This is a genomic window from Streptomyces sp. NPDC057694 (genome assembly GCF_042799415.1).
Lineage (GTDB): Bacteria > Actinomycetota > Actinomycetes > Streptomycetales > Streptomycetaceae > Streptomyces.
Map to the genome: position 1 here is coordinate 94411 of NZ_JBHVIX010000014.1, position 57671 is coordinate 152081.

Consider the following 57671-nt stretch of genomic DNA (forward strand, 5'->3'; position numbering starts at 1 on the left):
TCCCCACCCCCTGGAACACCCCCTCGTTCGGCAGTGGGGCGGCTGTCTTAATTGTTCTTGGGGGGGGGGGGGGGGGGGGGTTCCGGGGGGGGGGGGGCCCCCCCCCCCCCCCCCCCCACGCGGGCGTTCCGACCTTGCTCACGACAGGGAGTGGGGCGTGACTCAGGCGGCGGCCGTCTCACCCTTGTGGCCGTGCAGCCGGGCGACGACCTCGGTCAGCTGCTCGGCGACCTCGCTGTCATCCACCGGGTGCGTCTCGGCGAACCGGGTCAGAGAGCCGGGGATGGAGAGCTTGACGTCATCGAGGACCGTGCCGCCGGCGATGCCTACGGCCTTGCGGACCTCGTCCTGCGCCCACACGCCGCCGTACTGGCCAAATGCGGTGCCAACCACGGCGACGGGCTTGCCGGTGAAGGAACCCGCGCCATACGGGCGGGACAGCCAGTCGATGGCGTTCTTCAAGACGGCAGGGATGGTGCCGTTGTATTCGGGGGTCACGAGGAGGAAGGCGTCGGAGCCGTTCGCGGCCTCGCGCAGCTTGGCGGCGCTGGAGGGCACGTTGCCCTCCACGTCGATGTCCTCGTTGTAGAAGGGGATGTCGGCGAGTCCCTCGAACAGGACTACCTCGGCGCCTTCGGGGGCGAGCTTGACGGCCGCCTCTGCGAGCTTGCGGTTGGTCGAACCGGCGCGGAGGCTACCAACGAGAGTGAGGATGCGAACAGACACGAGGGGCTCCAAGGGCTGAGTGCTGGGTAGCGACTGCGGACTGCTGATCGCTGAGGAAGGTTCCGCAGATTCATCCGGACCGAAGTCCGCTTATTGTTTTAGCAGTGCAAACGGACCGCGGTCCAGTTTCTTGGAAATGCTTTACGCTGAGTTCATGTCCACGAGCCTGCCGCCCCTCCCGGCGCCCAAAGAGGACGCGGGACAGCCGGAGTTGCTGGAGATCGGCCTCCTCACAGGGGAGGCCGACCCCTGCCTGCGCGCCGACGCTGCGCGCAACCGCGCCCGGCTGCTCGAGGCTGCCGGACGATTGGTCGCGGAGCACGGCGCCGCCGGCGTGACGATGGAAGCGGTGGCCTCAGCGGCGTCGGTGGGTAAGGGAACAGTTTTCCGGCGGTTCGGCGACCGCACCGGCCTGCTGACCGCTTTGCTCGATCACTCGGCGAAGCAACTGCAGGCCGACCTGATCGGAGGGCCGCCGCCACTCGGTCCCGGCGCCCCGCCGGTGGAACGACTACGGGCGTTCGGTCTGGCCGTGCTGCGCCGGTCGGCGGAGCAACTGGACCTGCAGCTCGCGGCGCAACCGGAACCGTCCCGAAGACTCGCGCATCCAACGGTACGACTACTGACCGCACACGTCACCATCCTGCTGCGCGAGCTCGTCCCTGGCACCGACTGTGACCTGCAGGCTCAGGCGCTGATGGGATTCCTCGACCCCGCCGTGGTCCACCATCTCACTAAGCAATGCGGGATGCCGCTGGAGCGGCTGGAGGCAGGGTGGACCGATCTCGTTGCCCGTGTCACGGAAACCGGGGCGCCCGCCTGAGGGGGCTTCCTGACTCAGGGGGACTTTGCGTGTTCTTTCGTCGCAGTGGCGCGATTCCCATACAGCCGAACGTGAGCTGTGCCAGCCCGCCCGAGGCGGAGATCCGCTGTGACGCCGAACTCGCCACCGCCGGGTGCGTCATCCGGAACGTCGGGCGTTCTCTCAGTTCTCACTGTCCGACCCCCTCCCCGGCGGTGCCGCCGCCGCTCGCTCGTGGGCGCAGAACACCCTGCGGGGCAAGGCACCGCTGACCCAGCTCGCCAGCGATTCCGTTGCCGAGGCAAACCGTGCCCGCACCTGAGAGACCACGAACGACCCGTTTGTCTATCGGGACGAGCTGGTTCCTGATGACTCGTGTGACGAGTGCCCCCTCGCGTACACCTATGAGGGTGGCACGGAAGCACTCTGCGCCGACATCCTGCCCCAGTTCGAGAACGGGCAGCGGATGCTCTACGAGGTCCGCGCCGACAAGCCCATCACCGACAACGAGCCCTGCGTCCGCGTCCACATCCCCGTCTGGCATCTCCTCCGCCGGCGGGATATACGGGAACATGATCAAGAACTAACGTGTCCTGGATACCGAGAACTTCGACATAGTTGTCGTCAACTAAGGGCTGTCCCGTAAGCGATCTTCGGCCGCTTGCGGCAGTGCCCCGCGCACGGGCGACAGGGCCCTGATGGCAGGATGATCGCCCTGACGATTCTGGGGGCCATGTCCGTGCACACGCCTGCTGACTGCCTCGAACTGGCTCATGCCGAGAGCGACAGCGCCGTACTGCATCAACTCGCACGGTGTCCGTACCCCTTCGTATGGCAGGCGCTGGCCGCCAATCCCGCTACAGCGTCTGGCACTCTGCTGGAACTGAGCACGGCGCGAGACAGTGCCTGGAACGACAACAGGCTCCTTCGGCTGCTGGCGGAGCATCCGAGTGCGGACCACGCGGTGCTGCGAGGCGTCCGTGATGCCGTGGCGGCGAAGCTCGCCGAAGGTGAACGGCCTTATGCCGCCGTGCTCGCGCTGGCTGGGCGGACGGAGCTCGGGGCGGCAGAAGTGCGACAACTCGGGACTCTCCGTGGGGCTTCCGCGCGTCTGCGCGGTCAGCTGGACCGGCACCTCGGGCTCGGTACTTGACCCATGCCCGTCCCGGTCGACTTCAGGTGAAACGATCTTGGTGTGACTGCAGTGATCGCGGCGTCGGTGCCGTCCTGGATAGGTCCCTTCACCGGGCTGAGCCCGCGCTGCTTCCGCAGGCTGGTGACCGCCGTGCGGCGCGAGACCGCTGCCGGACTTCAGCGGGGGCGGCCCTGGGGGCTCCCACTTGAGGATCGCATTCTGCTTGTCACGGCCTACTGGCGCACGAACTTGACCATGCGCCAGATCGCCCCGCTGTTCGGCATCTCGAAATCGGCCGCAAACCGGATCATCGACCACCTCGGGCCGCTGCTCGCACTCCAGCCCCGCAAGCGGTTCGCGAAGAACACCGTCCTGATCGTGGACGGCACCCTGGTTCCCACCCGTGACCACACGATCGCAGAGCAGTCCAAGAACTATCGCTACTCCACGGCCCATCAGGTGGTCATCGACGCCGACACCCGCCTGGTCGTCGTGGTCGGCCGGCCCCTGCCGGGAAACCGGCACGACTCCCGCGGCTGGGAAGAATCCGGTACCAAGGCCGCCGTCGGCAAGACGATGACCATCGCAGACGGTGGCTACCAAGGCACCGGACTGGTCATCCCGCACCGTCGACGCAAAGGCGAGAACCTCCCGGCCTGGCAAGAGGCACACAACCACTCCCACAAGCAGGTCCGGGCCCGCGTCGAGCACACCTTCGCCCGCATGAAGGGCTGGAAGATCCTGCGCGACTGCCGACTCAAAGGCGACGGCGTTCATCACGCGATGCTCGGCATCGCCCGCCTGCACAACCTCGCCCTCGCCGGGTAAGCACAGCGGGGAACGCGGCGACCGACCTCTCCTCCACCAACTCCAAGATCGTTACGGGACAACCCTTAGAAGGTCATGCTCCAGCGATCGAGGTAGCCGGGATCGAGGAGGAAGATCCCCGGAGTGTTGTCGATGACCTGGAGTTTCCAGGTGCCGTCGGCCGGCACTGCGGAGGCGTCCACGGTGAACGTCTTGTGCAGTTCGGTGCCGGTGTCCCAGACGAAGTCCTTGACCGGGAGCACGGTTCCGTCCTCACTGACGAGGTTGATCACCTGACCGCCGATGAAATCGTGCACCAGGTCGACGCTCACCTTGAGGTTGGCGGGGCCCTTCCCCGGATGACCGGTGACCGTGAGCGGGGACTCGATGGTGCGCCAGTTGGGAATGTCGAAGCGGTCGGGATTGACGAAGTGGTCACCGCCGGAGGCCAGTACAGTCCAGGTGAAGGGGAGATTCAAGGTCTCCGCGGCGGAGTTCTTGATCCGCACCGTCACGTCGAACTCGCCGGCGCGGGTTGGGACACCGGAGATCAGACCCGTCTCCGGGGCGATGGCGAGTCCGTCCGGAAGGCCGGTCGCGCTGTAGGAGAGAGCGCCGGGCCGGGTGGAGGTGGCGGTGATCCGGCGGTTGACGGGCTGTCCAGTGGCCGAGTCCCGGGTGGAAGGGGCGTCGGCGGCGATGTGATGCACGTAGCGCGGGCCCACTTTGACGGCGGCCCAGGCGTTGCCGACCGCCTCGTAGGCCTCGCTGGTGGTGCCGAACAGGTCGGCCGCGGCCTGCAAGGTGGCGGTACGGGCACCGGCGTAATCGGTCGTGCCGGTCATGTAGTGAGTCAGCGCCCGGTACCAGACGTTCGTGGCGTTGTGCAGGCCCAGGCCCGCGACGGGCAGCCCGTCCGCGGTCGGGCTGTCGTAGGAAACGCCCTGGATTGTCTTGCTGCCGCTGCCTTCGGCGAGCAGGTAGAAGAAGTGGTTGGCGACACCCGAGCTGAAGTGCGGATCGAGCTTCTTCGTCTCAGGCGTCCAGTAGTCCTGTGAAGTGCCCTTGGCGGAGGCGTCCTTGGACGGCTGGTCCATGTACCGCAGTGGTTTGCCTGTGCCGCGGACGTCCGCCAGCTCGCCGATCAGGTAGTCAGGCGTGTCCTTGGCGTTGTTGGCGAAGAACTCGACGGCGGTGCCCATGATGTCGCTGGTGGCTTCGTTCAGTCCGCCCGATTCGCCGGTGTAGATCAGCCCGGCGGTCGCGGAGGTGACCCCGTGGGTCATCTCATGCGCTGCGATGTCGAGTTCGGTCAGCGGCCGGTTGCCGTCCAGGCCGTCTCCGTAGGTCATGCAGAAGCACAGGTCGTCCCAGAAGGCGTTCGCGTATCCGGTGCCGTAGTGCACGCGAGAGGTGGCTCCGACCCCGTCGTCCGCTATGCCGCTGCGACCGAATCGGTCGTGGTAGAAGTCCCAGGTGCGCTGTGCCCCGTAGGCGGCGTCCACGGCGGCGGTCTGCGGATCGGCGCTGGTTCCGTCGCCCCATACGTCGTCGGTGTCCGTCAACAGCGAGGCGAAGCCTTCGTGGACGTCGAAGGTCCGGTGGCCGCCGCGCTGCTGATCGGTGAGTTCGTAGACGCTGCCGTTGAGCTGTGAGCCGACCGACACCGTGCCGCTGTACTGGCTGTGCCCCTCACCGGCCTGGATGTCGTCATAGGAGGAGAGCAGGCTGCCGCTCGTTGCGTCCGTGACCACGTGCAGACGGCTGGGGGTGCCGTCGGAGCGCACTCCGTTGACAACGTTTTCCCAGGCCAGTCGTGGGAACGCTCCCGCCGTCCAGACGACGCGCCGCGAAGCGACCGTCGACTTCCCTCCTTGTGCAGCTCCCTGCCGCTTCTGCTCCTTCTTCGCGACCACGAGCGCCTTGCGCCGGGCCGTGCCCACGGACACGGTGGCCTTGGTGCTGGGCACGGACAGGGCTGCGTGCGACGCGGTCACGGTGAGATCGCCTGCGCGGTCGTGGGCGACCAGATCGCCCCCGATGACAGGCAGGCCGCTATAGGTCCGTTCGTAGCGGATGTGCTTCGTACCGTCGGCGTCCTTGAGAACGTCTTTCACGACCAGCTTCTCCCGCGGGCCCAGTCCGGCCTCGCGCGCGGCCGCTGCGCGGTCCTCGCCCGCCTGGTCGAAGAGCCGCTCGCGCTGCGTGGCAGTGAGGCGGACAGGCTGCGCGCCCGCTCTGGGGTGCGCGTCGACCAGTCCTGGAGCGGCAGTGTGCCGGACCGGTCCTGGGCCGGCCTCTTCGGCGGCTGCTCCTGCGGGCACCGCGGTGACCAGCGACGCGGCGACCAGAGCGGCAAGGGTGGTGGAGCGGCGCCATGAGGCGCCTTGCGAGCGCAGGCGTGGGCGCGGCAGACGGCCGCCGCGAGCGGGGGAGTGCAGCACGGGGGCAGCTCCTTTCGCCGGAATCCGGCGGACAGCTGGTGGGAAACAGGAGGAAGCGCCGCAGGCCACATCGCAGGCGGAGCCGAGGGGAGGGAAGGAGAGCGCTGAGCGAGCGCGGACAGATCGTCGCAGTGCGGGGAGTTGTTGTCATCACTGCGGAGATCAATGTCCGAAAGACGGTCAACTCTTCAATGCTCAGCCCCTGTTGCCGCAAGCGCGCCACATGTGCCTTTACGAGACGGCAACACGGCGATACTCAGCGGCCTTGGCCGATTCGGGTTGCTGGAGCGCGCTGATCCGGAGGGGCGGTGTGGGGCCATGGACGGTCCGGGCACCTGCGTCGGCCAGACCCAGCCGCGCCGAATCCGGCGTTGAAGCCAGTCGCGGTGCCGTGCGCTCTGCGCCCGTACTGCCGTCGTCGCCGATCGTGACCTGCTGTGAGTCTGGGAACTCGGCCTGGACCTGATCCAGCTGCTCGTAGTAAGTCCGGTGTTCCTCATCGGCGTCCTCGGAGAGCTTTGCTCTGCTCGGGGCTCCATCCTTGAGCTGCTCCCATGTCTCGCCGTCGAGAACGTTGACCTGGGGTTCTCCTCACCGCTGGCTGTGCTCGGCGAAGATGGTGTGGTTCCTGAGCAGGTCGGGAAGCCCCGGACGTCGCCAACTCGTCGCAGCCGCCTGAGATTGCATGCGGTCCGTTCTCTGCGGCGCGGTCTCGCGGGCGAGGGATTCCGCCCTCCCTCCGCAGTCTCAACGCCTCCTGATTTCAGGGGTGTTGCCAAATCACTGCCGCCACTCCTCGCTCTTCCCGAGATCGTCTTCGGTGGCATAGATTTCCGGCGGCCTGAACATCCATTCAAGTCGAGGGGATCCTTTGACACTCCATCCGTCTGAAAGAAGGCAGCGCAGGCTCGTCGTGGCGGCTGCCCTCCTGGTCACCGCGGCGACCCCGCATGTGACCGCATTTGCAGACGCCCCGCAGAACGGTGACGTCACCGGTGCGATCAGCTCCGCTGACAACGTTGCCACATCCGTCATCACCCTGATCACCGGCGACAAGGTCACCATCACCCCCACCGCCGGCGGTGACCCCGGCGCCCTCACGGTGCAGGGCCCTGACGGTGAGCCCGGCGCGGCGCGCGTGCTGACGGTGGGCGGCGACACCTACGTCTATCCCGACTCCGCCCGTTCCTACCTGGCGTCCGGCGCCCTGGACGATCAGCTCTTCAACGTCACCCGCCTGGTCGCCGACGGCTACGATGACGCCTCGCTCGACCAACTGCCCCTCATCGTCACCTACGGCGGCAAGGACGCCTCCGCGTCCACGCTGCGAAGACGCGCGGTGGCGATGCCCGCCGACGTCGCCGACGTGAGGCCGCTGACCAGTGTCAACGGCGTGGCCCTCGCCGCCGATCGCAAGGACACCGGCGCGCTGTGGAAAGATCTCACCGGCACACGTGTGAGCACCGGAGAGGTTCCCGCCGGCAGCGCCGACCTGGCGGGTGGGGTCGACAAGGTGTGGCTCGACGGCAAGGTCGAGGCCACCCTCAGCGACTCGGTCGCCCAGATCGGCGCACCCGAGGTCTGGAAGGGCGGCAACACCGGAGACGGCGTCGATGTCGCCGTCCTGGACACCGGCTACGACCAGGCCCATCCCGACCTGAAGGACGCGGTCGAGGACAGCGACAGCTTCGTCCCCGGCGAAGACGTCACCGACCGCAACGGCCACGGCACGCACGTCGCCTCCACCATCGCCGGCAGCGGCGCGGCATCCGGCGGCACCGAGAAGGGCGTGGCCCCCGGCGTGGACCTGCACGTCGGCAAGGTCCTGTCCAACGAGGGATACGGATACGACTCCTGGATCCTCGAAGGCATGGAGTGGGCCGCCCGCGACGAACGCGCCCGCGTCATCAGCATGAGCCTGGGCAGCAGCGTGAACGCCGACGGTGAGACCGTCCTCGCCGAGGCTGTCGACGAACTCAGTGCCGAGACCGGCGCACTGTTCACGATCGCCGCGGGCAACGACGGCCCGGGTGCCCAGAGCGTCCGGTCGCCCGGCACCGCCGACGCGGCTCTGACCGTCGGCGCGGTCGACTCCTCCGACGCCATCGCCGACTTCTCCAGCCGCGGGCCCCGCTACGGCGACGACGCCCTCAAGCCGGAGATCACGGCGCCCGGCGTCGGCATCCTGGCCGCGCGCTCGCAGTACTTCAGCGAAGGCTCCGGCTCCTACATCAGCCTCAGCGGCACCTCCATGGCTACCCCGCACGTGGCCGGCGTCGCAGCGCTGGTGGCGGCCGCGCACCCCGACTGGACCGGCAGCCGCATCAAGGACGCCCTCGTCAGTACCGTGAAAGCCACGCCCGGCATCTCGGCGGACGACGGCGGCAACGGCCGCGTGAGCGCCGCGAAGGCAGCCACCGCGACCCTGACGGCGACCGGCACGGTCGACGCCGGCATCCACTCGCCCGGTGACGCCACGGCCAGCGTGGAGAAGACCGCGACCTGGACCAACACCGGCGATGAGGCGGTCACCGTCGACCTCGCCGTGGACGCGCCCGGCGCACCCGAGGGCGTCTTCACCGTCTCCGACGACCGTCTGGAAGTCCCCGCCCACGGCACGGCGAGCGTCACCGTCACGACCGACCCGGCCAAAGCGGGTGAACTCAAGCGCTGGACGGGCCGGTTGACGGCCTCCGCCGAGGGCACCGTCCTCACTCGGACCCTCCTCGGCGTCAGCACCCGCCAGCAGCTCTTCCACGTCCGCAGCACCATCACTGGACGGTCCGGCGAACCCACCTGGGGCTCCCTCACCTTCTTCCGCGAAGGTGACGAGTACGCGGGCAACTACCTCTTCGACGGAGGCGGTTCGGACCAGCTCCTGCCACCCGGCCGCTACACCGTCTACGCCGACTTCCGCGTCGAGGGCACTCACGGCGCCTCATCGGCCGGATACGCCCGCATGGTCATCCCGCAGGTGGACATCACCGGCGCCGCCGACCTGACCTTCGACGGGACCAAGCTGCGGGAGATCTCCGCGGTCACACCGCGCAAGACCGAGAACTTCTTCCGGCGCCTGGACTACTACCGCGCGTTCGACGACGGAACCTCCGTCCTGGACAGCACCCTGATCGCGGACGGCTGGGACAGCATGTGGACGGCCGCCACTTCCAAGGTGAGCGACGGCGAGCAGTACGTCACCGCCCGCTGGCGCAACCAGGAACCGCTCCTGACCGTCGCCTCCGGGACAAAGGAGTACGACGACTTGTGGATCATGCCGGGGTCGTCGAAGCTCCCCGAGGACGACTACGACCTCGACCTCATCCACCCCGGTGACGGCCTCGACGAGGACTACGAGGGCGTCGACGCCGCCGGCAAGGCCGCCGTCGTGCCCTGGGACTCCGACGACGAGGACACCGCGGACGACCAGATCAGGGCCGCGCAGAAGGCCGGTGTGAAACTGCTGCTGTTCGTCAACGATCTCGAGGGGCGCCTGCGCGAGGCCATCATCAAGTCGTCCATCGAGGTGGTGGGCCTGTCCCGCACCGAGGGCGAGGAACTCCTCGCCCGCGTCGACGCCAGCCCCACGAAGAGCGTCCCACTGAAGGCCGTGTCCCGCCCCGACACCGACTACCTCTACGACCTCGTCCACACCTGGAAGGGCCGTACACCGACGAACCCCGTCTACGCCCCCAGGGACGGCCAACTGGCCCGCGTGGAAACCACGTTCCACAACCCCACCGGCCGCGAGGTCTACGAAAACCGCTACGACGTCCACCCCTGGACCGCCTACCGGGTCGGCTCCAACCGGCTCAGCACCGCCGGCGCGCACCGCACCGACTACGTCAGCACGGACAAGTCCTTCTCGTGGGTCGAGGAGGGCGAGCTGCAGTCGCTCGCCTACAGCGTCTCCGGGACCGTCACCTACCCGGCGGGCAGGACCACGGACGTGGAGTGGTTCGGGCCCGTCGTCCGGCCGCGCATCAACAGCAGCGTCGCGGCACCCGTCCGCACCGGCGACCAGATCGATGTCACCGTGCCCTCGTGGGGCGACTCGGGCGGCGACCACGTCAACGGGACACCGTTCGGCAGCGGTGACACCACCCAGGAGACCACGCTGTACCGCGGCAAAACCGTGCTCGCCGAGGGCGGCGCCGGACTGACCGCGACCGTACCGGCGAAGAAGAACACCTACCGGCTGGTCCACGAGGCGAACCGGACCTCCACGCCCGCCTTCCCCTACTCGACCGCCACCCGCACCGAGTGGACCTTCACCTCGGCACAATCCCATGACAAGGAGCATGCAACGCAACTCCCTCTGATCCAGGTCGACTACGCCGTGCCGACATCCGCCGACGGCAAGACGGAGCGCGACGCCACGCTGCTCATCACGCCGGCCCGTCTGGACGGAGCCGCGAACGCGGCGCTGCGCACCACCAAGGTCCAGCTGTCCTACGACGACGGCGCCAACTGGACCACGGCCCGGCCCAGCGGCCGGGGCAACGGCAGGGTGAGCGTAGCCCTGCACGCCCCCGCCTCGGCCCAGTACCTCACGGTGCGCGTCCAGGCCGCGGACAGCCGCGGCAACACCGTGACGCAGACCGTTGTACGCGCCGCAGGCATCACCGACTGACCCTGGCGTGAAGCCCATCGCCGGCGGCCGCTTCATGGTCGCCGGCGATTCACTCTCACACCCCGCGGGCCCAGCAGCGGCAGGCCGCTCTCCCCCACCTGCCCGACGAGTCGCAAGGCAGCCTCGAACAGCAAGCCCACGCCGTGGAACCGGTGCTGGGCGGGAACGAGGTCTCGACTGCGAGGGCTGTGACCAGCGCGAGGCCGTCCGCGGTGGTCGGCTGGCAGGTGTCCTGGTGAAGGATCTCGCTGTAGAGGTCGCCGAGGAGGCTCCGGTCGTCCCAGCAAGGGTCGGCCTCGTCGTCGAACAGCATCGCGGCCTGGGGTGGCCGGGTGGCGTGCATGCGGTCGGCGACACCCCCGCCCATGCACCGCCGCAGTGAGACCGTGCCGACCGCCACCCTCCACCGGTGGTAGAACAAGGGGCAGCGGCAGCTCGTCGCCTTCCTTGCCCACGGCGCGAAGACCGACCTCCCGCCGCTGACGTGGACGCTCGCGTCGAGCGGGGCCCTCACCGGCGAGGCCGACAGCCTCGGCTACACCCCGGACGGACAGCGTGACGCCGTCCGGCGGTTGGCCGCTCACGTCGGCGCGTCCGTCACCAGCCGGAAGACCAGCGACGGACGCGAGGAGCTGTATGCGGGGTGGAAGCTCGCCAAGGGCGTGGACGAGGTCGGCGGCTGCTTCCGCGCCACCGTCTTCCTCACCGACGAGAACGGCGGCGGGTGATACCGACTGACGGCACGGCCATCGTCACCACGTACTTCGAGGACCGGATCGCCGAGGGCACCGGCCCCGGTCACCCGCACGCGACAAGCCGCCGCACCCCGTGTGGTGAGATACGGCGGCAGGCGGGTGCCCCGGGCCGATGGTTCAGAGCCAGCCGAGGGTGCTCAAGGCCTGGATGAGCCGAAGGCGGCGCCCGCAGCCCCGCCCAGCTCAATGCGATCATCCGGGATCGCATCACCGCATCGCGGGCGCCTTCCGCGCCCGCGACAAGCGGTGAACCACGCCCCGCTCGTCCTCATCCCACCCCAGTCACGACCTCCTTCAACGGAATCGCCCCGAACCGTTCGCGCCAGGCCACGGTGTCCACACCCATGGCGGCGGCCATGCGGACTCCGGTCGCCTCGGCACCTGCTACAGGTCGGCCATCTCGAAGCCGGGCGGGTCTGCCACCCGGATCTCCCCACCGGCTCGACGTCCCCCTTGGACGAGATCCCTCGGACGGAATCGCTGATGGCACGGCGCCCGCCGTGGGCGAGACCGTCAAGTCGGCGGTTCGACAGGCACCTCCGGCACACGCGAGTTCTGCCTGTTGATGCTCCTGGGACTTCCATCAGTCCGGCTGTTGGCTGGTGGTCACCAGAGCACAGACCCGTGACCGCACCGCCCCCGCGCGGTGCCGGGTTCATCCCACGAATCGCCGAGGCTGATGTGACCGTACCCGTCGCCCTTCCCACGATCCTTCACCCGCCCACCGACCCGACCGCGGGTTTCGTGGACATCCGGCCGACACCCGCGGCGCGCCGCCCCAGCGCCGCCCCCCGGGCCCTGACCGCCCGCATCGGTCCGGTCTCGGCTCCCCTCCCGCCGCAGACCATGAGGGCGGATCTCCTGATCGGGCGGGACGATGACCTGGAGCGTGTCTCCCAAGTCCTCGGCGACGAAAACTCCGGCGGATCCCTGGTGCTTTCCGGGGATCCCGGCGTCGGCAAGTCGACGCTCCTGGAGGCGCTTGCGCGATCCGCCGCGGACTCCGGTGCGCGCGTACTGCGTGTGGCCGGCGTACAGTCCGAGGCGGATGTCAGCTACGCGGCACTTAACCAGGCACTTCTTCCCCTCAGGGACACAATCGACGCTGTGGGCGGCGAACACCGCGACGCCCTACGAGTCGCCCTCGGCTTCGGCGGCGGCCGGCCACCTCAGCGCCTCATGGTCTTCACCGCCGCACTGACCGTGCTGCAGGCTGCAGCGTCCGAGAGGCAGGTTGTCCTGGTCGTCGATGACCTGCCACGGCTCGACCGGGTGAGCGCAGCCGCCTTCGGATTTATCGCTCGGCGCATATCCGGCACTCCCGTCAGCTTCCTGGGGGCGATGCGCTCAGGCGGTGACAGCTTCTTCGAGACCAGCGGTCTGCCGATCCACGAACTGCGTCCACTCGACTCCAAGTCGGCCACCTGCCTTGTCGACTCGTGCTCGCCCGGCCTCGGCAGACAGATCCGTCGCCGTGTCCTGGAGGCCGCTCAGGGCAATCCGCTCGCCCTTGTCGAACTGCCCGACGCGCTGCGGGCCGGCCGCAGCGAGACCCTGGAGACAGCTCCGGCCGTCCTGCCGCTCAGCCAGCGGCTCCAGTCCCTCTACGTGTCCCGCGTCCGTGCCCTGCCGCGCGCGACGCAGACCGTGCTCCTGCTGGCCGTCCTCGAAGGCAGTCTCGATCTCGGCATCCTCCAGGCCGCTGCCAGGGCCATGGGCGTCTTCTCCGCCCTTGAGGAACTGGCCCCCGCCGAACATGACCAACTCGTGTGCGTGGACCAGAGCACCCGCCGTCTGGTTTTCCAGCACCCGCTGATTCAATCGGCCGTGGTCGAAGCGTTCACCAGCGACGAGCGCCGGACGGCTCACGAGTTTCTGGCGCAGGCGTTGGTGAATCAGCCCGAGTCCCGAGCCTGGCACCTGGGTGAGGCCACACTCGAGCCCGACGAGGGTGTGGCCAAACTCCTGGAGGATGCCGCGCATCGCATCCTCCACCGAGGCAACGCCGCGACCGCCGTCTCTGCGCTCGTACGCGCCGCCGAACTCAGCCCCCTCAACGCGGACCGTGGCCGCCGGCTCGCACAGGCCGCGTACCTCGGCGCCGAAGCCACCGGAGCCTTTCACAGCGCCTCGGAAATGCTGGAGGTCGCACGGCAGGCCGATCCCGAGCTGGACACGTCGTTGCATTCCACCGCCGCCAAGGTCCTTCTGATGCTCAACAGCGACGGCGACGTGATCGCCGCCCACCGCATCCTCGTCGCCGCCATCGAGGAAGGTGCCCATGGCTACGACGCCGACGACGGCGCCCTCATCGACGCACTCCACCTGCTCTCCCTCCTGTGCGTATACGCGGGCAGGCCAGAGCTGTGGGCGCCCTTCCACACAGCGCTCTCGCGACTTCGTCCGCAATCCCCGGCTCTGCTGTCCGTCCTCGGCCGGCTGCACACTGACCCTGCCGGAGTCGGGCCGGCGACGCTGACCCAGCTCGAGCGGATCTTCGACGATGCGGCGACGGAGGCCGATCCAGGCCAGATCGTGCGCATCGGAACGATCGCCGTTGCCTCCGACCGGCTGGCGGCGGTCCGGGCATCGTCCTGGCGGGTGGTCAAGATCGGCCGTACCGGCGGCTCCCTGCGCAGGCACCTCGCAGGGTTGCTGCATCTGAGTCTCGACGCCTACTACAGCGGGCGATGGACAGAAACCGAGGAACTGTCCGACGAAGGCCTCGAGCTGTGCGAGGACACCGGGTACGGCTTCTTCTCCTGGTATTTCCATTACAGCAAGGGCCTGGTGTCGGCTTCACGCGGCGACACCGACACAGCCCACTCTCTCGCCGACCGCATGCTGGACTGGGCGTCCCCGCGCGGCCTGCGAGGCATCGTTCAGTACGCCCAGCACGTCCGCGTGCTGGCCCACGTTGCGAACGGAGAGTTCGAGGAGGCGTTTCGGCACGCGAGTGCGGTGAGTCGGGCTGGGGAGCTGGCCGACTCACAGGTCGCCTGTCGGCTGTTCTTCGACTTCGTCGAGTCTGCCCTTCGCACCCAGCGCACGGAGGAGGCGGTCGCACACGTGCGGGCAGTGCGCGCATCGAGCGTCGAGGCGCTCTCTGTGCGGCTGGCGATGCTCGCAGGTGCTGCTGGCGCGCTCGCGACCGAGGACGACACAGAGGCCCTACGCCAACTCGAACAGACGTTGTCCTCGCCGTCGGTTGCCGCGTGGCCGTTCGACCAGGCCCGGGTGCAACTGGCGCTGGGAGAGCGGCTGAGGCGTTCCGGGGAGATACCGCGCTGCAAGGAGCCGCTTGAATCCGCGCTCAGAACCTTTCGGCGACTGGGAGCCCATGCCTGGGTCAGGCGCGCGGCGAGTGAGTTGCGCGCGGCGGGTTCACCGACTCCGATCAGAGGTGAAGAGCAGGCTCAGCTCACGCCCCGCGAGCGGGAGATCGTGGAACTGGCGGCGTCGGGCATGACGAACAAGCAGATCGCCGAGAGGCTCTTCCTCTCGCACCGCACCGTTGGTGCGCACCTCTACAGGGTTTATCCCAAGCTGTACATCACGTCGCGAGGAGGCCTCAGGGACGCTCTGTCCGCCCTGGAAGCGCACAACGAGGGCAAGGCGATCTGATCATGCTGTCCCGACCGTGCGGTACGAACTGTGGGTGCTGGTGGAAGGAGCATGGGAAATCTCGGTGGGAACGATCTTCGAGAGGCCTGCGAAGGGTCGACTGCCCGCCACTCCAGCCTCGCCTTCCGGGCAACGAACGGCGAGGCACCCCGAACGTGGAGGTTCCGGCCCACCGGCCTGGCATCGATGCGGCGGCCATGGCCGGCCTGTCCGCCCGGACTCCCGACCGTCGCAGGCGGCCGCAGTGCTCAGGCCGCCAGGCCGGACAGCCGCACCGGGAGAGGCTATGCCGCGGGCCGGCGGTACTCCGGGAGCAGATGTACCCGCCCGCCTGGACGGCTTCGGAGAGACCGGCTATACGCTCCGGACGCCCTGATGCGGCGCGAACCGTGGACATCCACCGCTCCCAGGGACGCGTTCCGCCCGGCCAACCGTCCCCGGCTGTTCCCTTCCTCTCCCCGCGTGCCGAGTCCGTGTCTGCGGTCACTACGCTGGACTCGAAAGTGCACCCGTCCCTCCGGCGCGCGTGCGACGAGCGTAGGGAGAGCGTTGTGGCGAACTTCGGAGAACTGCTGCGCCGTATGCGTCAGGATGCCTCGCTGACGATCGAGGAACTGGCCGAGTCCTCCGGACTCAGCGTCCGGGGTATCGGTGACTTGGAACGCGGGCGCCGCACCGTTCCCCAGCGGTCCACCATCGCCGCCCTGGCCCTGGGACTGGGGCTGGACGACGCGGGCCGGGCTCAACTGCTGGCGGCAGCGCGCGCCGCCAGGCCGACCGGGGAGTCGGCCGGTGGCGGTCGCCTTCCGCGCGGTGTCGACGACTTCGTGGGCCGGCGCGCCGAACTGGACCGAATACGCTCCCTCGCCGACTCAGCCAGGAGCGGTTACTGTCCCGTCGTCGCGGTGTCCGGTGCTCCTGGTATCGGCAAGAGCTCACTCGCCCTCCAGGCCACACATGAACTCGCCGGGCCCTTCCCCGCCGGCCGCACCGTTATGGACCTGCGCGGCATGGACGAAGACCCGCCCGGCCCGGAGAAGCTGATCCTGCGCTGCCTCAAGGCGTTCGGCGTTCCTGACCGCGATCTGGCCCGCAGCGGCCCCGAGGGCCATCCCGAGCTGTACCGGGACGTCCTGGCGGAGCAGCCGCGCCTGCTCGTGTTCGACAATGCACTGGACGAGGCCCAGGTGCGCCCGCTCCTGCCGGGAGCGGGCCAAAGCATGGTGATCATCACCAGCCGGCGCATGCTCACCGGTCTGGACAACGTCCACCGCGTACCTCTCGGCGAACTCGCACAGGCCGAGGCAGAGACCATGTTGGCCAACCTCCTCGGCCCGGAACGCGCCGGCGCCGAGGCCGCATCCGTGGCGCGCATCGCCGCCCTGTGCGGCAACTTGCCCCTCGCACTGCGGGTCGCGGGCAACTGGCTCGCCACGCGCACGGGCTGGAGCGCCGAGCGGTTCGCCGAGCGGCTGTCCGCGGAGGGACGGCGACTGGACTCGCTGGTCGCCGGCGATGTCCGCGTGGCCGCCGCCTTCGACCTTTCCTACCGTCAGCTGTCTCCCCTCGCCTCCCGGCTCTTCCGCCTGCTCGCGCTCGTCCCCGGGCCCGACACATCCGCCGCGGGCGCGGGCATCCTGACAGGTCTGGATCTTTTCGATGCCGAAGACGCCCTGGAGGAACTGGTCGAGACCGGGCTCTTGGCCACCGTCAACGATCGTTATCGACTCCACGATCTTCTGCGCCTCTTCGCCGGTATCAGGCTCAGGGACGAGGAGAACGTGTCCGACGCAGAGAACGCCAGTACCTCGCTGCGTCACTGGCTCCTCGAGACCGCGATGCTGGCAGGTCGCTGGTACGAGCCTCGGCACGGCGCTCCGGCCACAGAGCCGCTCCTCGCGGACCTGTCCGACCGGGACAAGGCACGACAGTGGCTACAGTCCGAAGGCGACAACTGGCTCGGCGCCCTGCGGAGCGCAGCGGCCGCGGGCGAGCATGCCCTGGTCGTCGACACCGCCGAAGCCATGCACTGGTTCTCCGACGGGTGGGCCTTCTGGGGTCACTGGACCGAGGTCTTCCGGACCGCCGCCTCCTCCGCCAGGGCCCAGGGGGACCAACTGGCTGAGGCAACCCAGCTCAACTATCTGGCATGGGCTCTGCAGATCTGCGACGGTCGTGCCGACGAGAGCGCGAAATGCGCGGCCCAGGCGCTGGAGGTGGCCCGGGAAGCCGGAGACTTGGTGCAGCAGGGGTGGTCTCACACCTACAGCGCCTCGGCACTGGCCCGCCTCGGAGAGCACACCGCAGCGGCGGAACACAACGGGTTGGCCGCCGACTTGTTCTCCCGCACCGGCGATCGCCACGGCGCCGTGGCCGCGATGGTCGGACGCGGCCTCGCGCTCGCCGCGGGCAACCGCCCCCTGGAAGCGATCGATTCCCACCGGCAGACCCTCGCCTTCGTCGAGGAAGCGGCCGAGCCATTCGAACCCTCCTTCTTGCTCAACTTCCGGGTCAACGTACGCGGCGTGCTGGCCGACCTACTGCTCGCCTTGGAACAGTGGGACGAGGCAGCCGAGCAGCTGAGCCTGTCCGCCGAGGACGCCCGCCGGAGCGGCAACACCGGACTGGAAAGCCGCGCGTTCGCCCGACTCGCACGAGCCCACCTGGGCGCCGGCCGGAGTGACGCGGCGACAGCGGCGTACCTGGCCGTCACTGGACTCGGAGCCGGCGCCGAAGCCGATTCCCTCACCGAAGCGCAGACGCACCTCACCGAGCACCACGCGACCGACGAGGCGGGGGCCAACTCCGATGCCTAGTGTGATGCGCCTGTGGCTCGTTGAATATGTGTAGCCTTGCGCGGATTGCGCGCCGGGGGCGGCCGGGGGCCCGAAGTGACGTTGACCGACGACGAGCGCGAGACGCTGGTGCGCTAGGTTCTGTCCGACGGATGCTCAGGTCATAGGGTCTGACCGTGATTAACCTCCACGTCCGAGGCGAGAACGGCACGATCGAGGCCCGCGCGAAGCACGGTGTGGTCTGGGGTCCCGAGCTGGCTGATCTTGATCAGTCAGCATTCCCAATGCTGGGACACCTGTTGCCATACGCGGACACCATTTTCAACCACCGGCAGGTGTCAACCCTGTTGGAGGAGGTGCTGCGGCTGCCTGCAGGCGTGCTAACTGATGCGTTCGCGCGCGAGCTGATCGAGCTGGGTCAGGTAGTTCTTGACGGACAGGGCCTGTACCTGTGGTTCCTCGGAGACTGAGGCTGCAGGCCGGCTTAGTGGGCGTTTGGTCTGAGATTGCGAGTGAATGAGCTGTCTGTCCGTCACTACTCCCGTGACTGCCGAATCGTGTAGTGCGCCTGTCGCCTGAAGAGGCCCCTGAGCCGCCCCAAATGCCGGTCTCATGAGTCCCGGCCTGTCTCATCCCACGATGTCCCGGGACTGCCGCCCCACCCCGATGGCCTGGCCGCCGGCCGGCGGCCGCGGTACGCCTGCACCATGACACGGCGAGCGCCCTATCCCACCGACCTCTCGGACGAGCGCTGGGGGCTGATCGGCCCGATGCTGGAGAACTGGCGGGCCGCGCGCCACCACCGCGCGCTCGACACGGCCTACGCCCGCTTCCCCCGGCTGCGCACGCTCTGGGCCGACAGCGCCTTCCGCACCACCTGCATCGAGCACGCCGCCCGGCTCGGCATCGCCATAGAAGTGGTCCAACGCGCCCCGGGCAGTCGGGGCTTCGTCCCGCTGCCCCGCCGCTGGACCATCGAGCGCACCTTCGGCTGGCTCATGATGTTCCGCCGACTCGCCCGCGACTACGAGACCCTGCCCGCCCGCTCCGCCGCTCTCATCCAACTCCGAATGATCGACCTGATGGCCCGCCGCCTCACCGGCGAGTCCACCCCTACCTGGCGAGGCACCTAGAACACCCCAAAGCTCGCAACCCGGGGTGAAACATCAGGATCAAACACCCACTTAGCCAGTCACCGAACGGAGCGTGACCTCTGTGCAGATTCGGCTGCTTGAGATGGGGGAGAGGGTGCGTCGGGCTGTGGTGCGCAGGGCGAGGTCTGATGTTCCGGGGTTGCGGCGTGGTAGCTGGGGTCTGGCGGTGCTGTCGGCGCGTGGTGTGTCGGGTCGTGGGCACTCGGGGCTGTTTCGGTTGAGCGCACGGATGTGGGCCGCGAACGTCGCTTCGGGCAGGGGGAGTTCGAGGTCGTCGTCGACGAAGGTGACGGCGCGGGTGATGTAGTCGATGGTGTCCTGCTGGAGGGGCGGCGGGGGCGGGGTGCGCAGGGACCGGTGGAGTCTGAGTTGGCGCATCTGGCTCGCCGAGACCCGCGGCTGGGGACGCAACATCCGCTTCGCCGTCAACCGCGGCCTGGCCCTCGTCCTCACTGGCTATGTCGAGGGCGACGTCATCCGGCACACGGAGATCTTCGCCCTGCTGCGGGCCCTGGACCTGCCGGTCAGCCACACCGTCACGGTCCTGGACCAGATGGGGATCTTCGAGGACGACAGCCAACCCTCGTTCGAACGCTGGCTCGCCGAGAGGCTGGAGGGTCTCGCACCCGGCATCCGCTCGGAGGCCGAGCGCTGGACCCGCGTCCTGCGCGACGGCGGCCCCCGCAGCCTCCCGCGACGGGAAGGCACGGTCTGGCTCTACCTCAACCGAGTCCGCCCGGCCCTGCTGGAATGGTCGAACCCCTACGACCACCTGCGGGAGGTGACCCGCGACGACGTCCTCAACTACATCAAGACACTGCACGGCCACCAGCGCCACGACCAACTCGTCGCCCTGCGCTCCCTGTTCACATGGGCCAAGCGGAGCGGGCTGATCTTCCGCAACCCCACCAGTCGGATCAAGGTCGGGCAATACGAGTACGCCGTGCTGCAACCGCTCGCCCCAGAGCAGGTCGACCGCTCCGTCGCGGCGGCCACCACCCCGGCGACCCGGCTCATCCTCGCCCTCGCAGCGGTCCACGCGGCCCGGGTCGCTCAGATCGCCAACCTCATGCTCGACGACCTCGACATTGGCAACCGTCGGCTGACCATCGCCGGACGCGTCCGCCCCCTCGACGACCTCACCCTGAAACTGCTGCTGGACTGGCTGGAGCACCGGCGAAGCCGGTGGCCGAACACCGCGAATCTCCACCTGCTGATCAACAACCAGACCGCCACCAAGACCAGCCGAGCCAGTAACCACTGGATCAGCGCCTCAATGCGAGGGCAGGACGCGATACTGGAGCGGCTCCGCGTCGACCGGCAACTCGAAGAGGCCCTGACCCACGGGCCCGATCCACTCCATCTCGCCGAGGTGTTCGGTCTCGACGAGAAGACAGCGATGCGCTACGCGGACTCCGCACGAGCCCTGCTGAAACAGGGCGCTGAACAGCAACTTCGATGAAACCTGCTCGACCAGGACGCACCGTGGAGGGAATCATGGGCGAGTGACGTCGACCGAAGCAGCAGCAATCGCTCTACAGGACCATGCCGCCCTCTGGAGCATGGGGGAAATCCGTGCGAGCGATGTCGTCAATGCCGCCTGTGAGGCGCTCGTCGCCGGACTCGACACCCCCGGCCTTCGAGTCCTCGCCGCCTGCACACGCGCCGAGTCGGACTACGACGTCCACGAGTTGCTTCCTGAGGCACTCAACGAACTCGGCCTCACCTTTTATCCCGTCGCCAGCGATGCCGGCCAAGAAGCCGCTGCCCGAGCGCTCGCACGCCGCATGCTCGCGGGTGAGCTGACACCTCGGGAGTTCACAGTCCGCATTCACCAGCGCTACGGACATGAGCTGCCACTGACTGAGCGGCTCGCCGAACTCGATGACGAGTACGACGTCCTCGAATACGGCGACGAAACTGTGGACCACGTTGATGCCGAGGTCACCGCCGAAGCGCGCCGCCTCGCAGCCCACCCCCACGTTCCAGCCGAACCCACGGACACGCCCAGCTGATGCACACGGACCGACCCGCGAGTTCCCGCCGAACAGGCTTCAGTTTCCCTGAACCCACGGGGCTCAACGGCCTTGGGGAACATCGGGTACAGCGGTTGGCGCTGAGAACGATCATTGTCACGGTGTGAGCGTGCCGACCCGGTTCTCGTACTCGCGGGGGGCTTTGCGCTGGGCCGGGACGGCGGCGACGCCCTGGCCGCCGTCGAGCGGCTGGCAGCGGGCGAGGAGCTGACGGTGTACGGCGGGGACGGCGCTGATTCGCAGGGTGTACCCCTGGCCGCGCCGTACGGTCGTCCCCTGGTCGAGCGCGGCGCGCTCGGCGGGCTCCAGCTCGGTGGTGCGGAGGCAGTCGGGGACCTTGCCGGGCATGTCGAGGGCGACCGGCAGTTCTGGGGTGGGCGCGTCCTCCTCGCTGGCGGTGTGCTCGGGCAGGAGGTCGGCGACGGCGGTCCGGATCGCGCCGCGGCTGACCCGGTGGTCGCGGGCGAGGGCGGCGATGGAGCGGCCTTCGAGGTACGCGGTGCGCACTTCGGCGGACGTCGTGGCCGCGACGGCCAAGGCGGCGCCCGCCCTTCACGCCCTTGGCCTCGGCGGCGCGCAGTCCGTCGTAGGTCAGCTCGCGTTGGAGGTCGCGCTGGAGTTCGCCGGCGGCGGCGAGGATCTGCACCATGAACTTCACGGTGGACAGCAGGTTGCCGGTGCGGGGGTGGCGGGCGGTGAGGTCCATGGCGGAGAAAGCGCCGTCGTGGATGCGCAGGGCGAGGCGGTCGCGGTGGAGAACGTCGAGCACGTCGAGGATGTGCTGGTTGCCGCGCACGAGGCGGAACATCTCGGAGATGTGCACGGTGTCGCTCGGCCGCGCGTAGGTGAGCAGTTCGCCGAACTTCGGTCGCTGGAGCGGGTGGAGGCGGCTGGAGGTGCCCGGGTCCTCCTCGAAGACAATCGGGTCCTCGATCCCGGCCTCGGCCAGGACCTGGTCCTGCCGGGTGGCGGACTGCTGGTCGGTCGAAACCCGCTTGAAGACCAGGTTCGCCACCGAGGGAGCCCCTTCTGTACGGAGGATCGGACCCTATCTGTCGTCAAAACCTGTCAGCAATCACCATCGGATCTGATTGGATTCACGCCGCCTCGAACCCCGGGATTGCACGGGTTCATCGGACGCCCCGCCTGCCTGTCGTTAAACGACAGGCAGGGACAATGTCGAAGTGCTCGACAGGGTGCCGCTGACTCAGCAGCGCTCAGGCTCCACGGCTAGCCACAGTTCGGCGTCGACCTCGGTCTTCTGCGGCGACAGGCGGGCACGTAGGATCTCAGGGCCGGTGCGGGTGCGGTACGGGTTCGACGGGAACCACTCGGTGAATACGTCCCTCCACAGCTCCTGGATGGCCCGCGGCGCCGGCCCGGAGGTGGTGAAGACCGCCCACGTGCCGGCCGGGACCGCCAACGTGGTCGTGCCCTCCGGGGCGGCCGAGGAGGTGATCACGCCGTGGTGGTAGTCGAGGAAAGTGCCCTCGGCGCGGCCAGGGTCCATGCCGTCGCAGACCGCTACGATGCCCTGCGGCTCCTGGTCCGACAACTTCTCAAGGCGCTCCAGGGTCCGGGGATCGATCCCACGGACAAAGTCCATGATCACCCGGTTTGGACCCGAATGCACCAGTGGTACCCGGGTTTTGAGCCCGACGACGGTGAAGTCCGCCTTGTCCGCGATGCGGTATCGCATACTGCTGCTCCCCTCAATGGTGAGGCGGAAGGCCATCCGGGACTGGGAGGTGAGTGCCGTGCCGGTACGCCGGGCCTCGCCGGGTCCGATGCCGTGCATGGCACGGAATGCTCGCGCGAACGCCTCGCCGGAGCCGTAGCCGTAGCGCACAGCGATCTCCAGCAAAGTCTCACGTCCCGCGAGTACCTCGGCGCCCGCGAGGGTGAGCCGACGACGCCGGACGTACTCCAGCAGGGGCATTCCCGTGAGCGCGGAGAACATCCGGCGCAGGTGGTGCCCCGAGGTGGCAGCGATGCGTGCCAGTTCCTTTACGTCAAGGTCCTGGCCGAGTTGGCCCTCGATGTGCTCCATGGCCTGGTTCAGCCGCTCCAGCATGCCCGGCCTCCTTTCTCTTTCCCTTCTGACAACCACCTTGCCGGCGATGGTCGTGAAGCACGTCTATCCGGCGCTGCGGTCGGTGCCGTCTCCGTCCGGACCGGGAGTGTCCCGTCCTAGACCCCGGCGGATCGCAATCTCCACCGGTGAGTACGCGCCGTCGGCTCGCTCCAGTTCGTACGGCGCGGCCGGCATCAGCGGCGGCTGCGCCATGAAGCGCGGCCGCACCCCGTGGTGCGGTTGCGCCGCATGCACCAGGAACGGATGGCACAGGAAGACGTCGCCCGGGGATCCGGTGGCGAGGGCGAGTGGCCGGTGGTCGGACGCCGCCACCAGATCGGGGGCCAGGGTCAGCCCGCTCGCCCCGTCCTCCCCGTACCTCTCCAGCACCTTCGGCACATCGAGGTGCGAGCCGACCCGGATCCGGGTCGGGGCGTCCTCCTCACCGGTCTCACTGAACAGGAACAGCATCAGCAGCGCCCGGCCCCGGGAGCGCAGATTCGTGAAGTACCAGCTCTCGCCCTCCGGCAGATAGCTCCCCTCGATGTGCCAGCCCGCGTCGTCCGGCTCCTCCTTGTGCGGGAAGCGCAGCGGGAACGTGCCCAGCGAGTAGCGCGGCTCCCAGCGTCCAGCGCCGACGAGCAGGTCGTACGCGCGCTGCAGGGACGGGGAGTTGGGAGCGGCGGCAAACGGTCCCTGAGCCATGCCGGCCACCCAGTGCACGGGCTGCGTCCACGTCGACGGGTCGTCCGGGTCGCAGCCCGTCTCGCGCCACAGCAGCCGCGCGCAGTCCGCGGCCACACGCGGCGCGACGGCGCCCTCCAACTTCACGAAACCGTCGCGGAGGAAACGGGCAACCAAGGTCGTGTCATCCATGCCCCCATCGTGCGTGGATACCTGCCCCGGTCACCCGACAGTCTCCGCACCGGCTTTGTCGGGTGATCACCGGAACGCGGTCAGGCGGCGCGCGCCGTCTAACAACTCCTAACAATTTGGCGATTGATCCGCTGGAACGTAGGTATCCGGCGGGGTGTTAATCGTGCATGAGGCGGGGTGAGTTACCTCCGTGGATCGTGTCGGATGAGTTGTGGGCGCGGATCGAGCCGTTGCTGCCGGTCGTGCCGCGCCGCATGCATCACCCGGGGCGCAAGCGGCTGGACGACCGTAGGTGCTGTGCGGGATCCTGTTCGTTCTCTACACCGGCATCCCCTGGGAGTTCTTGCCGCAGGAGCTCGGATTCGGTTCCGGCATGACGTGCTGGCGCCGCCTGCGGGACTGGAACGAGGCCGGAGTGTGGCAGCGTCTGCACGAGTCGCTGCTGGCCGAACTGCATGCCGCCGGCGCCCTGGACTGGTCCAGGGCGGTGATCGACAGCTCGCACGTGCGGGCGATGAAGGGCGGCCCAAAACCGGGCCGAGCCCGGTCGATCGTGCCCGACCAGGCTCCAAGCACCACGTGATCACCGAAGCACACGGCATTCCGCTGGCCATCGCTCTGACCGGCGGCAACCGCAACGACGGCACACAGCTTCTGCCGTTGATCCGAGCTGTTCCACCAGTGCGCGGCCGTCGCGGGCGACCTCGCCGACGACCGCGGATGCTCTTCGCCGACCGCGGCTACGACCACAACCTCTACCGGCGGCAAGTCCAGGCGCTCGGCATCATGCCAGCCATAGCCCACAGCGGCACTGAGCACGGAAGCGGCCTGGGCACCCACCGATGGGTCGTCGAGCAGAGCCTCGCCCTGCTGCATTGGTTCCGGCGGTTACGCATCCGCTGGGAGATCCGCGATGACATTCACGAAGCCTTCCTCAGCCTCGCCTGCGGCATCATCTGCTGGCGGCGACTTAAGAATCTCGCACTCTCTTAGGAGTTCTAAGCCTTGTCGCCAGGACCATGTCTGGCCCGGACGCGCCCGCCTTCGCGTTCTCCGGCGAAGTCAATGTGACCTCCGTGCTGCACGGGCGCTGGCGGCAGGGGCAGCCATCCGCCCCCCCCCAGAGGCAGGCGGCATGTTCGGCCGCCGGTGCGGGGACAGCCGCGAGATGGTGGGACGCACGTCGGACAGTTGCGACCCACACCACCAGCGTCAACACGTCACGCGCTGGCCCGCGGCGACTCGGTGGTCACTCGTCTACGGGGGCGTCCTTCGTCTCGGCTGTGCTGGATTCCGGGGCATCGCACGAGTCCGACTGCTCGGCTTCTTCATCATCGGCGGTGTCGCGATCGCTTGGCTGGTGCAAGTCAACGGCGAGGTCCAGCTTGGGCAGGGCGTCCGCGAACTGGCGGGCGAGGCGTTGCGCGGGGCCGTCGAGCAGTGCTGCGTTCTGGGCAGCGAACTGGCGGGCGAGGCGTTGCGCGGGGCCGTCGAGCAGTGCTGCGTTCTGGGCAGCGAACTGGCGGGCGAGGCGCTGTGCGGGGCCGTCGAGCAGTGCTCGTTGAGCGGCGATCTGCTTCGCAAGCTGCTCGGCGAGCAGTCGTTCAGCTGGGGTGTGAACACCCGAAGCCCTGCGCTTGGCGCCCGCCACGATGTCGGCGACCTGTTTCTTGAGCGCCTGCAGAACCTTCATGCACGACTCGTCGCCGGTATCCGGGGGCGAGGGCTCCTCCGAAGTGAGAAGGGTTGGCGTCTCGTTGTCGCGAGCGGAGAATAGAACTTTCATTGGCCACTCGCACGCGATGTAACCGACCGGTGCTTCTACCTCGTCAACAGCCAGTCCGTATAGCAACCATCGTGCGGTGGCTGTGTACCAGACGTCGCCCTCGATCTCATGGCCTTTGACGTCTCTGACACTGAGGAACTGCACCTCAGGCTGGGCAAGCCACGCGTACCACTCCTGCGTCGTATCTGCGTCGCCAAGACCTGCGAAGCCGGTGAGTGAAGTGAGGTCCATTGCCGTCTGCGCCACACGGTTTCGAACGGCTACAGACTGCAGCAGTTCGGCCGCGGCAGCCTCCGCGTCCGCTCCTGACACTTCTTTGGTGAAGTGGGAGACGATCTGGTCGAAGTCCTGGAGCACGGTGAGACGGTGCTCCAGACCGCGGACGTCCTCATCCATGGGATACCGGTAGGCCGACCCATCGCCGAAGTCCTTGCTGTTGTTCGTGACGAACCAGACTTGTTCATCCGGGTTCTGCTCAAGGAACTCCAGGACAGAGAACCAGATCGCTGCATCGCGGCCTCCCTCGGAATGATCTTTGTTGCGCTTTGCGGGAGGAAGCGCCATGGCTTCACGCTGGAACCCCCTGCGAATGGCCGCGTCACTGGTCTCAATCACCTCGAAGATCTTGCTGTAGGCATCACGCCAGTGATCGAGAAGGCGTTCCAGGCCCAGCGGCTCCAGAGAGGTCTCCGGCTCCCAGGGAAGAAAATCACGCAACTTCGTCATGCTGTTCAATACCGCGTTGTATTTCTCGGGGTAGAGGCGAGTCTGGTGGGCGGCCATCTCCTCCAGCACCATCCAGGGCACAGCGACCCGATGATGTTTGGACTGCCGCAGTTTCCGAATGAGGTCAGCGCGCGGACTTGACGGTGACAGTTGGTTCACCGCGTTCGTGTCGAAAATGATCACACAAGCCTCCTTGCTCAGGCGGACGCAGTATCTCAACGGCCGTCGGGCGGCCGTTACGCGCACCCGGCCGACGGTGCGTCGCCCCGCGTGCCTGCTGGGTGCGGTTCCCGAGGGCGCACCAGGAGGAGACTACGGCCGCGTGAGAAGCAGTGGGCAGGCCTCAGTCGGCGTCGCTGCGCGCCGGGTCGGCCGGTGAGAATAGGGGCCGGATGGCACCACTGCGTTTCTGCGAGGGCGGCATGGATTCTTTCGATTTGGGACGATTGACGGACCATGACTTCGAGGTCGTCTGCCGGGATCTGTTCGGGGAGATTCTCGGCGTGCCGCTGGAGCTCTTCCCGCGCGGCCGGGACCGGGGGATCGATCTGCGCCACATGGCGGCGGACGGAACCACGACGGTCGTCCAGTGCAAGCACTGGCCCAGGGCCACGCAGGCGACGCTGACGAAGCGCCTGATCAAGGACGAACTCCCCAAGGTCGTCGCACTGAAGCCGGACCGGTATCTCATCGCCACGAGCGTCGGCCTGACCGTAGACGGCAAGGCCGGGATCCGCGAGGCGTTCGCTCCTTACGTCCACACCACCGGTGACCTCTACGGTCTGGAGGAGATCGTCGCCGAGCTGCGCAGCAGACCCGAGCTGGTCCGGCGCCACTTTCGTCTCTGGCTGAGCGGCACCGCCGTACTGCAGACGGTGCTGAACCAGGAGAAGTACGTACGCTCGTCCTGGCTGCGCAAGCGGATACCGCGCGCGGCGGACACCTTCGTTCCGCACGAGGGCTTCGACCGGGCGAAGGCCATCCTGGACGATCAGCGGGTCTGCGTCATCAACGGGATTCCGGGTGTGGGAAAGACGACGGTGGCCCTGATGCTCGCGGCGTGGCTCCTGGGCAACGGGTACGAGGTGCACGAGATCTCGAAGGACGCCGAGGAGATCACCGCGCTGTGGCGCGAGGGCACGCTCCAACTGTTTCTGTACGACGACTTCCTGGGCCAGACGACGCTGGAGTCCCAGCTCAACAAGAACGAGGACGCCCGCCTCATCGACATCATCCGGGAAATCCAGGAGGCCCCGGACAAGGCCCTGGTGATGACGACCCGTGACTACATCCTGGAACACGCCCGCCAGAAGCACGAGAGGATCGGCGCCCCGGACGTTTCGGACGCGACCAGCGTCGTCCACCTCACTGATCTGAGCCTCGGCGTCAGGGGGCAGATCCTCTACAACCACGTCCACTACGCGCAGGTGCCCGCCGAGCGGAAGTGGCCGTTCGCCGATCCAGTGGTGTGGCGGCCCATCGTCGAGCACCGCAACTTCAGTCCCCGGCTGATCGAGGAGACGCTCCGGCTCGCCGCCCGGCGGGAGCAGGACGTCGCCGCTGCCGTACTGAAGAACCTCGACGATCCCCGGCGCATCTGGGAACGGATCGTGGAGAACGATCTGACCGACGAGGCGGTGCATCTGCTCGAAGTTCTCTTCACCCTGCGCACGGCCACACTGGACACGCTCAACGAATCCTGGACCAGGTACCGCAAGGAGCGGGGGCTCGAGGCGGACGCCCGGACCTTTCGCAGGGCGCTGCAGGTGCTGGATGGCACGATGGTCGCTGTCGATCAGTACGGGGTGTCCTTCCACAATCCGTCGATCGCGGATTACCTCCGCTTCCATCTCGACGCCGGCCGGGCCCCGATGGCGGCGCTCCTTGGCTCGCTAGTCGACCCGGGGCAGATCCGCAGCCTGGTCGATGCGTCACGTATGGCGGACGGGGCCGGCATCCTCGCGCAGCTCAAGTCGGAAGACGAACGAACGGCGGCCGCGGTGGTGGAGACGGCGCACTTCGTCGAGTGGTCTTCCTCTCCCGGGGACGAGTCCGAGGCGTCGCACCTCCAGTGGGTCCTCGAGACCGCCGAGCTGATGGACTCCGCACTGCTGGCGGCGTACGTCGTCAAGGAATTGGAGCTGGGTCCCTGGCACGACGAGCACGTCGAGCACCTCGCCAGTCTGATGGACGCCATGGATGGCAGTCGGCTGATCGCCCAGCGGTCCGTGGAGCGCTTCGCCGGTGAGGTGGTGGACGGGATCCGGCGGGATCTGGCGGAACACGTGGAGGCCGGGGACTGGTGGGAGGCCATCCGCCTCCATGAAGCCCTGGGGCAGATTCCCGGGGGCTTGCTGAGCGGTTCGGAGTTGGAGGCTCTCGTGGAATGCGCGCTCGACGGGCTCCGTCAAGTCGTTGGCGGAGACGATTCCTTCTTCGACGCGGAGCCGCCGACCACGTTGCTGCGGTTCCTGTTGGACCAGGGCTACGACGGCAGCGCGGGCGATGAGCACGCCGAGAACTTTGCCGCGGTCAAGGGGCTCGTCGACCGGTTCGCCAGGTTCCCTGACGTGCCGTACTTCGTGCCTCGCGAGGAGACCGCCGCTCCGGGCCCGTACAGCGATGAGATGCGGGACCGCGAGGTCATCGCGGAGCTGATGAAGAGGCTGAGGGATCCGGACGTCACATCCGAGGTATAGGGAGCGCTCCGGTCCTCGCGGACCGGAAGCACCCAGTGTGTCATCCGCTTCGACGCCGGAATCCAACAGCTGGATCTGCCAGGCCTTCTGACGGGTCAGTAGCCGCGGTCGTGGATCGCCCGCAGCCACGGCTCCCGAACAACGGGAATCCGCGCCAGCGCATACCTGAAGGCATCGCCGGACGGCCGGAACGGCAACCATGGGTGCGGTGGCAGCGGATCGTCCCGCTCCACGCCCGTCGGCAGCCCGCCGACCGCGGGCAGCCGCATGCGATGCGCGGGAAAGTCCAACTCGGCCCAGAGCGTGGCCTCGACGGGCGCCGCCGCTTGGCTGCCACGTCTCACCGGTCTGCGGATGCACCGGCACCAACAGCAGCTCGGCGGCCGGCTCACCGAGCTCCGGCCCGCCAGGTCCAGCCGCTTCGGGTCTTGCCCCGCGGGCAGCAGCTCGGCGACAGGCCCGGGCGCGACCTCTACCGGACCGCCTTCGGCGGCCACCACCACGTGTGAGAGGGCCGCGCCCGCCGGGATGTCCGGGAACTCGCTCAGCCGCGGCCACAGCGCGCCGTTGGACAGCAGCTCCGCCCAGTCCATGGCCGGCCGCTCCGGGAAGCCGAGCCGGCTGGGGTTCCGGCTGATGCGTCGCAAGCGATCCTGCTCCTGCCGCTTCGGTTGCGGTCAGCCCGCAAGTCTTCCAGGACCCGAAGGGCTGCCGGAGCATTTCTCGTGCCGCAGGGAGTATGAGGCGTGATCTACCGGCCACCGCTGACTGTCGCTCTTGTGGTCAAGGACAGGTGCAGCGGTAGCTCAGGCCGCATCCTCCGGTGATGTGCACTATGCCGCGAGGCTGGGGATGCCGTGGCTTTTCGGACACCTCTGTGGATCTCCAAACCTGTGTTCCTGTGATCCTGACAGGCTGTCAGTGTGAGCCGTCATGCTGCTCACCAGCCCAGAATCAGTCCGGCTGAGGCCGACTGGCGGGCGGACAGAGGAGGCTGACTGACGGAAAGGGACGACGCGGTGCCAGTGAAGGCGACCGAGGAGCAGGCGGCAGCACGGGACAGCTTCGCCAGCGGTAACGATCTTGCTTTGGTGGCGGGGGCGGGTACAGGCAAAACATCGACGCTGGTGATGATGGGCGCCGCGACCCGGCTGCGCGGTATGTACATCGCCTTCAACAGGCCCATCGCGCAGGAGGCCAAGGCCCGCTTCGACGACAACGTGCACTGCAGCACGTCACACGGACTGGCCTACCGCACAATGGGGGGCCGCTTCAGGGCACGCCTGGATGCCTCCCAGCACATGCCCCTGTGGCGCACGGCCCAGCTTCTCGGTATCGACCGCGACCTCGCTGTCGGGAGCCGTCGGCTCAAACCGACCACGCTGGCGCACCAGGTGATGGAGATGGTCAGACACTTCTGCTACTCCACCGACCAGCAGGTGGCAGCTCGTCACCTTGGCACCGTCAACGGCCTCGATGACCAAGGCCAGCAGTTCCTTGCCCAAGTGCTGCTGCCCAGAGCACGTTGGGCCTGGGACGACATCTGCTCACCGAACGGCACGCTGCCGTTCAAGCACGACCACTACCTCAAAATGTGGGCACTCACCCGGCCGCGGCTTCGCGCGGACTACATCCTGCTCGACGAGGCACAGGACACGAACCCGGTCCTTGAGGAAATCTTCCTGGCGCAGGACGCGCAGCGGATCTGTGTGGGTGATCCCTCCCAGCAGATTTACGAGTGGCGGCATGCCAAGGACATCATGAGCGGGTTTCCCGGCCAGCGGATGGAACTCACCCAGTCCTTCCGCTTCGGTCCGGCTATTGCGGACGTGGCAAACCACTGGCTCCGGGCGGCCATCTCAACGATGCAACTCACCGGCCACGCCGCAGAACCGTCCAGGCTCACCGAGGTGGACGTCCCCGACGCAGTGCTGTGCCGGGGCAACGCCGACGCCCTCGCCGAGGTCTTGCGCTTCCTCGACCAGAACGTTCCCGTCGCTCTCGTCGGCGGAGGAAAGCCCCTGCTGAACATCGCGAAGGCAGCCATCGACCTGCAGGCCGGCCGCAGAACCTCCCACCACGATCTCGCGCTCTTCTCCTCCTGGGGCGAGGTACAGGAATACGCCGGACAAGACTCCGCCGCCGCGGACCTCAAAGCCATCGTGGAACTCGTGGACACCTACGGCCCACAGCAGATCATCCGTACCGTCCAGTGCATGACCGACGAAGCCCAGGCCCGCGTCGTCGTATCCACCGTGCACAAAGCCAAGGGACGCGAATGGAACCGCGTACGCATCGGCGCCGGCTTCACCCAGCCCGAGGACGACTCCCCGCGCACCGTGCACCCGGCCGCAGCACGCCTCATCTACGTCGCCGTCACCCGGGCCCGACACCTCCTCGACGTCACCGGCATCAAACGCCTCCAGGCCCACTCCACATCCGCCACCGCCAACACCACCCCCGACGGCATCCCGCTGGCCCGGCTGCCACTCACCGGACAGTTGAAGTACCCCCGCTCGCCCATGTCCACCTTCCTGGCCCGCCACCTCCCGCACCCCGAACGCCTCGTCGCCTCCTATCTCCGGCACACCCGCGGGCTGCCCCACCCCGTCCAGCCCTTGAATGAGCGCCGCCCCGACTACGCCGCCCTCGGCCACACCATCGACTACCGGCTCCGCCTCAGCCTCGGATCCGACCCCGGCCCCGCCGCCATCGCCGGCGTCGACCTGATCGGCAGCACCTATCCGGTCGAAGGGGCACCAGCGCCCGCCGTACGCGCCAACCTCCACACCATCGGAACCAGCATCCTGGGACGCCTCCACGCCCACCTCACCGATCCCAACCGCCTACTCGACGACGACGAACTGACCAGGCTCTGCTTCATCACCGGCTTCTTCGAAGCCGTCTACCGAAACGGCGCCTTCCACCGCAAGCGCAACCTCCTCGCTCACGTCAACGAGCACACCACCATCAACGGCCTGATCAGAGCCGTACCGAGCTACGTTCTCGACGACATCGACGAGCAGATGCAGCTCGCAGAAGAGCCCTTCCAACCGTTGCGGAGCCTGCCCGCAGACCAGCGCGTGTGCGGGCCGGTCTTTACTGGGAGCGCTGATGTGAAGGCCGATGCCGACTTCATCACCGCAGGCATCCTCATCGACTGCAAGGCCATCACCCGCCCCCACCGCCTCGGACGAGAAGAGGTCCAGCAACTAGCGGGCTACCTCCTCCTCGACTACGACAACCGCCACGACATCCGCGAGGTCGCCTTCTACCTCTCCCGCCAAGGCGCTCTCATCCGCTGGACCGTTCCGGAATTCCTCAACGCACTCGGAGCCCGCGACCCACTACCGGTGCTGCGCTCAGCACTCCGCGAGTACCTGGGCCACAGGCATGGCACGAGCAGCACCAGGTGACGACAGACGAATACCGCCGAGCAACGGAGCCCGTTCATGCCCCGAGGTATCACCATCGGCACGACTCACTACCGCACGAAGGAAGCCGTCCGGGACGTCTGCCGCGGCATCGTTCGCCGCTATGGCACCAATGGCGAGGTCACCCAGCCTGACGACGACGAGTTCCTGCGCCACCTCCTTGAACGTCACCCCGAGTACGACCTCAAGCGAGGTGCGGGCATCGCGCACTTCCGCATCATCGCCCACACCGACCACGGCCGAAAGAGTGTCGGGCTTGCCCTTGTACGGCTCGACGGTCAAGTGGCCGACTTCTCGTGGAACGCGTGTCTGACGCCGCTCAGCCACCGCACCCAGGTACTCGCCGCCCTGCGACATGCGATTGACGATCAGATAGCAGCTGTACGGAGCACCATTCTCAACTCACCACGGAGACCTGTCTGCGAGGTCACCGGCGCCCCCATCCCGTCTGCTGCCGAGCTGCACATCGACCACGCGGAGCCGACATTCCAAGCTCTCGCTGAAGAGTTCACCGACGCCAACGGCGGAGTGGAGGCCTTTCGGATCTTGCCTGACTCTGGATCTGGCGTGACCTACATCGAGCTGGAAGACAAGGCTCTTGAGGCGCGTTGGCAGGAGCACCATCGAGAACGAGCCACGCTGCGGCCCGTGCTGAAGCGCGTCAACCTGTCCGATCTACGACGCACGCAGCGGCGTTGATGCGAACCTGGGCATCAGTGGAGGCCGATCTCCCCGCTGTGGTTGTATCGGTATCTGGTGCACGCACCGGGCGTAGGCGTGTCCTTAGCGGTGTTGCTGCCGCCGACACACGCGTGGGTAGGCGCGGCGACCCTCATAGCCACTGCCGAGCGTGAATCTGGGCGTGCAGGCCCAGGAGCCATGACCTGCTACACGGAGCCCCCGTCCACCTCGGTCAGGGCGAATTCGAAGCTGTCTTGACCCCGCGGTCCCTCTTCGTGAGGGTGATGGCGTCGACGTTGTGGCATGTCTCATCGACGTGATGACGAGAATGTGTGGTGGCCGGTCTTTTTATTGGGGGCGTGGTAGGCGTTGCGGCGTTGGTGGTGTCGGTGGTGGCGCTGGGGATGTCCGGATGGGCGTCGTTGCGGCAGTTGAGATTGGCGCAGCATGCCAACACACTGCCCGTGCTGGTGGATCTCTTCCGTGAGCATCGAAGCGCCCGTCTGGCCGGGGCACGGCAGTTCGTGGATGAGCGGCTGCCGGGCTGCGATCTGTCGGCGGGTCTGGACGGGGTACCGGAAGCTCAGCGGGAGTTGGTTCGCGAGCTGGCCTGGTTCCATGACAACCTGGGCGCCCTGGTCGCGCATGGTGTGGTGGACATCGAGCCTGTCTCCGGGTACCTGGGCGGGTCGGTGGTCTCGGTGTGGGAAGGGATACGGCCGCTGGTGGAGGCGGAGCGGGCCAAGAGAGCGGGGAACACCATGCCGGATCCGAACCGCTGGCAGGAATACTTCGAGAACCTCTACCACCTGGTCCGTGAAATCCCCGCGGACCAAGCTCGTGCGCGTACCCAACTGTGGCGCCTCCGGCGCCCATGATGCGCGACGCGGTGCTGCTCCAGGCGTTCACACCTCCCTGGCTTTGTTCATGAGAACGGGCTCTGGTCCACTTCTTGGTGGCGCGGCTACTGATTGTGGCCGAGTGGTCCCAGGGCCTCCGTGATCCGTTGGACTTCGTGGCGCCACTGAGCGGCGTCGGCACTGTCCACCCAGCCGGTCAGCATTTCTGATCCGTCTTGGAGTACACGCTGCAGAGCGAGAGCGGCTGCTGCACGGAGAGCCGACGGCAGCTGCGGCAGAGGTTCTCTGGGGCCATCATCAGGGTCGATCACAATCCCGCTGCCCGGGATTGTGCTGGCAACGAGAGCTGCGGCGGCCACCGCTTGGTTGCCGTCGCCGCCATCCACGCGTGCTCCGGAATCCGTGACTCGCTGGAGTGCTCGCTCGAGCACTTCGATGACCTTCTGAGGGCTCAGTCCCTCGAGTTCATCAACGAAGTCGGCAGCGAGATCGCTGTCGAATGGACCTGTTCCCCACGTCCCCATGCACGGCTCCTGGTAGCGCTCTCGCGGACGACGCCAGCATTTCAGCAGCCACTGACAACGCTCACGAGGCCAAGAGGACTCGTATGCGAAGGAGTTCGAATCCTGCCCGGCCGAACATCTGCCGCTTGAGCATCTTGATCCGGTTGACGTGGCCTTCGACGACACCCGAGTTCCACGGCTGCGTTTGACCGGCGATGACCGCATCGAGGTCGCGTTCGAGGTGCTGGGCGAACCGGCTGAGACTGGGCGTATCGCATAGCTGCGGCATACCGCAGACACCGACCAGCGTCACTACCGACAACACCTCGGAGAGGTCAGTAGGAGTTTGGCTATGGAGGTTTCGGCGGGAGTCGTTTCGACGCGTCGACGGATGTCACTTGGTTGCCCTGACCATGAACCGCGATGAGACCGGATGTCACCTCAAGTGGCAGCGCTGCCTGCGGGGATGCAATCGCAGTGACTCCCGCTCTCAGTGACATTGATCTTGGGCGGCGCCCGTAGCCGACTCCCGCTTCCATCGCGGAACGACATCCGCAGGGACCTGCACAGCCAGGAGTTCTTAAGTGCACCCGACCCCGCGCCTCGTCTCCGCCCGGCGCTGGTGAACGGCCAGCGCTGCGCCGTGTACTGCCCGTCGTTCTGTGTCACGGACCACGTCGCCGAGAACGAGCGCCATCTGGTCGACGTGACGCACGAGTCGACCGTGCTGGATCTGCTCGTCCCCCGCCAGGACGGTTCGGTGCAGCTGCTCGCGACGGCGCGGGTCATGGCGTCCGACGCGGGTTCTGAGGACGAGCGCCGGCCAATTATCGCCGTGGACTTCGAGGACGTGGACAGCCTGTATCTGCTGCCGTCTGAGGTGGATGCGGTGGCTGAGCGTGTGGCGGCGTTCGAGGGCTGGCTGCGGGCGCTCGGCAAAGTGGCCGCCGACGGCGCCATCGCCGTCTAGTCCCACGCGAGAGCGCCCCCACCCGGGACGAGGGTGGGGACGCTCTCGCGTTGCCTGCGTCAGAGGATGCCGCGATCCCGGAGTTCCTGGAGGACGCGTTCGTTCAGCTCGAGGATTTCGCTGGCCGTCAGGCTGCCCTTGGTTGCCATGGCGGCGCTGGCGACTGCATCACCGACAGACCGTTCAAGATCCCCCTTGGGGATGCGATGGATCCTCGATCCGGAGTCGTCGCTCGCGGCCGTCGACGGGATCGGGTCTTCGCCGACGGTGATTCGCTCGCAACTGCCGACAGCCCAGTCGAGGGTGCGATCCATCGCGCTGTAGGTGGTCGCGCGGACCAACCGGGCGTCCTCGACCCTCCTCCAGGTGTCCTTGCTGATACCTGCGAGCTTGGCGGCGGGCTCGATGCCCAGCTGAAGCTCGACCCGCCGTTCGCGGACGAGCTTCGCGAGCCGCTCGAGGTCGGCGGCGATGAAGGCTGTCATGACACCTAGTGTGCCAACTCCGACGAGATTACGCTACTTATCTAGCCGGAGTTAGCGGATTCTATGGTGATCTAGCCGCCGAAAGGGCTACTCTCAAACGCGGCGAGCCCGCCCTGTACTTGGCGGTCCGGGGCGGGCCCAGTCGATCAATCCCTGCTGCGTCCAAACAGATAGGACTGACCATGACCATGGTCCCACCCGAAGGCACTTCCCTGTTCGACGGGCTCCGGCGAGTCCGTCCGGACGACCTTGAGTACTGGTCGGCGCGCGACCTGATGCCGTTCCTCGGCTACTCCCGCTGGGAGAACTTCCTAGAGACCATCGAGCAGGCGCGCGCTGTCATCGCTGCCGAGCAAGGAGGCGAAGCGGCCCGTTCTCAGATTGGCGACAGCACGAAGATCACGAGGAACGCGCGCGGCCAGAACCGCAGCGTCGCGGACCTTGACCTCTCCCGCTATGCCGCGTACCTGACGGCGATGGCGGGCGACTCCCGCAAGCCAGAGATCCGGTCTGCCCTCGTGTACTTCGCGGTGAAGACCCGTGAGGCCGAGGTTCGCCAGCCGGCCCCCGCCCTCCCCCAGGACTACGAGGAGGCGCTGGTTCACCTGCTGGGCAAGGTCCGGGAGAACAAGCAGCTGGAGTCCCGCGTCAAGGAGTTGGACCCGTCGGCGCAGGCCTGGGATGTACTGGCCTCGGCGGACGGCGACTTCTCGCTGCGGGATGCCGCCTACATCCTGAACCGCGACGAAGCGATCTCGACGGGCCAGAACCGTCTGCTGCGCACCATTCGGGACTTCGGGATGGTGGACCGCAACGACGTGCCCTACGCGAAGCACGCCGCGCACCTCGTCGAGCGGCCGACGTCGTACTCGCACCCGAGGACGAAGGAGCAGGTGCTGTCGAAGCAGCTGCGGGTGACGGTTCAGGGGCTGCGGTATCTGCACCGCCGACTGGGCGGCGAGGGGCCGCCTCATCTGGGGCAGGACGCCGCCTGACGCGCAACGACGCCCCCGTAGTCGGTCGGCTACGGGGGCGTGGCGCTGAGGCTAGGCGTTCTCGGTGTCCGGACCCGCCTCAGGCTCTTCCCATGACGGGAACCCCAAACCGGCTTCGCGGGCTTCTTCGCAGTCGTTGATTCGTTCTTGCACCCAGGGATCTGCGGCGATGTCGGCGGGCAGTCCGGTTGATTCGAAGATGCGGGCTTGGCAGATCTGCGAGACCTTGAGTCCTTTCGCTTCACTCAGGTCGGCACCCATCAGCCAGGCGTCGGTGAGGTCGGCGCGTTCGAGGACAGCACCCCTGAACCGCGATCCCTCGAGGTTTGACAGGGCGAGTGATGCGTCGCTTAGGTCTGCATCGACGAAATTGGCCGCCTCCAGCGTCACCCGCTCGAGGTGGGCATTGACCAGGGTGCTTTCGACGAAGTTGGTGCCGGTTCCCTTGGCGCCGGGTAGCCAGGCGTCCGTCAGGTCAGACCTGCGAAACATAGTCCCGCCGAGGGTGGCCTCCTCGAGGTGCGCCCCTGTCATCGTCGCGTCCGCGAAGGTGGCGAAGGATAGTCGGGCTTCGTGGAACCGGGTGCCGTCTAGGGATGCACCGTTCAGCCGCGCATGGTTTCCGCTCACGGTACTGAGGTCGGCTCCCTTCAGCTGGGCGGTGGTCATCTTGGCCTTGGTGAGGTCTCCTCCGGCGAGGTTGATCGGTTGCTCTTCGTCCTTTGGTGGACGACGCGCCAGGACGGCGCAGGCAGCCTGGCGATCATCGAGGGAAGGCCTTCTTGAGGAGGAGAACACGGGGCCGTCTCCAGCCCTCACGGGCGGTGGGGGTTCCTCGTATGGGCCAGTTCTGATGAACGCAGCTAGCACTTCGACGATTGTCTCGTGGTCTTTTGTGCTGTCGAACATGATTCGTTCTAGGGCGTAGATTCCACCGAGTCGCTCGTGGAGCTTGCTGGAGGCGAGCAGCTTGATCGCCTCGACGTAGCGGCCGGTGACCTGTCCGTCCCGGGCGATCCGGGCTTGGTCCTGGTCTCGCCTCTGCGCTTCAGAGAGTGTGGTTTCGAACTGCTCCTGGCTCTTGGTGAATTGGTCTTGTGCGTGCTTGAACTGGTCTCGTTCGAGCCGGTGTTTCTCGCGAGTGTAGTAGAGGGTGACGCCGGCGATGAGTCCAGCGGCGAGGGCGACGAGCCCGGTGCGGAAGCCTGTAATGACGACGCCGTCGGCGGGGCCGAGGTTGGTCTTGCGGATGTGGAGGCTGTCGAACCACCAGGGGCCCTGCCAGAAGAGCAAGACGAACATGGCGATGCCGGCTGCGCCGCCGAGAACGGATCGGATGAGTCGCCGCTGGGTGTGGGCTGCGACCTGTTCGGGGTTGTCTTTGTCGGGCTCGGTGCGGTCGCGGTAGGCCAGCACAAGGACGACGGCGAGGGCGAGGCTCGCGAGGGTGAAGCCGCCGACGGGGAGCCACCACGTGGTGGTGCTGGCGGCGAGTGGTGCGGTGTTCATGCCCGGCATGTTGTCCGCCTACGGGTGGCAGCATGCGGTGAACGGGGAAGTCCAGAGCAGGAGTTGAGGTTGCCGGCTGGTGGTCGTCCTCTAGCGGCAGGGATCTGGGCTGGCGACAATCGATCCATGGGGGACAGTTCGATTTGGATTGCTGCCTTGACTGCCGCGACGGCTATCGGGGCTAGTTGGGTAACGAGTCGTGGGGGTTTGCGGGCGGCGCGGGAGCAGGCCCAGCTGGGGGCTGTGGCTCGGTTGAGTTCGCTGCGTGTGGAGTCTCGCCGGGCGTCGTATATCGAGGTGGTGAACCGGGCGCACGACATGGGGGCGTTGTATCGGGAGCTGCCGCCGGTCTTTGCTATGCGGGCGGGGCCGGAGAAGGAGGCGGCTGTGTCTGCTCAGGCAGCGGGGCTTCGGGCGGCTTTTGGGCCGTTCACTCGGGCTTGCGACGTGATGATCGTTGATGGTGGCCACTCTGTGGCGGCCGCGGTTGAAGAGGTGTTCAAGCGGTCCCGCGAGGTCTACATGTGCTTGTTGAGCGCGTCTGCGGATGCATCGGCGGGGACGATCTATGAGGTGGCGATCCGGGCGTATTGGGATGCGGTGAACGCTTTGGTGTGGGCGATGCATCGTGAGGCCGCCCAGGGCGCTTGAGGTGGCGCCTGCACTCCCGGCGCCCTACTGCCCGCCGGCCTGCCGCAGCGCGGGGATGTACTCGGGGTCGACCCAGCCCATGGCGCGCTCCTCTCGCCGCGTTCAGCGTCCTCCCGCGGGCGGGAACATCGCAACGCCCCGCGGCCCGGTGTCGGTGTCGGGCGGCGGGGGCGTCGTGTCAGGCCCCGCCGAGCGGGTTGGTGATCTCGACGACGGTGACGGTGACCGTGTCGTCGTTGATGACGACGGTGACGGTGACCGTGTCGTCGTTGATGACCACGACGACGATGAGCCGGCTGAGTCCCGCGCTGCGCATGCGGACGGGACTGTCGGGGACTTCGAGGCCATAGGCGTCGGTGATCTGTTCGGCTTCGTCGGGGAGCCGGTCTAAGAGGGCGATGAGCTCGGCTTGGTCGCCCACCGGGAGCGCGGCGATCTGTCGCCGGATGCCGGGTGGGATGACGAGCTCGTAGGTCACGCCGCGTTAGTCTGCCGCTTCCCTACGTTGTCGCGCAGCTGGTTGAGGAAGTCGCTGGTGCCGCCGTCGTCCGCGTATTCGGGGGGTAGCTCGCCGCCGTGGTCGCGCGCGTGCTCGAGGATGCCGTCGAGGCGCGGGACGGTCTCGTCACGCCAGTGCTCGACGAAGCGCTGCCAGCGGGCGAGAACGGCCGGCAGGTCGGGCAGCGGGGTGAGGTTGACCTCGCGGAGGAATGTCTGCCGGGTGTCCGCGGCGGGGATCGCGTGGGCGATGGCGTCGATGGTCCACGGCTGCTCGCTCATCGGGGCCTCCTCGCACCGGCCGATCATTGCCGCATCATGAGTTATGGGATAAGAGCGTAGCGCTTGCCCGGCCGGATAGCTGGTCGGCCGGGCAAGCTGCAGGTCAGACCTAAGGGTTGTCCCGTAACTGATCTTGGAGTTGGCAGGGGTGGCTGTCAGCTGCCGCGCGGCCTTCCTGCCTATCCGGCAAGGGCGAGGTTGTGCAGACGGGCAATGCCGAGCATGGCGTGTTGGACTCCGTCGCCTTTGAGGCGGCAGTCGCGCAGAATCTTCCAGCTCTTCATCCTCGCGAAGGTGTGCTCGACGCGGGCACGAACCTGCTTGTGGGAGCGATTGTGCTGCTTCTTCCAGTCCGGAAGCTCTTCGCCTTTGCGGCGGCGGTGCGGGATGATCAGCCCGGTGCCCCGGTAGCCGCCGTCGGCGATCGTCATCGTGTTGCCGACGGCGGCCTTGGCGCCGGATTCCTCCCAGCCGCGGGAGTCGTGCCGGTTGCCCGGCAGGGGGCGGCCGACCACCACGACCAGGCGGGTGTCAGCGTCGATGACCACCTGATGAGCCGTTGAATAGCGATAGTTCTTCGATTGCTCGGCAACCGTGTGGTCGCGTGTGGGCACCAAGGTGCCGTCGACGACGAGGACGGTGTCCTTGCGGAATCGCTTGCGTGGTTGGAACGCAAGCAGTGACTCGAGGTGGTCGATGATTCGGCCCGCTGCCGACTTCGAGATGCCGAACAGCGGGGCGATCTGGCGCAACGTCAAGTTCGTCCGCCAGTAGGCCGCGACCAGCAGGATCCGGTCCTCAACTGGGTGCCCCCAGGGGCGCCCGCGTTGGAGTTCGGCAGCCGTCTCGCGCCGCACTGCAGTCACCAACTTGCCGAAGCAGCGTGGGCTCAGCCCGGAAAATGGGGTTACCCAGGAGGGCTCTGACGCCGTGATCACACCAGCCACACGAAGATCATCTCATCCGTGGTCCACGGGCTGGAGAAGGTTTTCACCTGGGCCCAGTGCCCAAGAGTGCCTGGCGCTCCGAGCGGATCCAGCACTGCTCGGCCAGCATCTCGGCCGCGTCACCGCGGGCGAGGAAGGTCGCCCATGGCTCGGTGCCTTGCCTCCCGAGGCGTTCGATGCGCGCGGCCTCGCGGGACTGGAGGGCGTCCAGCGCCTCGATCACGGCTCCGGGCTGTTCCCCGTAAGCAGTGCAGAGCGTATGAAGGCGGTCCTGCAGGATGTCGGAGCCAGTGACCGATGCCCGTCGCTGCTGTTCCACGGGCCGCAGTGGGACTGCGTACCAGGCGAGCTGGGCCAAGTCGTCAATGGCCTGCCCGGGGGCTGCGAAGTCCCAGTCGATGAAGCCGATGAGCCGGCCACCGTCCCAGATCGAGTTCCACGGTCCGAGGTCTCCGTGTCGGATCACCATGCCTGGCTGCCACGCTTCTTCCTGGCCCTGCCAGTGGGCATCAGCAGGCGGCCGGAAGGTCCGGACGGCATCGTGATACTCCCGCAGCCAGCGGCCCAACTCGGCAACTCCACGTGAGGAGCGCAAGGTTTCCGGCCAGGGCGTGAATGCGGGCTCGCCAACGAGCAGCGACAGCACCTCGTTGGTGCCGTCGGTGCCCAACGCGCGGGGAGCCCGACTGAAGCCCACCGCTTCCAGGTGGCTCAGGAGGGCGTGTACGGCAGGTGTCCACGTGCCTGTCGGCCTTCGGATCGTCGCGCCGATCCGTCGCACTGTCGTGACACTGCCGCGGTCTGTGGAGCCGTCCTCAATCACTCGGCCAGCGTAGTCCGGCTGTCTGAGCAGGCGCCTTGAATATCAGCGCGCCGGACCTGCGTCCCACGTCCGGATGACAACAGGTATGGCCGTGACGCCAGTTACGGGACAGCTCTTAAAGGGTGTTGCACAAGTCCGTGTTCGGGCAGGTCGGGGCCCGTGACCGCAGTTCTCTGGTCATGATGCGAGGGCCAGGTTGTGCATCTGGGCGACGGCCTGGACCGCGTGATGGAGGCCGTCGCCGCGCTGCCGGCAGTCACGGAGGATCTTGTAGTTCTTCATCCGGCCGATCACGTGCTCCACACGGGCACGGACTTTGCGGTGGGCGGCATTGTCGGCCTCTTCGCCCGGCAGCAGGGCCCGTCGGGGGCGTTTGCGGTGCGGCACGACCATGCCGCAGTTGAGGTAGGCGCCGTCGCCGAGCGGTCACGCCCTGGCAGTGCTCGGCCAGGCCGGACGCGCGCCAGGCGTGCGCGTCCGCGGTGGTGCCCGGCACCGGCCGGGCGGCGGCGATCACGAGGCGAGTGTCGGCATCCACGATGACCTGCACGTTCGCCGAGAACCGGTAGTTGCGTGAGGACGAGCCGACGCGCCGGTCACGGACCGGCAGCAGGGTGCCGTCCACGATCCACAGCCGATCCGTCGCAGCGACCGGCCGGGAAACCGGCGCGAGGGCCAGCAGCCGCCCGAACTGCTCCAGCGACAGCCCCGTGAACGTCTCCACCCACACACGATCAGCCCTCAACACCCCAGCCATACAGCCGAGATGCCCAATTCGCAGCCTTGTGCAACACCCTTTAGAGGAGTTTCAGCCCGCGACCTTCTGCCTTCAGGGTCGCTCTCGCAACCGCCGGGGCGAACCCTCGGTACCCAGTGATCAAGAAGCGGTTCAACTCGACGAGTTCCAGGTCCATCGGGCAAGGGCCGACCAAAGTCCTTCTCCCGGCCCGTCGGGCCGGGAGAACCGCCGACCAGTACGACGACGGGTGGCCGTGACAGAGAAAGGGGTCAGGGCGTGTCAGCGGCTGTGCAGCATCTTCGTGGCCAGGGCTCGAATCTCAGGTGATGCTTCCCGGAATGTCAGGCGCCGGTCATCGGGCTGTTCAGTCAACGTCGCGGTTCCCCGCGTGAGGCGGCGTAGGGCCTCCACGAGTACCTTTCCGCAGAGTTCGTTCAGGTCCAGGATGAGACGGGGCAAGGTTGTTCCCCGGGGCAGCTCGTATTTCTCTACGTGCATGACAGGCCCCCGGTCGACGCGAGAGTCGATCAGGTGGACTGTGGCTCCCTGAGGAAGCCCATGGATCACGGCCCAGATGTAGGGGTTGTTGCCCCGTACGTCTGGCAGGAAGCCGGGATGTACGTTGACGATGCCGTACGGCACGCTGTCGATGATGTAAGGCTTCAGGATGCGGGTGTCGCCCAGCACCACCAGGTCCACCGTGGCCTCCTGCAGCGCCTCTTTCGCGGCCGATCCGTTGTGATCCGGCACCAGTTCGTAGCGGATGCAGTGCTCTTCGCACACCTCCCGCGTGGCGGGCGGTGCCATAAATCCTGTCAGCTGGCTGAGCTCTGCGAGCTGTGAAGCGCGGCCGGCCTCCGCCAGGCCGGAGTCCTCCTCCACGACCATGGCGGGGCGGAAGCCTGCTGCAAGGAGTTGTTGCAGCATCAGCGTGCCCCGTGGATGGTCCTTGAGGTTGAGGTAGACAAACCGCAGGCTTTCAGGAGAGTCACAGCTGGGCAGGCTGAAGGGCTGTTCTGTGGGGTACATGGTCTTCTTTCGATCGTTGGTCAGGTGCCTTGAGGGTCGTTGCGGGTGGCGGAGGGAGGGGGGCTCCCCGGCGTTGCTGCCTGGGTCGCAGATGCGGCAGCTGTGTCCTGTTTCCCCGTAGGCCGAGTGGCCTGGTTCCTCTTCTCGGCCAGAGCGCTGATCCCGGTCAGGAGGAGCGCCGCGGCGCCCGCGAGCAGGAGCACAGTGGGGGCCGAGCCGTGCGTCAGAAGGACTCCTGTGGCCATCGCGCTGACGCCGAAGCCGAGTCCGCTGGCCGCGTAGAGGGCTGAGAATCCGGCCGAGTCCAGGCCGGGAGGGAGCACTTCGCGCATGGACAGATTGCGTGCGGTGAGTACGGGGGCGTACAGGAGGCCGGCGAGTAGGAGCAAGGGGATGATGCCGGGCAGTCCGGCGGGGGCGACCAGGGCGATCGCGGGAACCACCAGGGACACCACCGCCATGAGCAGCAGGCTTTGTGAGCGGTAGCTGAACGGCCAGGTCCGTGCGCCGTAGATCAGTCCTCCGACGAGCGCGGCGAGTGCGAAGCCCAGCAGTAGTGGTCCTGCCAGCGACACGGACAGACCCGTGTGATCGAGGAGGGGCGCCATGGTGACTTCGACGGTTGCCGCGAGATAGGAAACGGCCGCGCTCGTCGCGTAGATGGGCCACGCCCGCAGCAAGGTTCGCACTGGACTGGAGCTGGCGACCTGCCCGCGGAGTGACCCGTCAGGCCCATGCGGGTGCTGAGTACGAGTCGGCTCGCGCTCAGTCAGACGGAAGGTGATCAGTGTTGCTGCCAGCAGTGCTGCTGCGGTGACCACCATGGGTGCTCTGCCGTCGATCCCGAGTGCGAGGACGGTGGCCAAGGCCGGAGCAGTGGCATACACGGTCTGGTGGATCACGGATTCCCAACCGAGCGCAGCCTGGGCGTCCTGAGGGTGCAACTGGGACAGAAGAAGGCTGCGCAATCCGCCCTGGAGACCCGAGGTGGAGGCTCCGGCCAGGCCGGCCAGGCCGAGCATCACCGGTGTGGGGGCTTCGCGAACGAGCAGTGCTATCAACAGAAACGCTGCGCCAGCGGTGACAAGCGAGTATCGGACTTCACGCAGCATTCCGGGGCGGTCAAGCCGTGAGCCCAGGATGGGGGCGGCGATGGTCTCGCACAGGGTGCAACTCGCCGCCATCCAGGCTCCGGTGGCGTAGTCGCCGGTTGTGGTCTTGGTGAGTAGGACGAAGCTGAGAGGCCCGGCTGCGACGGGAAAGCGAGTGAGAGCTCGTAGGACGCTCCAAGGCCACACCGCCGGATGCCGGAACAGGGCGGCGTAACGTTTCATCGACCGGTGGTGTCAGGAAAGTGAATCGGGGCGCAGACCGCGTGGCGGCCCAAGTGGGCCTTGCGGCTGGTATTGACGAAGGTTGCGTGGCCTCCGAGCAGGCGTGGCCCGTCCTGCTCCCGGCTGAAGATGGGGCCGAGGCGCAGGCGGGCTCGCGGCATTGTGCACAGCCTGCGATGCCTGGGGTGCAGGAACGCGGTGTCGAAGCGATCGCTGTCCACCAGCTCGCTCACGATGTACCTCACGCCGGACACTTGTGGCCGGCCGGGCACACTGCCGGTGCGCACTGCGTCGACTGCCTGTCGCCAGCGAGCCGCGGAGCTCTCTCCGAAGTGCACGCCGCGGCTGCCCCAGGTGTACTGCGGGTGACCGGGAGACTCTGCCACCTTGAGAACCTTCTTCTTCCTCGACTGATGCAGGAACTCTTCTTCCGGCTCGGTGAGCGGTGAACTCAACAGATTCGTGCGCGGCATGGCCATCCGCACGGCGGCCAGGAGTTCCTTGCCCATGCCTGAGGCGAGTTCCTGTTCGATGTCGTCGCTCCAGCAGAGGGCCAGCAGGGCCTTCATGCCGTAGCCCTGGAAGAGCGGGTTGGTGATGCGGTCGCTGCCGCGAACGATGCGCTCGCGGGTGTCAGGTGGGTACTGGATGAGGTCCTTCGTGTAACAGAAGCGCCAGCCGTGGCGACCGTCGTCACGGAAGGCCGAGAAGAAGTCGATCGTCACATCCTGGTCGAACTCCTCCTTCATGCGTCGGCGGACCAGATCCATTTCGGACTGGTACGAGGGGAGTTGGTCGTCGAGCCAGATCCGAGTGATGTCACGCGCGGCGAACGCCTCGAAGAGCGGCGAGGCACTCACTCCGTAGGCGCTCTCGAAGGCATGGGTTTTGCCCACGTTGCCGATGAGTTCTTCGAGCTCGGTCACCATGGGCTGGTTGTTCTGGACAACCACGTCGAGCCGGAAGAGTTCCAGTCCCCGGGACAGGTCAAGGCCCTTCAGGTCGTCCGGAAGCCCGATGTCCAGATGGTCCCGAACGGTCGGGTTTCCCTGGGAGTAGAGCTGTTGGACCGTGTCGGCCAAGGCAAAGATTCCCTGGCCCAACCGTTCGATCCGGGCTGCCAGGGCGCCGTCCGGAGCGAAGGGTTGCGCGGCGACGAGCCAGGGGACCTCGCCGTCCCGCACGCCTTCGAAACTGACCCCCGCGGCCAGTAGTGCCTCTTCGGCTTCAAGGGCTGCGGAGAGGTTCTGCGTATCGTCAGCCGGCCGGTATTGGACGCCATCCAGATCGCGGAGGATCTCCTTCTTGTCTGTCTCCAGCATGTGTGGTGCGGTCCTTTCCTGCGCATGGCGCTGCAGCACTTCAGGCGGGTATGACATTGGCGTAGGTCGCGTACTGAAGGATCTTGAGTTGGGTGAGCCAGTCCTCTCCGGCTACGGCCCACATCAAGAGGGGGTAGTGCCAGGTTGCGAGGTCCTTGAGCGTCTCGGCTGCAGCCCATCGGTTCCACAGATCCTGCTGTCCGACGGCCGGCTGCCCGGCCCGGAGCAGTGCCTCGGCGAGGTCCTCCAGGGGTGCCGTGGCACGTCCCCCGACGAACGGCCGGAACAGTTCGTGGACCACAACCTCGACACGACAACCGGCCAGCGCCTGCAGCCAGTTGGTCTCGTAGAACGTCTGGCTGGATCCGGAGTCCAGCTCCTGATAGGCCATCGCGCGTGCTCGGATCGTCGATCTGGAGGCGGTGGCCACGGGCAAGGCCATGTTGGTCACGCCCTCCATCGCGAGGATCTTCGGCGCGATGATCTGGTGCCGGTCTATGGAGGTGTCGTGGTCCATGGGCAGACGGCGGCCGTCGCGCAGGTCAACCACGTAGTAGGGCAGCGGATGGTCCGGGCTGAGAGTGCGGCTCCCCTGGAGCCGGGCCGCGTTGTCGTAGGTGCTGATGGCGTAAGGATCGCCGCTTCGAAAGAGCGGCAGCAGCTTCCCTCCGTCGCCTGTCAGCAGGTCGCGGGCTGCGGAAAGCACCGTGGATCGGGCCCCCACCAGATTCAGTGCCCTGCTCATACAGGTCCGGAAGTAGTCGAGCAGGGTGCGCTCGGCGTCCGGATCCGGATCCGGCATGAGGTAACGCAAGCGGCGCAGGGCGGGGCCCCGGTCCTGCCCGCGCGGCAGGGTGCACACCACTGCTTCTTCGTGACGCCTGATGATCTCGGAAATCCCCTCCGCAGCGTCCGAGAGAGGAACGGCGGTGATGGCACGGTCTGGTCCGGCCAGACTCCACAGCCCGTGCGCTCGTGAGGTCGTGCGCAGGAAGCGCGGAACGTTGGTGCCGCGCGCTCTGGCCAGTTGCGCCAGGGGGATGACACGATCCAGGCCCGCGTAGTCGGCGCGTGCCAGCTGCGGGTACAACAACCCGTCAGGGCAAAATGCAGACAGGGGACGACAGTTCGTCCACCCCTTCTTGCTCATCGTTTCCTTGCGGACCACGCGAAAGATCGGATCTTCTTCGTTGCCGCGCTCCACGCCCGCATTGTCGATGTCATCGATGACATACGTGCCAGCCCCGCGGAAGGCGAAGGCGATCGCAAGCGACACGGTCCACGGACTCTGGTAGAGCGCGGTGGGCGGGAAGTCCGTCGGCGAAACCGCCGTGAGTGCCCAGGTTTCACTTTCCGCTGCCATGTTGCCTCCCTCAGGGCTGAGGTGCCGCCGCAGGCGGATCCTGCTGCGAGCCCACGAAGTCGAAGTGAGTCCCCACCGCGGACCTGCCCGCCGCCCGATAGGCATGCCACGCCAGGGCCAGATCGAGGAACGGCAGACCAGCCGGCGCGTACACGGTGATCTCCTGAGCGCTGCGCCGTCCTGTGTGCCGGCCTGCCAGTACGTTCCCCAGGGTGCCTACGGTCTGCGGATCAACACCTGAGGCCCGCAGAACGCCCCCGGACTCCGTCAGTCCGATGTCGTCCACGAACAGCCGGGAGGCACGGACCAGGTCCGTCGCCAGCTCCCGCTTTTCCGGCTCGTCGTGGCCCAAAGACGTAATGTGCCTGCCGTCCGGCACGTCTGCCCGATCGAGCAGAGGAGTGCGTGACCAGGTGGCCATCACAGTGGTCTGCGCCACGGCCACGGTCTCCGCGGGAGTGCCCACGACAATGGAGGGGGTGCCCAGTGCCGCCCACTCCCGGGCCAAGCGCCGTGCTGCGGCCGGGCGTTCATCGTGAATAGCCAACTTGTCGAAACCTGTCAGATGGTGCAGAGCGCGCAGGGTGAGACGGGCCTGCTCGCCTGCTCCGATCACTCCGACGGTCCGCTCGGGGCTCTTGTCCGGCTGGGCGAGTTCGGCGGTGCCCAGGGCGGCGGACAGCCCGGTACGCCACGCCGTCACCGTGCCGGAATCGAGAACAGCCAGCAGCTGTCCGGTCTGTAGGTCGTGCAGACAGATCACACCCGAGATCGCCGGCACGGAGGCGGGGTACTTCGCATTCACCTTCACCGTGTAGGCAGGCACACCCGGGAGCAGGCCGGGGAATACGGCAGCGATTCGTCCGGGGGCCGGCAGGTCATGCTGCACTCGCCGGGCCGTCGAGGACGGGCGTTCGTCATCCGCGTGGCGAGCCGCATCGATCAGGGACTGCCGGAGGGTTGCCAAACCAGAGGGAACGTCGAGGAGTTGGTGCAGTTCGGCCGCACCCAGGAGCAAGGTCATCTGCTTCACATCGCTGTTGTCTTGCGGCTGACCGCCGACCAGGCGATCACCATGGTTCCGAGGACGCACACCGTCAGACCCGCCACAAGCAAGGCGGTGTCCACGGCCAGGATTCCGTTCAAGAGAAGGTAAGAGACGACACTGCCGAGAAACGCCCCGCCGAAGGCGATGGCCCGGCATGCGCCGGAGACCCGGCCCAAGAAGCCGGGAGGCACATGAGCTTGGCGCATGGCCCGCCAATAGACCGTGTACACGAGCATCGCGGACACGAAGGACGCCTGCGCACAGGCAATCAGCAGGACGGAGTCGCTCAACGCCACGACCATGACCGAGAGCCCCTGCGCGGTTGTGGACACGCCCATGACGGTCATGAACCCCCGAGATGGAGCCTTCCAGGACAGGAGCAGCGCCACAGCCAACGAGACGGCTCCGGCACATGCCATCACCAGACCTACGGTGCTGCTGGATGCATGCACCTGGTCACGAAGCCGGTAGACGACCAGCGGTTCGTAGGCTCCGAACACCACATTGATGACCGTGCTCAGGGCTACCCCCACCTGCAGCGAGCTGCGGCCCTTCAGGAGATGCCGAAGTCCGGCCTTCAGGGCGGTGCCAAAGCTGCTCGAGGGGGTCTTCCCGAAAGCTGCCGCACTCCGAGTCCTGGCTTGCATGGAGTGGAGCGCGAGGAAGGCTCCGATGAACGAGAGAGCGTTCACCAGGAGTGCGTATTGCGGCGCCACGTGCCCCAGCAGCACTCCTGCCGCTGCCGGCCCAGCAACCACGCATACGGTTCGGGACGCCTCGGTCATCGCATTGGCACGGGACAGGCCTGCGGGTTCCACATACAGGGGAATTGAACTGTCGAAGGCCGCAGCGGCAACGGGGGCGGTCGCGCCCAGCAGGACAGCTGTCGCGGCCAGTCCGACCAGGTGGACTCCCGTGAGGCCGAAGACCACGCACGCCGTGAGGAGGGTGAGCGCCGAGCACAGGTAGCTGACGCGAAGAATCTTCACTCGCTCAGCACGATCCGCCACGACCCCGCCCAACACGCCCATGACCACTTGGGGAAGCAGCGAACACGCGTAAAGCAGCGACATCGTCCCCGCTGAGGCGCCTGCCTGGTAGGCAATCAAGGGAACGGCGAGCGTATAGAACTCGTCTCCCGCGACATTGACCGTGTAGGCAGTCCACAGTCGGACGAACGGCCCGGAAGTCAGCTTCCGAGGATCTTTCGCGGGTGGCGCCTGAGCGTCGGCGATTTCACTCACAGGCTGAAGTAGTCGACCTTCAGTCGCGGAATGTAGTTCGACACATCCGAGTAGTAGAGGATTATCCCGTCGTTGTACTGGTCGAACGAGTGCTTGAGGTCGTGGAGGTTGTTCACCGCTCGATGCGCTTGAGGGGCAGGAATGTGGGTGCGGTGTTCCAGGGCCTCTTCGAGAAGGCCGGTGTGATTCGCCTTCACGTCCTCGGCAACATGGGAGACCAGCGGGGACAAGCAATTCTTGGGGTACCCGTATTCTTCGGCGAGGCGCTGGAGCATCTCGGCGCCTTCGAGGGTCTCTGTCCCGCGGGCTTCGAAAAGCTTGGTGCACGCGAGGTAGCCGAGAGTGTCTTCGCGAGCTATTTCGCAGAGGTTGTTAATCCAGGACCACGTTCCGATGACGGGGTGTGCGTTCTCTACCTCTTCCTTCGACAGTCCCATATTCACAAGACTGTCCCGGGCCATCCAGGCGTGGTCGTACTCCTCGGCGAGGTATTCCGAGAGCAGTCGCTTCCAGTGAGGGTCCGTGCAGTGTGCGATCGCCGTGGAGATGTGCCTGCTGGCGGAGTTGATGTAGTGGTACGTCTCCATGATCAAGCCCAGGAAGACCTCCCGTCGGAAGCCCTTGTTCTCCAGCCCGGACCAGAGTCGGTGGTAGCCGATCTGCTCGGTCCACATCGCCGTGGACTTGTCGATCTGCTGCAGGAAAACGTCAGCGGGGATCTTCTCCAGCGAGGCGTCTTCCTGGCGGAGAAGTTTCTGGTCCGCGAAGCTCTGCACGATTCCTTGGACATCCGAAGTGGCGACGCCGGTTATCTTGGCGATCTCCTCGATGCTGTGACGCCCGTCGAGATAGCGCTTCAGATTGAGGAAGTCCTTGAGTTCCGCACCATGCTGCTCGAGCTCGAAATGCTGATCACCCACGATCATCAGCACTTTCCCCTGGTTCGGGACGAAGAACGTACAGTGGCGAAGCTGAGGCTTTTGCTCCACATCCAACGAAAGCGCCATGACCAGACCCTTCAGACAGATTTATGACGGACCGAGAAGGCGCGGGAGGCGCTTAAGCAACCTCCCGCGCCGGTTCACCGCTTCCCCTGAGGGTCAGCCACAGAGAACAGCGCCGGCGACCTTGCTCATGGCGGGCTTCTTGACGGGCTTGATGGTGATGGACATGTTCAACACCTCTCTGTCGGATCCCGAATAACCGCCAGGCAATTTCCTGGCGACCCGACTGATGTTGCATCACATGATCCGCCATGTACATGTACACCGAAACCTTTGGCCCGAGGTGCGGTCTTGACGGACGTGGTACCGCAAGCGGCCCCCAAACTCGGATGTCAGTTGCGGTGGCCGGTTTCAACGGGTGCCGCCCCTCCGTGGTGTCCGCGTCATGGGGGGTGCCCCTATGAGTTTGGTCAAGGGGGATGGGTGCTGGGTTCGGGCGTCTGGAACGATGTGCCTGTGCATGCTGATGATCAGGTTGGGGAGGGTGTCTCTGCGGAGTTCGCGGCGTTTCTCCGGAACGCTGTCGACGGCCGTCCGGTGAAGATCGTTCCTTCCGTCTGCGGCGGGTGTGGCGGGCGCGTGTTCTTCGTGCTCGTTGACGATGTCGAGGGCGGAGCCGAGCGGGTATGCACTGGTTGTGGCAGTCGCGCGTTCATCGCCGATAGCGGGGAGTTCTGGGAGGACGCGGATCCTGGCGAGGCTTGTTGCCCGTGCGGGAGCGAGGAGTTCGAGACAGCAGTCGCGTTCTCGCTCTCTGGCGACGGGTCGGTCCGCTGGGTGACCGTTGGGCTGCGGTGCCAGAAGGACGGCGCCGCGGGGGTCTATGCCGACTGGAGGATCGACTACGGGCCCACGGATCACCTTCTGACCATGTTCTAGGTCTGCGGAGCGGCTGCCCGAACAGGCCGCGGTTCATGCAAGGTTCCGACGCGGAGCATCGCCAACAATGGCGGCGGCGATGGCGTGGTCGGACACCAGGACGATCTCGTCCACCAGCGGGCAGGCCCTCAACGCCGGCCACCAGCTCTCCGCCCTCGGCCTCGGCCAAGACCTGGCCGGTGAGGTCGACACCCTGTGACCCGCGAGATCAAGCGCGGCGAGATCTGGACCCTCACCGACGGCCGCGACGTCCTTGTCATCACCCTCACCGGCCTCGACGCCGCGTACGGTGCCGTCCTCGCGATCGTGCTGCACTCGCCGGGCCGCTACCCCGACACCGCCATGTCGGTCGAGATCACCGACCCGGTCCCCTGCACCGCCGTCGCCGTCAACATCCAGCAACTCGCCACGACCTGATTCGCTAACGCCACGCTGCGCGGAGCCGTCGCACCCGAGGTCATGAACCGCGTGGACGCAGCCCTGCGCGCCGTCCTCGACCTCTGAGTGCCCGTACGCGATCCGGACTGCGAGACCGCGACGACCGTCGTCGTGGCGGGCCGGCCACACACCAACCCCGATAAGTGCTGCTGGCCAGGTGGTGCCGTCGATCCTCGCTCATGGACCTTTCCGGGAGGGCTGGATCTCCCGCTCGGCGAGCGTCGCGTCGACGAAGGCTCGCACAAGGGCGTGCACCTCGGACACAGTGACGCTCTTCGTCCAGTTGCTGTTCTTGGCGTGCCAGCCGAAGCACTCCAACTGAAACTGGTGGACACCGTGCAGGTACTCCACCTCGCGGGCGAACGGCCGTCGGCGGCACCGTCCGTGCCGCTCGGTCTGTTCCAGGTGCGCCAGGACCACGCCCAGGTGGAAGCGGCGCGGCAGGATTCGCTGCTCGAGGCATCCGCGGCACTCCAGCAAATGGAGTGCGGCGCCATCGAGTTGGAGGAAGCGCTCCGGTGTGGCCTTGCACTCGCGGGTGTTGCAGCTGCCGCACAGCGGTCCGCGAACGTAGCCGTGCCCATGGCAGTGATCCCATGCGGATGCCTGGCTCTCCTTGCACAGGCAGCACAGATAGTCGTCGGCCCGAGTGCGGCGTCTGCGGGGCGACTCGTACTGCACGCCACGCAAGTGGCCGGCGTAGGACTGGAGGGCTGCGCCGGAACACGGTGGGCATTTGGTGACGTAGCCGCTGCTGGTCGAGGTCCGCCAGCCGCCCCGGTACGGCCCCTGCCCGCCGCAGGACGAGCAGACCTGGGCCAACCTCACCAGCTCGTCCTCCCGCTCTTCCCAGCGGTCCAGGAGCTCGACATAGGCGCGGGGCAGAAGCCACTTCTGCCCCGACCAGGTCAGCAGCTCAAGCGGGCGGGTGCCGGCCAGATTCTGCGTGTGCCGGTAGCGGCTGCTGGCGGCGACGAACTCCTCCCACGTCAGATCCCCGGGCAGCCCGTTCACCCCGACCTGCCGCCAGTCGTCGGTCCACTCCGCGTACGGGACCCCGTCGTGAGCTTTGTGACGAGCCAGCCCGAACATCCACGACACCAGCACGCTCCGCCAGTCGGCGCCCTGCCGCTGCTGAGTGTCATCGTCTGCGCTATCGCGGTAGGCGGGCAGTTGGACGTCCACGATGTCGACCAGGTCCACGCGCAGCTCCGCGAATGTCTGCCCGACTCGCCGGATGTCCCGGTCGTCGTACATCCAGCGCGCCTTGTGTTTGTAGCAGCGCACCGCTATGTCGCCGAAGAAGACGTGGCCATGGTGCGCCAGTCCCGGCATGTGGAGCAGCTCGTCAGGGTCCGCCGGCACCGTGGCGCTCTGCGTCAGGTCCGTGAAGAGGGAGCGTGCGCGCTCCCGGCCAATGAGCATGGCCAGATGGTGACAGCGGCCACTGACAACGCGCTCCGTGCTCCGTTCAGCCGCTCTGAACACGAGCCTTTGTGGATACTGGCCGACATGGCAGAGCGCTCTGATTCCCAGCACGTCGTCACCTACCGGGCGCCCGTCGGCTCGGTCGACCTCAGGGCATTCGACGATGACGGCAACTCCTACGAGATCCGTCCGTGTCACGACTGCCTGCCCTGGCACGCCGAGGTCGTGAAAGTGGAAGGGGAAGTCCTCGTGCGGGAATGGCATGCCGTGGACTGTCCGCAGTTTCAGGACCTCATCCGAGACTGAGACGACAATTCGCCGCTCAGGACCATGACTGCACCGGATGAGTGATGATGGCGCGGTGAGTGTGGACCTGAGCAACTATGAACTCCTCTGGCCGCATGAGCTGTTCGCCTCTGAAGGCCAGCGCATCCTTCGTGCCTCGGATCGCACCTCAGCCTCCTCCTGGGTAGAGCGGGCTGCCTGGCTCATCACCGAGGCTCTGGCCGGCACCACCGCGGTGGCGGACTTCGAAGAGCTGCCGGATGAACCCCGACCCCGCTCCGACGCCCTCTGGTCGTCCACGCCTGCGGGCGGGGACACCCGGGGCGATATGAGCAAGCGGGAGTGGTTCACCGGCCTGGTCAACGGGGCGGACAAGCTGCGTTACGCGGCAGCCCCGCGCCCTTACTGGCCGCAGCGCCACGGCAGCGGCCTGTCTCACGACGGCAGCACAGCACGGGACACACGGCGCGACTTCGCCCGCCTCATCACAGGCTTTGAGACCAACGGCTACCTGGCGGAGATGTTCGGCGAGGCGTGCGTAGATGATGACAGCGAACTCCCCAATGCCTCTGAGGTGATCGAACTGCGACTGGGCATCCCTGGCCTGTGGCCGCTGGCTCCGGAAACCTGGGACGAAGAGACCTTCTACGGGCTGATCGAGGTGTTCCACGACCTGGTCAGCCGTCCCCGCATACGCAGCTACCATCCTTTCGACAGCTGCGGATGGCATCACCGGGAGTTCCACAACGGCCCGGCCCGCATCCTGTATCGGTGGAAGGTCAACCAGCTCCTGCGCTCGGCGGGCATCGAGTACGAACTCGCCGCAGAGGGGGAGGACCTCGGGCGCCTGGTCGCGGTCACCGACGATGCCCGCAGCCAGCTGGTGCACCGCGCCCTCAATGAAGGCCCCGCCGACATCGCCGGCAGCGTGCGCCACGCCATCGCCCTCTTTCGAGGACGCGACACATCCGCTGAGAGCAAACGATCGGCGATCTTCAACCTCGGCCGCATCCTCGAGGCTCGCCGCGCGCTGCTCAAAGCAGAGCTCTTCACGAAGGACGAAGGGGCCCTCTTCCAGATCGCTAACGGCTTCGACCTGCGGCACAGCAACGCCGGTCAGCACCGCGAGTACAACGAGGCGTTCCTGGATTGGATCTTCTGGTGGTACCTCGCCACAGTAGAGCTCACCAACCGCCTGGTCGGTTCGCAAGGCTCTGCCTGACTCCTCTCCACTCACGCGGTCGGCTACGGGCTCTGCGCACACCGCGCCGCTGTTCAGGGCGCGTTGTAAGTGGCCTGCTCTAGCGTCTGAACTCGGTTGTGGTGATCCGATGGGTGCGGGCCCCCTTGAGCGCTTCCCGCTCCGAGAGCCGATCCTCGTCAGGCGGTTCCTCCGGCGAGGAGCGTCGAAGCCGGCTCGACACGGTCGTTGCGAGAAACGCCAAGCTCAAGATCACCAATCGAACCCTCAAAGGACATCTGAAGCTGGCTGAGGCTCAGATCCAACGCCTCGCTTCTGAGAACGCACAGCTACGACAAGCCCTGGAAACGTCCGCCAAGGTCACCCACATCGGCCCAGTTCGGCAACCACGACCCTGAAAGGTCAACGTTTGAAACTATGAGCACCAAATGATCTCGCAGCACACCGATCGGAGAGGCGCATGGGGGACAACTGGACCCTCCTGCTTGACGGCAGGCAGATCAGGTTCGGGAAGAACGAGACGCCCGCCAAGCTCATGACGGTCTTCCGTGAGGAAGACAAGTACCAGCACCTCGAATGGGCTCGGCGCGTCGACGAGGTCAACGCGCGTGGTGAGGCGACGTGGGACGAGCTCGATGAGTTCGAGGGCTTCAACCATCGTGAGCTCTTCGGTTACCGGACCACAGTCCAGACAATCATGACTCGCCTCAAGCTGATGGGCTTCGATCCCGATCGATGCAGGCAAGAGATGATCAAGGATCTCGAAGGCTTCAACGAGGATGACATCGAGGACGGGCTTCTGGTGTTGAGCCGTCCCACGCGAGAGCGCAAGCAAGCGGTCTACCACAGGGTCTCTGCCGCCGAGGTCCTCGACATGGGGATCGCGGCCTACCTCAAGCGGGCGGAGGCATTCGAGAACTGGAAAAGGGGGGACGATCGCCCAAAGCTGGCCGAGCTGCAAGAAATCTGCGTTTCGAAGCTGGACTTCTTCTTTGATGACCTCGCAGTCGATCCGAGGCTTTTCCTTGTCCTGATCCTGAGCTCTCAAGATCCAAAAGAGGTCCTGCAGCTCGACATGAGCGAGCTGCTCATGGCTGGCTACTTTGATAGCAGTGAGGCGGTCTCTACCGAGGCCCTCCAGCAGCTGCGAGATGAGACGGCGAGTAGTGGACCCATCATCGTCATCACTGAGGGGAAGTACGACTCCCGAGTGCTAGGCCGGGCGCTGCGTATCGTCAGGCCCGACATCGCTGGCTACTTCGCCTTCTGGAATCTTGAGGAAACCAAGGCGGCCGGCGGGACGGACCGGGTAGTCGCCAACCTCAGGAGCTTCGCAGCCGCAGGTGTGATGAACCGCGTCATCGCCCTCGTCGACAACGATGCGGCCGGACAGGCTGCACTGAAGACCTTGGCCAGCCCGGCTCTTCCCAAGAACTACATCGCTCGCAATCTGCCCGATCTGGACTACGCGCGCCTATCCAACCCTCGGGCCTTCGGGCCCAAGCCAGGACGACGTCAACGGCCGAGCTTGCTCCGTCGAGTTCTACTTCGGCCTGGACTGCCTCATCGGCCCTGACGGAAATCCCGTCCCCATCCACTGGACATCGCTGAACAAATCGGTGAACACGTGGCAGGGAGACCTGCAGAACAACAAGCACTACGTCGAAGAGAGGATCGATGCTCTGCTTGACGCCGCGGAAGCTGGACAGGTGCCGCTGGACAAGCGCTGGGATCCCCTTCGCGAGATCGCGCAGATGCTGATCGATGCTGCCCAGAGCCGGTAGTCGCATCTGGCACTGCCAGAGGTCAACGGTCTGCTCCAAACCATAGCCACAACCTCGCACGGGCCTGGTGGCAGTGGCGCCGCGCAGAACAGACAGTGAACGAACCGACGGCAGCCCTGCGGGCCTCGCCCAGCGAGGTTGTCGACCGCTCCTCCATCCGCGGCCTGGTGGCCGAGGTGGCACAGCGGCACCCACTGACGGCAGGGCGTGCGCGAACTGGTCGCGGCGGTCCGGACGGCCGCCCCGGCGTAACCGGCAGCGGCCGCACCGCGGCGCGTGCCCGACGACGTGTTCGTCTGGCAGCACGGCCAGATGCGCGCGCGACTCCGTCGACGCTGATCGAAGAGGGGCTCACCGCCCCGCACGATGTCGCTGTCTCTGTCCCTTGCGCGCACGTCACCAAGGGCCGCACCCCGCGAGGGTGCGGCCCTCTTTAGCGTTCGCGGCTCGGATCAATAGTGCTTGTCGGGCGGGTACATCGGGCAGATATCGGGTCTGCAGGTAGGGCGCCGAGCGGTAGAACTTCCGCCCGGCCGCACGGGAGCGCCGGTAGATCGCGGACGCGGTGACGGCGTGCTCCTCGCGCAGCACCGAGGTACATCCCGTGCGGCTGCAACGCATGGTGGCGCCGTCGCCTTCGGCGTCATAGGCGGTGCTCGCTGAGGCGATCCTGGGATCCAGTCGGGCAGCAGCGTCCCGGAAGCGGGCACGGTGGCTCCGTTCACTTCTAGGGGCAGCGTTTGTCCGCCAGTTTGGGCAGCGGTTGCGGATCCTGAGGCCCGTGAATATTCATGAGAAATAGCAGCGTGAGCTGCGCGCGGTGCATCACTACCTGGCGAGTGCTCGGGGGAGTCCGATTCCGACCT

General features: G+C 66.9%; 48 protein-coding genes and 4 pseudogenes. 25 read left to right on the forward strand and 27 right to left on the reverse strand.

The window, feature by feature from the left end; all coding sequences use genetic code 11:
* Nucleotides 1–162 precede the first annotated feature (162 nt).
* Nucleotides 163–726 carry an NADPH-dependent FMN reductase gene (locus ACFVDP_RS27190; protein ID WP_383494832.1) on the reverse strand — a complete coding sequence of 188 codons (564 nt, stop codon included), beginning with the start codon at nucleotides 724–726 and terminating at the stop codon, nucleotides 163–165.
* 136 nt (nucleotides 727–862) lie between these two features.
* Between ACFVDP_RS27190 and ACFVDP_RS27195 the strand changes: the two genes are divergently transcribed.
* The gene (locus ACFVDP_RS27195) at nucleotides 863–1549 is read left to right on the forward strand and encodes a TetR/AcrR family transcriptional regulator (RefSeq protein WP_383494835.1); all 687 of its coding nucleotides are present in this window, start codon (nucleotides 863–865) and stop codon (nucleotides 1547–1549) included.
* Nucleotides 1550–1718: 169 nt separating this feature from the next.
* On the opposite strand, the gene ACFVDP_RS27200 is transcribed toward ACFVDP_RS27195, so the two are convergent.
* The gene (locus ACFVDP_RS27200; RefSeq protein ID WP_383494838.1) at nucleotides 1719–2108 is read right to left on the reverse strand and encodes a hypothetical protein; all 390 of its coding nucleotides are present in this window, start codon (nucleotides 2106–2108) and stop codon (nucleotides 1719–1721) included.
* Nucleotides 2109–2234: 126 nt separating this feature from the next.
* On the opposite strand from ACFVDP_RS27200, the gene ACFVDP_RS27205 reads away from it, so the two are divergent.
* Together ACFVDP_RS27205 and ACFVDP_RS27210 are read left to right on the forward strand one after the other, a co-directional pair.
* Nucleotides 2235–2681, forward strand: a complete 447-nt coding sequence (locus tag ACFVDP_RS27205) for a hypothetical protein (protein ID WP_383494841.1) — start codon at nucleotides 2235–2237, stop codon at nucleotides 2679–2681.
* A 42-nt stretch (nucleotides 2682–2723) separates the two neighbouring features.
* A complete protein-coding gene (locus ACFVDP_RS27210; protein WP_383494845.1) occupies nucleotides 2724–3491 on the forward strand; it encodes a transposase in 768 nt (255 codons plus the stop codon).
* Between the two features lie 65 nt (nucleotides 3492–3556).
* On the opposite strand, the gene ACFVDP_RS27215 is transcribed toward ACFVDP_RS27210, so the two are convergent.
* The gene (locus tag ACFVDP_RS27215) at nucleotides 3557–5914 is read right to left on the reverse strand and encodes a M4 family metallopeptidase (protein ID WP_383494848.1); all 2358 of its coding nucleotides are present in this window, start codon (nucleotides 5912–5914) and stop codon (nucleotides 3557–3559) included.
* Between the two features lie 913 nt (nucleotides 5915–6827).
* Here ACFVDP_RS27215 and ACFVDP_RS27220 point away from each other — a divergent pair.
* On the forward strand, nucleotides 6828–10544 hold the full coding sequence (locus ACFVDP_RS27220) for a S8 family serine peptidase (RefSeq protein WP_383494851.1): 3717 nt from the start codon (nucleotides 6828–6830) through the stop codon (nucleotides 10542–10544).
* A gap of 55 nt (nucleotides 10545–10599) precedes the next feature.
* Here the strand turns inward: ACFVDP_RS27220 and ACFVDP_RS27225 are convergent, their stop codons facing one another.
* A complete protein-coding gene (locus ACFVDP_RS27225; RefSeq protein ID WP_383494854.1) occupies nucleotides 10600–10944 on the reverse strand; it encodes a hypothetical protein in 345 nt (114 codons plus the stop codon).
* Nucleotides 10945–11116: 172 nt separating this feature from the next.
* Between ACFVDP_RS27225 and ACFVDP_RS27230 the strand changes: the two genes are divergently transcribed.
* The 7 genes from ACFVDP_RS27230 (at nucleotide 11117) to ACFVDP_RS27260 (ending at nucleotide 20887) form a co-directional block, all read left to right on the forward strand.
* A complete protein-coding gene (locus ACFVDP_RS27230) occupies nucleotides 11117–11272 on the forward strand; it encodes a hypothetical protein (protein WP_383494857.1) in 156 nt (51 codons plus the stop codon).
* A 651-nt stretch (nucleotides 11273–11923) separates the two neighbouring features.
* Entirely contained in the window at nucleotides 11924–14923 is a 3000-nt protein-coding gene (locus ACFVDP_RS27235; RefSeq protein ID WP_383494860.1) for an ATP-binding protein, read from the forward strand.
* A 551-nt stretch (nucleotides 14924–15474) separates the two neighbouring features.
* Nucleotides 15475–17739, forward strand: a complete 2265-nt coding sequence (locus ACFVDP_RS27240) for an ATP-binding protein (RefSeq protein WP_383494863.1) — start codon at nucleotides 15475–15477, stop codon at nucleotides 17737–17739.
* Nucleotides 17740–17894: 155 nt separating this feature from the next.
* The gene (locus tag ACFVDP_RS27245) at nucleotides 17895–18188 is read left to right on the forward strand and encodes a hypothetical protein (protein WP_383494866.1); all 294 of its coding nucleotides are present in this window, start codon (nucleotides 17895–17897) and stop codon (nucleotides 18186–18188) included.
* Between the two features lie 237 nt (nucleotides 18189–18425).
* Nucleotides 18426–18851, forward strand: a complete 426-nt coding sequence (locus ACFVDP_RS27250; protein ID WP_383494868.1) for a transposase — start codon at nucleotides 18426–18428, stop codon at nucleotides 18849–18851.
* A gap of 364 nt (nucleotides 18852–19215) precedes the next feature.
* Nucleotides 19216–20334, forward strand: a complete 1119-nt coding sequence (locus ACFVDP_RS27255) for a hypothetical protein (RefSeq protein ID WP_383494871.1) — start codon at nucleotides 19216–19218, stop codon at nucleotides 20332–20334.
* Nucleotides 20335–20377: 43 nt separating this feature from the next.
* Entirely contained in the window at nucleotides 20378–20887 is a 510-nt protein-coding gene (locus ACFVDP_RS27260) for a hypothetical protein (RefSeq protein ID WP_383494874.1), read from the forward strand.
* Nucleotides 20888–21004: 117 nt separating this feature from the next.
* Here ACFVDP_RS27260 and ACFVDP_RS27265 read toward each other — a convergent pair whose 3' ends face one another.
* From ACFVDP_RS27265 to ACFVDP_RS27280, 4 genes and pseudogenes are all read right to left on the reverse strand, one after another.
* Nucleotides 21005–21445, reverse strand: coding sequence for a resolvase (locus ACFVDP_RS27265; protein ID WP_383494877.1), 441 nt, complete (start codon nucleotides 21443–21445; stop codon nucleotides 21005–21007).
* Nucleotides 21446–21521: 76 nt separating this feature from the next.
* Nucleotides 21522–21923 (reverse strand): annotated as a pseudogene (locus ACFVDP_RS27270) (recombinase family protein); the annotation flags it as partial.
* A gap of 192 nt (nucleotides 21924–22115) precedes the next feature.
* Entirely contained in the window at nucleotides 22116–22982 is an 867-nt protein-coding gene (locus ACFVDP_RS27275) for a GyrI-like domain-containing protein (RefSeq protein WP_383494880.1), read from the reverse strand.
* 63 nt (nucleotides 22983–23045) lie between these two features.
* Nucleotides 23046–23858, reverse strand: coding sequence for a phytanoyl-CoA dioxygenase family protein (locus tag ACFVDP_RS27280; RefSeq protein ID WP_383494883.1), 813 nt, complete (start codon nucleotides 23856–23858; stop codon nucleotides 23046–23048).
* Between the two features lie 167 nt (nucleotides 23859–24025).
* On the opposite strand from ACFVDP_RS27280, the pseudogene ACFVDP_RS27285 reads away from it, so the two are divergent.
* Nucleotides 24026–24851: pseudogene (locus ACFVDP_RS27285) on the forward strand (IS5 family transposase).
* A 256-nt stretch (nucleotides 24852–25107) separates the two neighbouring features.
* On the opposite strand, the gene ACFVDP_RS27290 reads toward ACFVDP_RS27285, so the two are convergent.
* Nucleotides 25108–26553: a PIN domain-containing protein gene (locus tag ACFVDP_RS27290; protein WP_383494886.1), complete on the reverse strand. Its 1446-nt coding sequence runs from the start codon at nucleotides 26551–26553 to the stop codon at nucleotides 25108–25110.
* A 254-nt stretch (nucleotides 26554–26807) separates the two neighbouring features.
* On the opposite strand from ACFVDP_RS27290, the gene ACFVDP_RS27295 reads away from it, so the two are divergent.
* Nucleotides 26808–29069, forward strand: a complete 2262-nt coding sequence (locus ACFVDP_RS27295) for a restriction endonuclease (RefSeq protein WP_383494889.1) — start codon at nucleotides 26808–26810, stop codon at nucleotides 29067–29069.
* A gap of 95 nt (nucleotides 29070–29164) precedes the next feature.
* On the opposite strand, the gene ACFVDP_RS27300 is transcribed toward ACFVDP_RS27295, so the two are convergent.
* Nucleotides 29165–29716, reverse strand: coding sequence for a hypothetical protein (locus tag ACFVDP_RS27300; RefSeq protein WP_383494892.1), 552 nt, complete (start codon nucleotides 29714–29716; stop codon nucleotides 29165–29167).
* Between the two features lie 378 nt (nucleotides 29717–30094).
* Between ACFVDP_RS27300 and ACFVDP_RS27305 the strand changes: the two genes are divergently transcribed.
* The 3 genes from ACFVDP_RS27305 (at nucleotide 30095) to ACFVDP_RS27315 (ending at nucleotide 34062) form a co-directional block, all read left to right on the forward strand.
* Nucleotides 30095–32485: a UvrD-helicase domain-containing protein gene (locus ACFVDP_RS27305; protein WP_383494895.1), complete on the forward strand. Its 2391-nt coding sequence runs from the start codon at nucleotides 30095–30097 to the stop codon at nucleotides 32483–32485.
* Between the two features lie 36 nt (nucleotides 32486–32521).
* Nucleotides 32522–33202 carry a DCL family protein gene (locus ACFVDP_RS27310; RefSeq protein WP_383494898.1) on the forward strand — a complete coding sequence of 227 codons (681 nt, stop codon included), beginning with the start codon at nucleotides 32522–32524 and terminating at the stop codon, nucleotides 33200–33202.
* 314 nt (nucleotides 33203–33516) lie between these two features.
* Entirely contained in the window at nucleotides 33517–34062 is a 546-nt protein-coding gene (locus ACFVDP_RS27315) for a hypothetical protein (RefSeq protein ID WP_383494901.1), read from the forward strand.
* Nucleotides 34063–34148: 86 nt separating this feature from the next.
* On the opposite strand, the gene ACFVDP_RS27320 is transcribed toward ACFVDP_RS27315, so the two are convergent.
* Together ACFVDP_RS27320 and ACFVDP_RS27325 are read right to left on the reverse strand one after the other, a co-directional pair.
* The gene (locus ACFVDP_RS27320) at nucleotides 34149–34568 is read right to left on the reverse strand and encodes a DUF4259 domain-containing protein (RefSeq protein ID WP_383494904.1); all 420 of its coding nucleotides are present in this window, start codon (nucleotides 34566–34568) and stop codon (nucleotides 34149–34151) included.
* A gap of 61 nt (nucleotides 34569–34629) precedes the next feature.
* Nucleotides 34630–34821, reverse strand: a pseudogene (locus ACFVDP_RS27325) (transposase); the annotation flags it as partial.
* A 348-nt stretch (nucleotides 34822–35169) separates the two neighbouring features.
* On the opposite strand from ACFVDP_RS27325, the gene ACFVDP_RS27330 reads away from it, so the two are divergent.
* Nucleotides 35170–35517 carry a DUF6907 domain-containing protein gene (locus tag ACFVDP_RS27330; protein WP_383494907.1) on the forward strand — a complete coding sequence of 116 codons (348 nt, stop codon included), beginning with the start codon at nucleotides 35170–35172 and terminating at the stop codon, nucleotides 35515–35517.
* 59 nt (nucleotides 35518–35576) lie between these two features.
* Here ACFVDP_RS27330 and ACFVDP_RS27335 read toward each other — a convergent pair whose 3' ends face one another.
* Entirely contained in the window at nucleotides 35577–36002 is a 426-nt protein-coding gene (locus tag ACFVDP_RS27335; RefSeq protein ID WP_383494910.1) for a hypothetical protein, read from the reverse strand.
* 182 nt (nucleotides 36003–36184) lie between these two features.
* On the opposite strand from ACFVDP_RS27335, the gene ACFVDP_RS27340 reads away from it, so the two are divergent.
* Nucleotides 36185–36997, forward strand: coding sequence for a phage antirepressor KilAC domain-containing protein (locus tag ACFVDP_RS27340; protein WP_383494913.1), 813 nt, complete (start codon nucleotides 36185–36187; stop codon nucleotides 36995–36997).
* A 51-nt stretch (nucleotides 36998–37048) separates the two neighbouring features.
* On the opposite strand, the gene ACFVDP_RS27345 is transcribed toward ACFVDP_RS27340, so the two are convergent.
* A complete protein-coding gene (locus ACFVDP_RS27345) occupies nucleotides 37049–38506 on the reverse strand; it encodes a pentapeptide repeat-containing protein (RefSeq protein WP_383494916.1) in 1458 nt (485 codons plus the stop codon).
* Between the two features lie 387 nt (nucleotides 38507–38893).
* Between ACFVDP_RS27345 and ACFVDP_RS27350 the strand changes: the two genes are divergently transcribed.
* Nucleotides 38894–39157, forward strand: a complete 264-nt coding sequence (locus tag ACFVDP_RS27350) for a hypothetical protein (protein WP_383494919.1) — start codon at nucleotides 38894–38896, stop codon at nucleotides 39155–39157.
* Between the two features lie 178 nt (nucleotides 39158–39335).
* Here ACFVDP_RS27350 and ACFVDP_RS27355 read toward each other — a convergent pair whose 3' ends face one another.
* The 12 genes and pseudogenes from ACFVDP_RS27355 to ACFVDP_RS27410 all read right to left on the reverse strand — a co-directional run bounded on the left by ACFVDP_RS27355 (nucleotide 39336) and on the right by ACFVDP_RS27410 (nucleotide 50793).
* The gene (locus ACFVDP_RS27355; RefSeq protein WP_383494922.1) at nucleotides 39336–39635 is read right to left on the reverse strand and encodes a hypothetical protein; all 300 of its coding nucleotides are present in this window, start codon (nucleotides 39633–39635) and stop codon (nucleotides 39336–39338) included.
* Nucleotides 39632–39937 carry a hypothetical protein gene (locus ACFVDP_RS27360; RefSeq protein ID WP_383494925.1) on the reverse strand — a complete coding sequence of 102 codons (306 nt, stop codon included), beginning with the start codon at nucleotides 39935–39937 and terminating at the stop codon, nucleotides 39632–39634. Before ACFVDP_RS27360 ends, ACFVDP_RS27355 begins: the two co-directional genes overlap by 4 nt.
* Before the next feature lie 179 nt (nucleotides 39938–40116).
* A complete protein-coding gene (locus tag ACFVDP_RS27365) occupies nucleotides 40117–40884 on the reverse strand; it encodes a transposase (protein WP_383494928.1) in 768 nt (255 codons plus the stop codon).
* Nucleotides 40885–40927: 43 nt separating this feature from the next.
* Nucleotides 40928–41707, reverse strand: a complete 780-nt coding sequence (locus ACFVDP_RS27370) for a phosphotransferase (protein WP_383494931.1) — start codon at nucleotides 41705–41707, stop codon at nucleotides 40928–40930.
* A gap of 177 nt (nucleotides 41708–41884) precedes the next feature.
* Nucleotides 41885–42464 (reverse strand): annotated as a pseudogene (locus tag ACFVDP_RS27375) (transposase family protein).
* A gap of 261 nt (nucleotides 42465–42725) precedes the next feature.
* A complete protein-coding gene (locus ACFVDP_RS27380) occupies nucleotides 42726–43475 on the reverse strand; it encodes a formyltransferase family protein (RefSeq protein ID WP_383494934.1) in 750 nt (249 codons plus the stop codon).
* Between the two features lie 20 nt (nucleotides 43476–43495).
* Complete coding sequence (locus tag ACFVDP_RS27385) at nucleotides 43496–44809, reverse strand: MFS transporter (protein ID WP_383494937.1); 1314 nt, start codon at nucleotides 44807–44809, stop codon at nucleotides 43496–43498.
* Nucleotides 44806–46131, reverse strand: coding sequence for a hypothetical protein (locus ACFVDP_RS27390; protein ID WP_383494940.1), 1326 nt, complete (start codon nucleotides 46129–46131; stop codon nucleotides 44806–44808). The genes ACFVDP_RS27385 and ACFVDP_RS27390 overlap by 4 nt, the downstream gene beginning before the upstream one ends.
* Nucleotides 46132–46171: 40 nt before the next feature.
* Complete coding sequence (locus tag ACFVDP_RS27395) at nucleotides 46172–47494, reverse strand: hypothetical protein (RefSeq protein ID WP_383494943.1); 1323 nt, start codon at nucleotides 47492–47494, stop codon at nucleotides 46172–46174.
* 10 nt (nucleotides 47495–47504) lie between these two features.
* Nucleotides 47505–48518: an ornithine cyclodeaminase family protein gene (locus ACFVDP_RS27400; RefSeq protein WP_383495175.1), complete on the reverse strand. Its 1014-nt coding sequence runs from the start codon at nucleotides 48516–48518 to the stop codon at nucleotides 47505–47507.
* A 5-nt stretch (nucleotides 48519–48523) separates the two neighbouring features.
* Nucleotides 48524–49786 carry an MFS transporter gene (locus ACFVDP_RS27405; RefSeq protein WP_383494946.1) on the reverse strand — a complete coding sequence of 421 codons (1263 nt, stop codon included), beginning with the start codon at nucleotides 49784–49786 and terminating at the stop codon, nucleotides 48524–48526.
* The gene (locus ACFVDP_RS27410; protein ID WP_383494949.1) at nucleotides 49783–50793 is read right to left on the reverse strand and encodes an iron-containing redox enzyme family protein; all 1011 of its coding nucleotides are present in this window, start codon (nucleotides 50791–50793) and stop codon (nucleotides 49783–49785) included. The genes ACFVDP_RS27405 and ACFVDP_RS27410 overlap by 4 nt, the downstream gene beginning before the upstream one ends.
* A 420-nt stretch (nucleotides 50794–51213) precedes the next feature.
* Between ACFVDP_RS27410 and ACFVDP_RS27415 the strand changes: the two genes are divergently transcribed.
* Both ACFVDP_RS27415 and ACFVDP_RS27420 read left to right on the forward strand, forming a co-directional pair.
* A complete protein-coding gene (locus tag ACFVDP_RS27415; protein WP_383494952.1) occupies nucleotides 51214–51669 on the forward strand; it encodes a hypothetical protein in 456 nt (151 codons plus the stop codon).
* Between the two features lie 195 nt (nucleotides 51670–51864).
* Nucleotides 51865–52086: a hypothetical protein gene (locus tag ACFVDP_RS27420; RefSeq protein WP_383494955.1), complete on the forward strand. Its 222-nt coding sequence runs from the start codon at nucleotides 51865–51867 to the stop codon at nucleotides 52084–52086.
* 198 nt (nucleotides 52087–52284) lie between these two features.
* On the opposite strand, the gene ACFVDP_RS27425 is transcribed toward ACFVDP_RS27420, so the two are convergent.
* Nucleotides 52285–53532: an endonuclease domain-containing protein gene (locus ACFVDP_RS27425; protein ID WP_383494958.1), complete on the reverse strand. Its 1248-nt coding sequence runs from the start codon at nucleotides 53530–53532 to the stop codon at nucleotides 52285–52287.
* Between the two features lie 87 nt (nucleotides 53533–53619).
* On the opposite strand from ACFVDP_RS27425, the gene ACFVDP_RS27430 reads away from it, so the two are divergent.
* The 4 genes from ACFVDP_RS27430 to ACFVDP_RS27445 all read left to right on the forward strand — a co-directional run bounded on the left by ACFVDP_RS27430 (nucleotide 53620) and on the right by ACFVDP_RS27445 (nucleotide 56805).
* On the forward strand, nucleotides 53620–53841 hold the full coding sequence (locus ACFVDP_RS27430; protein ID WP_383494961.1) for a hypothetical protein: 222 nt from the start codon (nucleotides 53620–53622) through the stop codon (nucleotides 53839–53841).
* Nucleotides 53842–53878: 37 nt separating this feature from the next.
* A complete protein-coding gene (locus ACFVDP_RS27435) occupies nucleotides 53879–55042 on the forward strand; it encodes a hypothetical protein (protein WP_383494964.1) in 1164 nt (387 codons plus the stop codon).
* A gap of 439 nt (nucleotides 55043–55481) precedes the next feature.
* A complete protein-coding gene (locus tag ACFVDP_RS27440; protein ID WP_383494966.1) occupies nucleotides 55482–56597 on the forward strand; it encodes a HEPN/Toprim-associated domain-containing protein in 1116 nt (371 codons plus the stop codon).
* Between the two features lie 43 nt (nucleotides 56598–56640).
* Nucleotides 56641–56805 carry a hypothetical protein gene (locus tag ACFVDP_RS27445; RefSeq protein ID WP_383494969.1) on the forward strand — a complete coding sequence of 55 codons (165 nt, stop codon included), beginning with the start codon at nucleotides 56641–56643 and terminating at the stop codon, nucleotides 56803–56805.
* The last annotated feature ends 866 nt before the right edge of the window (nucleotides 56806–57671 follow it).

What these genes read in the sequence shown, in the direction of transcription:
- ACFVDP_RS27275 (WP_383494880.1), bottom strand. Translation starts at nt 22,982, where the DNA reads ATGCTGGAGCGGCTGAACCAGGCCATGGAGCACATCGAGGGCCAACTC.
- ACFVDP_RS27345 (WP_383494916.1), bottom strand. Translation starts at nt 38,506, where the DNA reads ATGAACACCGCACCACTCGCCGCCAGCACCACCACGTGGTGGCTCCCC.
- ACFVDP_RS27400 (WP_383495175.1), bottom strand. Translation starts at nt 48,518, where the DNA reads ATGACCTTGCTCCTGGGTGCGGCCGAACTGCACCAACTCCTCGACGTT.
- ACFVDP_RS27395 (WP_383494943.1), bottom strand. Translation starts at nt 47,494, where the DNA reads ATGGCAGCGGAAAGTGAAACCTGGGCACTCACGGCGGTTTCGCCGACG.
- ACFVDP_RS27250 (WP_383494868.1), top strand. Translation starts at nt 18,426, where the DNA reads ATGACACGGCGAGCGCCCTATCCCACCGACCTCTCGGACGAGCGCTGG.
- ACFVDP_RS27310 (WP_383494898.1), top strand. Translation starts at nt 32,522, where the DNA reads ATGCCCCGAGGTATCACCATCGGCACGACTCACTACCGCACGAAGGAA.
- ACFVDP_RS27335 (WP_383494910.1), bottom strand. Translation starts at nt 36,002, where the DNA reads ATGACAGCCTTCATCGCCGCCGACCTCGAGCGGCTCGCGAAGCTCGTC.
- ACFVDP_RS27380 (WP_383494934.1), bottom strand. Translation starts at nt 43,475, where the DNA reads ATGTACCCCACAGAACAGCCCTTCAGCCTGCCCAGCTGTGACTCTCCT.
- ACFVDP_RS27390 (WP_383494940.1), bottom strand. Translation starts at nt 46,131, where the DNA reads ATGCTGGAGACAGACAAGAAGGAGATCCTCCGCGATCTGGATGGCGTC.
- ACFVDP_RS27435 (WP_383494964.1), top strand. Translation starts at nt 53,879, where the DNA reads ATGAGTGATGATGGCGCGGTGAGTGTGGACCTGAGCAACTATGAACTC.
- ACFVDP_RS27205 (WP_383494841.1), top strand. Translation starts at nt 2,235, where the DNA reads ATGATCGCCCTGACGATTCTGGGGGCCATGTCCGTGCACACGCCTGCT.
- ACFVDP_RS27320 (WP_383494904.1), bottom strand. Translation starts at nt 34,568, where the DNA reads ATGGGGACGTGGGGAACAGGTCCATTCGACAGCGATCTCGCTGCCGAC.
- ACFVDP_RS27440 (WP_383494966.1), top strand. Translation starts at nt 55,482, where the DNA reads ATGGGGGACAACTGGACCCTCCTGCTTGACGGCAGGCAGATCAGGTTC.
- ACFVDP_RS27430 (WP_383494961.1), top strand. Translation starts at nt 53,620, where the DNA reads ATGGCAGAGCGCTCTGATTCCCAGCACGTCGTCACCTACCGGGCGCCC.
- ACFVDP_RS27340 (WP_383494913.1), top strand. Translation starts at nt 36,185, where the DNA reads ATGACCATGGTCCCACCCGAAGGCACTTCCCTGTTCGACGGGCTCCGG.
- ACFVDP_RS27425 (WP_383494958.1), bottom strand. Translation starts at nt 53,532, where the DNA reads ATGCTCATTGGCCGGGAGCGCGCACGCTCCCTCTTCACGGACCTGACG.
- ACFVDP_RS27410 (WP_383494949.1), bottom strand. Translation starts at nt 50,793, where the DNA reads ATGGCGCTTTCGTTGGATGTGGAGCAAAAGCCTCAGCTTCGCCACTGT.
- ACFVDP_RS27195 (WP_383494835.1), top strand. Translation starts at nt 863, where the DNA reads ATGCTTTACGCTGAGTTCATGTCCACGAGCCTGCCGCCCCTCCCGGCG.
- ACFVDP_RS27385 (WP_383494937.1), bottom strand. Translation starts at nt 44,809, where the DNA reads ATGAAACGTTACGCCGCCCTGTTCCGGCATCCGGCGGTGTGGCCTTGG.
- ACFVDP_RS27360 (WP_383494925.1), bottom strand. Translation starts at nt 39,937, where the DNA reads ATGAGCGAGCAGCCGTGGACCATCGACGCCATCGCCCACGCGATCCCC.
- ACFVDP_RS27280 (WP_383494883.1), bottom strand. Translation starts at nt 23,858, where the DNA reads ATGGATGACACGACCTTGGTTGCCCGTTTCCTCCGCGACGGTTTCGTG.